The 56,804-nt window shown below is 55.1% G+C and carries 54 protein-coding genes and 3 pseudogenes (1 of these 57 running past the window's edge); 21 read left to right on the forward strand and 36 right to left on the reverse strand.

Features of this window, described 5'->3' with window-relative positions; translation table 11 throughout:
* The first annotated feature begins 72 nt into the window (after window positions 1–72).
* Together GS636_RS10290 and GS636_RS10295 are read left to right on the forward strand one after the other, a co-directional pair.
* Window positions 73–687, forward strand: a complete 615-nt coding sequence (locus GS636_RS10290; RefSeq protein WP_171669396.1) for a substrate binding domain-containing protein — start codon at window positions 73–75, stop codon at window positions 685–687.
* A 206-nt stretch (window positions 688–893) separates the two neighbouring features.
* Window positions 894–2,168: an ABC transporter substrate-binding protein gene (locus GS636_RS10295; RefSeq protein WP_171669397.1), complete on the forward strand. Its 1,275-nt coding sequence runs from the start codon at window positions 894–896 to the stop codon at window positions 2,166–2,168.
* Window positions 2,169–2,206: 38 nt separating this feature from the next.
* Here GS636_RS10295 and GS636_RS10300 read toward each other — a convergent pair whose 3' ends face one another.
* The 6 genes from GS636_RS10300 to GS636_RS10325 form a co-directional block, all read right to left on the reverse strand.
* Window positions 2,207–2,947: an alpha/beta fold hydrolase gene (locus tag GS636_RS10300; RefSeq protein ID WP_171669398.1), complete on the reverse strand. Its 741-nt coding sequence runs from the start codon at window positions 2,945–2,947 to the stop codon at window positions 2,207–2,209.
* A gap of 105 nt (window positions 2,948–3,052) precedes the next feature.
* Window positions 3,053–3,949, reverse strand: coding sequence for a LysR substrate-binding domain-containing protein (locus GS636_RS10305; protein ID WP_171669399.1), 897 nt, complete (start codon window positions 3,947–3,949; stop codon window positions 3,053–3,055).
* A 12-nt stretch (window positions 3,950–3,961) separates the two neighbouring features.
* Window positions 3,962–4,804, reverse strand: a complete 843-nt coding sequence (locus GS636_RS10310; protein WP_171669400.1) for an alpha/beta fold hydrolase — start codon at window positions 4,802–4,804, stop codon at window positions 3,962–3,964.
* Complete coding sequence (locus tag GS636_RS10315; protein ID WP_371808720.1) at window positions 4,801–5,193, reverse strand: hypothetical protein; 393 nt, start codon at window positions 5,191–5,193, stop codon at window positions 4,801–4,803. Before GS636_RS10315 ends, GS636_RS10310 begins: the two co-directional genes overlap by 4 nt.
* 3 nt (window positions 5,194–5,196) lie before the next feature.
* A complete protein-coding gene (locus GS636_RS10320; protein ID WP_171669401.1) occupies window positions 5,197–6,366 on the reverse strand; it encodes a muconate/chloromuconate family cycloisomerase in 1,170 nt (389 codons plus the stop codon).
* Window positions 6,367–6,422: 56 nt separating this feature from the next.
* The gene (locus GS636_RS10325) at window positions 6,423–7,283 is read right to left on the reverse strand and encodes a dioxygenase (RefSeq protein WP_171669402.1); all 861 of its coding nucleotides are present in this window, start codon (window positions 7,281–7,283) and stop codon (window positions 6,423–6,425) included.
* Between the two features lie 205 nt (window positions 7,284–7,488).
* Between GS636_RS10325 and GS636_RS10330 the strand changes: the two genes are divergently transcribed.
* The 6 genes and pseudogenes from GS636_RS10330 to GS636_RS22665 all read left to right on the forward strand — a co-directional run.
* Complete coding sequence (locus tag GS636_RS10330) at window positions 7,489–8,220, forward strand: ABC transporter ATP-binding protein (RefSeq protein ID WP_171669403.1); 732 nt, start codon at window positions 7,489–7,491, stop codon at window positions 8,218–8,220.
* Window positions 8,204–8,914, forward strand: a complete 711-nt coding sequence (locus tag GS636_RS10335; RefSeq protein ID WP_171669404.1) for an ABC transporter ATP-binding protein — start codon at window positions 8,204–8,206, stop codon at window positions 8,912–8,914. The genes GS636_RS10330 and GS636_RS10335 overlap by 17 nt, the downstream gene beginning before the upstream one ends.
* Complete coding sequence (locus tag GS636_RS10340) at window positions 8,914–9,780, forward strand: branched-chain amino acid ABC transporter permease (protein ID WP_171669405.1); 867 nt, start codon at window positions 8,914–8,916, stop codon at window positions 9,778–9,780. Before GS636_RS10335 ends, GS636_RS10340 begins: the two co-directional genes overlap by 1 nt.
* A 4-nt stretch (window positions 9,781–9,784) precedes the next feature.
* The gene (locus tag GS636_RS10345; protein ID WP_171669406.1) at window positions 9,785–10,795 is read left to right on the forward strand and encodes a branched-chain amino acid ABC transporter permease; all 1,011 of its coding nucleotides are present in this window, start codon (window positions 9,785–9,787) and stop codon (window positions 10,793–10,795) included.
* Complete coding sequence (locus tag GS636_RS10350) at window positions 10,792–11,664, forward strand: 3-keto-5-aminohexanoate cleavage protein (RefSeq protein ID WP_171669407.1); 873 nt, start codon at window positions 10,792–10,794, stop codon at window positions 11,662–11,664. The genes GS636_RS10345 and GS636_RS10350 overlap by 4 nt, the downstream gene beginning before the upstream one ends.
* A 179-nt stretch (window positions 11,665–11,843) precedes the next feature.
* Window positions 11,844–12,059 (forward strand): annotated as a pseudogene (locus GS636_RS22665) (hypothetical protein); the annotation flags it as partial.
* A gap of 66 nt (window positions 12,060–12,125) precedes the next feature.
* Here GS636_RS22665 and GS636_RS10355 read toward each other — a convergent pair.
* The 5 genes from GS636_RS10355 to GS636_RS10375 are packed head-to-tail and all read right to left on the reverse strand — an operon-like array spanning window position 12,126 to window position 16,925.
* Window positions 12,126–13,604, reverse strand: a complete 1,479-nt coding sequence (locus GS636_RS10355) for an aldehyde dehydrogenase (RefSeq protein WP_171669408.1) — start codon at window positions 13,602–13,604, stop codon at window positions 12,126–12,128.
* 9 nt (window positions 13,605–13,613) lie between these two features.
* The gene (locus GS636_RS10360) at window positions 13,614–14,648 is read right to left on the reverse strand and encodes an LLM class flavin-dependent oxidoreductase (protein WP_171669562.1); all 1,035 of its coding nucleotides are present in this window, start codon (window positions 14,646–14,648) and stop codon (window positions 13,614–13,616) included.
* 3 nt (window positions 14,649–14,651) lie between these two features.
* Window positions 14,652–15,569: a flavin reductase family protein gene (locus GS636_RS10365; RefSeq protein ID WP_171669409.1), complete on the reverse strand. Its 918-nt coding sequence runs from the start codon at window positions 15,567–15,569 to the stop codon at window positions 14,652–14,654.
* Window positions 15,566–16,354 carry an alpha/beta fold hydrolase gene (locus tag GS636_RS10370; RefSeq protein ID WP_171669410.1) on the reverse strand — a complete coding sequence of 263 codons (789 nt, stop codon included), beginning with the start codon at window positions 16,352–16,354 and terminating at the stop codon, window positions 15,566–15,568. Before GS636_RS10370 ends, GS636_RS10365 begins: the two co-directional genes overlap by 4 nt.
* The gene (locus GS636_RS10375; protein ID WP_171186603.1) at window positions 16,326–16,925 is read right to left on the reverse strand and encodes an amino acid synthesis family protein; all 600 of its coding nucleotides are present in this window, start codon (window positions 16,923–16,925) and stop codon (window positions 16,326–16,328) included. Before GS636_RS10375 ends, GS636_RS10370 begins: the two co-directional genes overlap by 29 nt.
* A gap of 106 nt (window positions 16,926–17,031) precedes the next feature.
* On the opposite strand from GS636_RS10375, the pseudogene GS636_RS22670 reads away from it, so the two are divergent.
* Window positions 17,032–17,220, forward strand: a pseudogene (locus tag GS636_RS22670) (LysR family transcriptional regulator); the annotation flags it as partial.
* An 18-nt stretch (window positions 17,221–17,238) separates the two neighbouring features.
* Entirely contained in the window at window positions 17,239–17,874 is a 636-nt protein-coding gene (locus GS636_RS10380) for a LysR substrate-binding domain-containing protein (RefSeq protein ID WP_253746799.1), read from the forward strand.
* 33 nt (window positions 17,875–17,907) lie between these two features.
* Here GS636_RS10380 and GS636_RS10385 read toward each other — a convergent pair whose 3' ends face one another.
* Entirely contained in the window at window positions 17,908–19,092 is a 1,185-nt protein-coding gene (locus GS636_RS10385; RefSeq protein ID WP_171669411.1) for a M24 family metallopeptidase, read from the reverse strand.
* Between the two features lie 193 nt (window positions 19,093–19,285).
* On the opposite strand from GS636_RS10385, the gene GS636_RS10390 reads away from it, so the two are divergent.
* The 7 genes from GS636_RS10390 to GS636_RS10420 all read left to right on the forward strand — a co-directional run bounded on the left by GS636_RS10390 (window position 19,286) and on the right by GS636_RS10420 (window position 27,519).
* Window positions 19,286–20,431 (forward strand): Xaa-Pro peptidase family protein, encoded by a 1,146-nt coding sequence (locus GS636_RS10390; protein ID WP_171669412.1) that lies wholly within the window; start codon window positions 19,286–19,288, stop codon window positions 20,429–20,431.
* Window positions 20,428–21,138, forward strand: coding sequence for an aspartate/glutamate racemase family protein (locus tag GS636_RS10395; RefSeq protein ID WP_171669413.1), 711 nt, complete (start codon window positions 20,428–20,430; stop codon window positions 21,136–21,138). The genes GS636_RS10390 and GS636_RS10395 overlap by 4 nt, the downstream gene beginning before the upstream one ends.
* A gap of 137 nt (window positions 21,139–21,275) precedes the next feature.
* The gene (locus GS636_RS10400; protein ID WP_171669414.1) at window positions 21,276–22,376 is read left to right on the forward strand and encodes a polyamine ABC transporter ATP-binding protein; all 1,101 of its coding nucleotides are present in this window, start codon (window positions 21,276–21,278) and stop codon (window positions 22,374–22,376) included.
* Between the two features lie 108 nt (window positions 22,377–22,484).
* The gene (locus tag GS636_RS10405) at window positions 22,485–23,576 is read left to right on the forward strand and encodes an extracellular solute-binding protein (RefSeq protein ID WP_171669415.1); all 1,092 of its coding nucleotides are present in this window, start codon (window positions 22,485–22,487) and stop codon (window positions 23,574–23,576) included.
* A 68-nt stretch (window positions 23,577–23,644) separates the two neighbouring features.
* Window positions 23,645–24,919 carry an ABC transporter permease gene (locus GS636_RS10410; RefSeq protein WP_171186589.1) on the forward strand — a complete coding sequence of 425 codons (1,275 nt, stop codon included), beginning with the start codon at window positions 23,645–23,647 and terminating at the stop codon, window positions 24,917–24,919.
* Between the two features lie 5 nt (window positions 24,920–24,924).
* Window positions 24,925–26,136, forward strand: coding sequence for an ABC transporter permease (locus GS636_RS10415; protein ID WP_171186587.1), 1,212 nt, complete (start codon window positions 24,925–24,927; stop codon window positions 26,134–26,136).
* Window positions 26,137–26,298: 162 nt separating this feature from the next.
* Entirely contained in the window at window positions 26,299–27,519 is a 1,221-nt protein-coding gene (locus tag GS636_RS10420) for an aminopeptidase P family protein (protein ID WP_171186584.1), read from the forward strand.
* 33 nt (window positions 27,520–27,552) lie between these two features.
* Here the strand turns inward: GS636_RS10420 and speB are convergent, their stop codons facing one another.
* Window positions 27,553–28,527 (reverse strand): agmatinase, encoded by a 975-nt coding sequence (gene speB / locus GS636_RS10425; RefSeq protein WP_171186683.1) that lies wholly within the window; start codon window positions 28,525–28,527, stop codon window positions 27,553–27,555.
* Between the two features lie 123 nt (window positions 28,528–28,650).
* On the opposite strand from speB, the pseudogene GS636_RS22675 reads away from it, so the two are divergent.
* Window positions 28,651–28,773: pseudogene (locus tag GS636_RS22675) on the forward strand (IS6 family transposase); the annotation flags it as partial.
* A 427-nt stretch (window positions 28,774–29,200) separates the two neighbouring features.
* On the opposite strand, the gene GS636_RS10430 reads toward GS636_RS22675, so the two are convergent.
* From GS636_RS10430 to GS636_RS10435, 3 genes are all read right to left on the reverse strand, one after another.
* Window positions 29,201–29,782, reverse strand: a complete 582-nt coding sequence (locus tag GS636_RS10430) for a disulfide bond formation protein B (RefSeq protein ID WP_171669416.1) — start codon at window positions 29,780–29,782, stop codon at window positions 29,201–29,203.
* A gap of 9 nt (window positions 29,783–29,791) precedes the next feature.
* Window positions 29,792–29,947 carry a DUF5993 family protein gene (locus tag GS636_RS22680; RefSeq protein WP_253284635.1) on the reverse strand — a complete coding sequence of 52 codons (156 nt, stop codon included), beginning with the start codon at window positions 29,945–29,947 and terminating at the stop codon, window positions 29,792–29,794.
* 147 nt (window positions 29,948–30,094) lie between these two features.
* Window positions 30,095–31,039, reverse strand: coding sequence for an aldo/keto reductase (locus GS636_RS10435; protein WP_171669417.1), 945 nt, complete (start codon window positions 31,037–31,039; stop codon window positions 30,095–30,097).
* A 467-nt stretch (window positions 31,040–31,506) separates the two neighbouring features.
* Between GS636_RS10435 and GS636_RS10440 the strand changes: the two genes are divergently transcribed.
* Entirely contained in the window at window positions 31,507–32,601 is a 1,095-nt protein-coding gene (locus GS636_RS10440; RefSeq protein WP_171669418.1) for an AI-2E family transporter, read from the forward strand.
* 126 nt (window positions 32,602–32,727) lie between these two features.
* Here the strand turns inward: GS636_RS10440 and GS636_RS10445 are convergent, their stop codons facing one another.
* The 8 genes from GS636_RS10445 to GS636_RS10480 all read right to left on the reverse strand — a co-directional run bounded on the left by GS636_RS10445 (window position 32,728) and on the right by GS636_RS10480 (window position 40,615).
* The gene (locus GS636_RS10445) at window positions 32,728–33,621 is read right to left on the reverse strand and encodes a YegS/Rv2252/BmrU family lipid kinase (protein ID WP_171186577.1); all 894 of its coding nucleotides are present in this window, start codon (window positions 33,619–33,621) and stop codon (window positions 32,728–32,730) included.
* A 380-nt stretch (window positions 33,622–34,001) separates the two neighbouring features.
* Window positions 34,002–34,499 carry a hypothetical protein gene (locus tag GS636_RS10450; protein WP_171186575.1) on the reverse strand — a complete coding sequence of 166 codons (498 nt, stop codon included), beginning with the start codon at window positions 34,497–34,499 and terminating at the stop codon, window positions 34,002–34,004.
* 610 nt (window positions 34,500–35,109) lie between these two features.
* Window positions 35,110–36,255, reverse strand: a complete 1,146-nt coding sequence (gene argE / locus GS636_RS10455) for an acetylornithine deacetylase (protein ID WP_171669419.1) — start codon at window positions 36,253–36,255, stop codon at window positions 35,110–35,112.
* Entirely contained in the window at window positions 36,252–37,187 is a 936-nt protein-coding gene (locus GS636_RS10460) for a LysR family transcriptional regulator (RefSeq protein WP_171669420.1), read from the reverse strand. Before GS636_RS10460 ends, argE begins: the two co-directional genes overlap by 4 nt.
* A gap of 54 nt (window positions 37,188–37,241) precedes the next feature.
* Window positions 37,242–38,351 (reverse strand): aromatic ring-hydroxylating dioxygenase subunit alpha, encoded by a 1,110-nt coding sequence (locus tag GS636_RS10465; protein ID WP_171669421.1) that lies wholly within the window; start codon window positions 38,349–38,351, stop codon window positions 37,242–37,244.
* Window positions 38,352–38,374: 23 nt separating this feature from the next.
* Window positions 38,375–39,049, reverse strand: coding sequence for a DUF1028 domain-containing protein (locus GS636_RS10470; RefSeq protein WP_171186567.1), 675 nt, complete (start codon window positions 39,047–39,049; stop codon window positions 38,375–38,377).
* Between the two features lie 5 nt (window positions 39,050–39,054).
* Window positions 39,055–39,471, reverse strand: coding sequence for a RidA family protein (locus tag GS636_RS10475; RefSeq protein WP_171186565.1), 417 nt, complete (start codon window positions 39,469–39,471; stop codon window positions 39,055–39,057).
* Window positions 39,461–40,615, reverse strand: coding sequence for a Rieske 2Fe-2S domain-containing protein (locus tag GS636_RS10480; protein WP_171186563.1), 1,155 nt, complete (start codon window positions 40,613–40,615; stop codon window positions 39,461–39,463). Before GS636_RS10480 ends, GS636_RS10475 begins: the two co-directional genes overlap by 11 nt.
* Before the next feature lie 204 nt (window positions 40,616–40,819).
* Here GS636_RS10480 and GS636_RS10485 point away from each other — a divergent pair, with 204 nt between their 5' ends.
* Window positions 40,820–42,067, forward strand: a complete 1,248-nt coding sequence (locus GS636_RS10485; RefSeq protein WP_171186560.1) for an NAD(P)/FAD-dependent oxidoreductase — start codon at window positions 40,820–40,822, stop codon at window positions 42,065–42,067.
* Between the two features lie 751 nt (window positions 42,068–42,818).
* Here the strand turns inward: GS636_RS10485 and GS636_RS10490 are convergent.
* From GS636_RS10490 to GS636_RS10545, 12 genes are all read right to left on the reverse strand, one after another.
* Entirely contained in the window at window positions 42,819–43,763 is a 945-nt protein-coding gene (locus GS636_RS10490) for a primase-helicase family protein (RefSeq protein WP_171669422.1), read from the reverse strand.
* Window positions 43,764–43,865: 102 nt separating this feature from the next.
* Complete coding sequence (locus GS636_RS10495; protein WP_171186555.1) at window positions 43,866–44,195, reverse strand: hypothetical protein; 330 nt, start codon at window positions 44,193–44,195, stop codon at window positions 43,866–43,868.
* 1,054 nt (window positions 44,196–45,249) lie between these two features.
* The gene (locus GS636_RS10500; protein ID WP_171669423.1) at window positions 45,250–46,404 is read right to left on the reverse strand and encodes a Gfo/Idh/MocA family protein; all 1,155 of its coding nucleotides are present in this window, start codon (window positions 46,402–46,404) and stop codon (window positions 45,250–45,252) included.
* Window positions 46,404–47,459 carry a sugar phosphate isomerase/epimerase gene (locus GS636_RS10505; RefSeq protein ID WP_171669424.1) on the reverse strand — a complete coding sequence of 352 codons (1,056 nt, stop codon included), beginning with the start codon at window positions 47,457–47,459 and terminating at the stop codon, window positions 46,404–46,406. The genes GS636_RS10500 and GS636_RS10505 overlap by 1 nt, the downstream gene beginning before the upstream one ends.
* Window positions 47,460–47,486: 27 nt before the next feature.
* Window positions 47,487–48,545, reverse strand: a complete 1,059-nt coding sequence (locus GS636_RS10510; RefSeq protein ID WP_171669425.1) for a substrate-binding domain-containing protein — start codon at window positions 48,543–48,545, stop codon at window positions 47,487–47,489.
* Window positions 48,546–48,552: 7 nt separating this feature from the next.
* Window positions 48,553–50,175 (reverse strand): dihydroxyacetone kinase subunit DhaK, encoded by a 1,623-nt coding sequence (locus GS636_RS10515; RefSeq protein WP_171669426.1) that lies wholly within the window; start codon window positions 50,173–50,175, stop codon window positions 48,553–48,555.
* A gap of 11 nt (window positions 50,176–50,186) precedes the next feature.
* Entirely contained in the window at window positions 50,187–51,179 is a 993-nt protein-coding gene (locus GS636_RS10520) for an ABC transporter ATP-binding protein (RefSeq protein WP_171669427.1), read from the reverse strand.
* Window positions 51,172–52,269, reverse strand: coding sequence for an ABC transporter ATP-binding protein (locus GS636_RS10525; RefSeq protein WP_171669428.1), 1,098 nt, complete (start codon window positions 52,267–52,269; stop codon window positions 51,172–51,174). The genes GS636_RS10520 and GS636_RS10525 overlap by 8 nt, the downstream gene beginning before the upstream one ends.
* A gap of 2 nt (window positions 52,270–52,271) precedes the next feature.
* Window positions 52,272–52,460 (reverse strand): hypothetical protein, encoded by a 189-nt coding sequence (locus tag GS636_RS10530; RefSeq protein ID WP_171669429.1) that lies wholly within the window; start codon window positions 52,458–52,460, stop codon window positions 52,272–52,274.
* Complete coding sequence (locus tag GS636_RS10535; protein ID WP_010442361.1) at window positions 52,457–53,395, reverse strand: carbohydrate ABC transporter permease; 939 nt, start codon at window positions 53,393–53,395, stop codon at window positions 52,457–52,459. The genes GS636_RS10530 and GS636_RS10535 overlap by 4 nt, the downstream gene beginning before the upstream one ends.
* Entirely contained in the window at window positions 53,392–54,339 is a 948-nt protein-coding gene (locus tag GS636_RS10540) for a carbohydrate ABC transporter permease (protein WP_171669430.1), read from the reverse strand. Before GS636_RS10540 ends, GS636_RS10535 begins: the two co-directional genes overlap by 4 nt.
* Before the next feature lie 79 nt (window positions 54,340–54,418).
* A complete protein-coding gene (locus GS636_RS10545; RefSeq protein WP_171186543.1) occupies window positions 54,419–55,738 on the reverse strand; it encodes an ABC transporter substrate-binding protein in 1,320 nt (439 codons plus the stop codon).
* A 399-nt stretch (window positions 55,739–56,137) separates the two neighbouring features.
* On the opposite strand from GS636_RS10545, the gene GS636_RS10550 reads away from it, so the two are divergent.
* A protein-coding gene (locus GS636_RS10550; protein WP_171669431.1) for an MOSC domain-containing protein crosses the window boundary here: on the forward strand, window positions 56,138–56,804 show its 5' portion. It continues 113 nt past the right edge of the window; the window shows 667 of its 780 coding nt (coding positions 1–667); it begins with the start codon at window positions 56,138–56,140; the stop codon falls past the right edge of the window.

The raw sequence follows: 56,804 nt of genomic DNA on the forward strand, positions 1-56,804 counted from the left end.
ATTTTCGAACCGTGAATCACGCACCCAAGCGGAAATCAATGGGTCCTGACCCTAGAGCGGCAATCTGGTCCAATGGGGCGCTTACGAATTTCAGCGCCGACGATTTTAGCGTCCCAAAAGTTCGCAGGATTTCTGAGGCAATATAGGGAAGAGAATCCCGGCGTCGCAATTGAAATAGATCTGTCCGATGACCTCCGCGATGCGATTGATGAGCAGTATGACTTGATCGTTCGCATTGCGGGTTTGAGTGCGCTAATCAAAGGAGCGGATCTGTTGTTTCCGACCGCCGGGATTATCTGTGCTGGACCAGACGATAGGCGGGAGATATCAACTCCGGAGGACCTTGCACAGATGTGTTGGATCAAGACGCCGACAATGGGTCAGACATTGACTCTTTCCGAGGCAAACGGCCGTGGAAACATTACAGTGACCCCAAGGTACAATATGGTGGTGAACAGCGGGCAATTGGTGCGGGCTCTGGTGGATCAGGGCGTCGGGTTTGCGATTTTCCCGGATTTTGTCATCGCCGATGCACTGGCAGAGGGACAGATTTTCAACGTCTTCCCCGAGTGGAGTGCCGGAGAACGCGGCGTTTTTGCGATACACTCAGCCCGCAATGCGAAGCTCAGCATTGCGACGGGATTTGTGGAAGGGTGGAAGGCCTATATTGCTCAGACTTGTAGTTGAGTGAAATCGATACTGGTGACGATCATCTCGCAGACTTGGCCACGTGAGATATTTCCGACGAGACATTCAAATTCTTTGGGGAAAGCCCAATTGTTCGTTTTCTAATGACTAACCTCGGCAAGCAATCGGTATCGCACCATACTTCGCGCGATATCGTCTTCATCGGTACTCAGCAGATAGTCTTCTCAAGAAAATGGGAGGACAACATGACCAATCGACTATTTCGGCCCACGCGCCGCGGGGTTCTGCAAGGGATAGGGGCCTCGGCACTGGTTAGCGGCCTTGCAACACCCGCTTTGGCCTCAGGTCGCCCAATAAAGATTGGATTTGTCACGCCGCAAACCGGACCTTTGGCGATCTTTGCCGAGCCTGATAATTTTGTGCTTGGCCAATTCCGCAAAGAGCTAGAAGGCGGGCTGATGATCAACGGGGCCAAGCACCCGGTTGAGTTCATCGTAAAAGATAGCCAATCGAGTTCGAACAGAGCCTCATCGGTGGCCCAGGAACTGATTTTTGAGGACGAGGTCGACATCATCACAGCGACCTCGACCCCGGACACCACGAACCCTGTCGCCGATCAAGCAGAGCTGAACGGCGTGCCGTGTATCACTAATGATACGCCGTGGCAGCCGCATTTCTTTGGGCGGCAAGGCGACCCATCGGTGGGCTTTGACTATACGTTCCACTTTTTCTGGGGGCTTGAGGACATCATTGGCGTCTTCACCGGCATCTGGGATGCGGTACCTACGAACAAGGTTGTCGGCGCGCTGTGGCCTAATGATCCAGACGGCAACGCGTGGGGCGATCCAAAACTGGGCTTCCCGCCTGTGATGGCTGAAAAGGGTTATGAGCTTGTCGATACAGGCCGTTTCCAGTCGATGACCGACGACTTTTCAGCGCAGATATCGGCATTCAAGGCTGCGGGTGTTGAAATTGTAACAGGCGTGGTGATCCCGCCAGATTTTACCACCTTCTGGACACAGGCTGCGCAACAAGGCTTTAATCCAAAGGTCGTGAACGTCGCCAAAGCCTCTGAATTCCCGCAAGCCATGGGCGCGCTTGGGGACCGGGCCGAAGGGCTTTCGGTCGAAGTATGGTGGTCGCCACATCACCCCTTTGCTTCAGGCTTTACCGGACAAAGTTCGGCCGAGCTTGCTGTCGACTATGAGGCCGAAACAGGGCGGCCTTGGACCATGCCGCTTGGATTCAAGCACTCGCTGTTTGAGGTCGCAATCGATGCATTGAAGCGCACCGAAGACCCAACCGATCCGGACAGCATCGCGTCTGCCGTTCGCGCGACCTCGTACAACTCGGTCGTTGGCCCTATCGATTTTGGCGCAGGTCCAGTACCCAACATCGCCAAAACTCCGCTGGTCGGCGGGCAGTGGCGCGTCGAGAACGGCAAGCCCGTGCTCGATATTGTTGAAAACAGCCTTGCACCCGAAGTGCCGCTCACGGCCGAAGTGCGAACCATCGCCTAAACCCGGATACCTCCCTGACTGCCCCGCGCGGCCTCGGCTTAGCGGGGCTTTCTTTTGGTCGTTTTTGGTCGTAGCGCCGACAAAATTGCATCCGAAAGAGCCTCAGGTCGGTCGACGCTGGGCCAATGCGAGGCACCTTCGAGGATGATCCGATCGATTGGATGGTTCTGCAGCCAATCAAGGCTTGCCCTCGGGCAATTCTCTGGATTGTAGAGATAGGTTACATGCGCAGAAGCGATCAAAATCTGCCCGGGGACGTGGAGCTTTGAAAACCTGCGGGCATCCTGACCCAGTTGCCATAAAGCCAAAGGATTAGCCCGAGTGACCACATCGCGATACCTAGATAGAATGTGCGACTCGTCGGCGCTCTCAGCGAGCCGGGATAAGAACGCGGCCCGAAAACTGGATGGGTCGTCATAGTTGGCTGCGGTGCCCGAGAAATAGGCGTCCTCGGGCGTCAGATTGCCTTCAAGAGAAAGAATTCTGTTCAATGGGCTGTCAGGCTTTGTGGCAGCCAGAGAAGCAATGATTGAGGCCACGGAATGCGCGATGACTGTTTCCGCCTTTGTTTCAGCGGACTTTTCAGCGACGACATCAGCAAGTGAAGCCAGCGTTGTCGGACCCTCTAGGGGCGGTGCGCCAAATCCGGGAAGGTCTAACGCGATAAGTCGATAGGCCGCGCCCAACGGTGTTCCGTGCAATGCAGAAAACATGCTGCCGTCATCCCCAAACCCGGCAATCATCAAAAGAGCGGGGCGCGTGTCTGCTTTAGTCACCATAGGGCCAAGTTCTTCCGACTTTCTTTTGCGTGCGCAACAACATTCGTCATGAGCGTGGTTTGCTTGCCGCTACTTCCAATGCGATGATTGCAATCCTGCGCCTGGCTAACGGTTGTGGGGTTTTCTTGTATAGGTTTCAACGATCCGAAAGAAATTCAGAACATGTGGTTTCGTATTGTCACGTCTAGCATGGGCACTGAGGCCTGTGCCGGGATTGAACCCTTGATACGCACGATAGAACACGCCGGGTCGTTGGGTGGTCGACACGCTTTCGGGCACTACTGACAGGCCGACTCCCACTGAGACAAGGCTGATTGCGGTCTGGTAATCTTGGGCGAAAATGGTCTCAGCAGGGGTAATGCCCTCTTCGGCAAGCACCCCCAAGACGTGATCGGCAAAGCTTGGACGGGGCCGGCGCGGGTAGAGGATGAAGGTCTGACCTGCAAGATCGCCGAGGGCGATTTTCGCGGCGTTGTTGAGCGCGCTGTTGTCCGGCATGGCCAACACCAGAGGTTCCCGGTGCAATTCAACGCTGCGAAATTCCTCGCCTTTCAAAGATGGTCGGGCGACGGCGATGTCGATTTCCCGTTGCACGAGCGCGCGTTCCAAATCCGCATTGTTCATCGCTGATAAAGCAAGGTCCACATCGGGGTAGTGCGAGCGATAGGATTTGATGATGGTTGGCAAAACGCCGTGGCTAGCGGACCCTACAAAGGCGATCCGTAGCCGTCCCGCGCTGCCTTGCCCAATCCGGGTCACTTCGCGAAAGGTGCTCTCGAGTTGATCCAGGATCACGCGTGTGCGGTCCAGCAACACATCCCCGGCAGGTGTCAGGCGGATTTGCGCGCGGGAGCGGTCAAAGAGTTTTACGTCGAGGTCCTTCTCTAACTGCGCGATTTGGCGTGAGAGCGGGGGTTGAGCCATATCCAAACGCTCTGCGGCGCGGCCGAAGTGCAATTCTTCGGCCACGGCCACAAAATAGCGTAGTCTTCTGAGTTCCATGGCTGTCCTCGTTTAACCCATGCGTGCCAGCGCCTCCACAAAGTGCGGACGAAACCGGGTCGGATGTTCGCTCATGGGAAAATGGCCGATCTCTGGCATAATGTCCAAAGTCGCGCCTGGAATGCCGTCTGCAGTGCGTTGGGCGTCTTCCGGCGTGCAGGTGAGATCATAGGTGCCGACCATGATGTGGACCGGTGCCTTTTGCGTGTCGATCTGGCCAAGGCACCCCACAAGCGAGTCGTCTTCGGTATAAAAGCTGAGATCGCCCCGGAAGACGCCGGGACCCGATTGCATGAACATCCATTGCGTGTTCCAGCGCTCCGCCTCCGGGGCCTGTGGGGCAATGTTGGCGGAGACCAAGGCGGCCCCCATCTCGCCACCCGGCGCGTCGGGACGGTGGAACCAGTCGATATCATACCAAGCCGGTTGGAAGTCTGAGGCTTCTATCGCGATGAATCCTGCGAAGCGCTCGGTATGGTGCAAGGCCAATTGCAGGGCAATCCGCCCGCCCATCGAACAACCTGCATAAATCGGGCGGTCGAGACCGAGCGCGTCGCAGAGGCTGAGCACGGTGGCCATATAGGTCTCTGTTGAGAGCAAGTATTCGTCTCTTTGCCAGCCCTCGGGAGGCAAGGATTTTCCGTGCCAAGGCATGTCTGGCGCGATGAAACGGTAGCGAGATGTAAGTTCATCGTCGTTGAGGACATGCCGCCATTGCCGGTTGTCCGCACCCGCGGTGTGAAAGAGCAAGACCACTGGGCCATCACCCGCTTCCTCAAAATAGATCCGTTGCGAAGTACCTTCGACATCTAGGGTCACATACCGGCCGGTGATGGCTTCCAAAGTCGCAGTCATGCCCTGATCTCCTGGCGACCGAGGGCCATAAATTCTTTGAAGAAGCGCAAGTTCTTGACTAGGCAGAGAATGTCCCCGTCGATGCGCCCACGTCCGATCTTCACCAGGCCAAAGATGTCATGAAACCCAGGCACGGGATGGACCTGCCAGAAGGCGTCCAGGGCGTCGCCATCGGAGCGGAACGCAAAGCGCCAGGGAGTCTTGCGGCTGGGGCCTGATTGGATCTCTGCCAAGTGTCCTTTTTCAAAGTGAAGGTAAAATTCCGCATCATCGATCTCCAAGAGCACCGTCTCCGAGAAAAGGGCCCCTAAACGCGCCAGATGCGGCAGCATGTTATGACTTGCGCGCATCGCATCGAGCCGGGAGGCGACGTCTAATGTGTCCAGCATGGGTCAGTTTTTCCTTTCAAAGCGGGCGGTCTTCGCTGGGTCGGGCGTGACACCAAGACCTGGGCCTTGTGGCACCAAGACGTGGAAGTCCTCGTAGATCAGACTTGCCTCGACGGTGTCTTCCGACAGGATCAACGGTCCAAAATGTTCACACCCCCAGGTCAAAGAGGGCAGTGTTGCAAAGACCGCAAGATGGGCGGCTGCTCCAAGACTGCTCTCCAAAAGGCAGCCGCCATAGAGTTCTTGCCCACCTGCAAAGGCAATGCCCGCCACACGTTGTAACGCCTGGGCGCTGCCATGTTTGCAGAGCTTGAGCGACAAGACAGATCCCGCGCCGGTTGCGGCCCCGTGGAAGGCTTCTTGCGGTGTAAACACTCCTTCATCGAGCATCAGCGGGATGCGAGATATCTTCGCCAACCGCGCCATGCCCGCCATGTTGCCCGCATCCAAAGGCTGTTCGATCAGCGAGATGTCGAGGGCTTCCAAAGAGGGCAGCCATTTGCGGCAATCGGCTTCGGACCAACCTTGGTTGATGTCGGCGATGATCTCGGTGCCTTCGGGCAGCTCTGTGCGCAGGCGATCCAACCGACGCAAATCGGTGTGGATGTCAGCAAAACCGAGTTTGATCTTGAAACGGTTGAACTGGCGCGCGGCGATCTTGGCTTTGGCTTCTTCCACTTCTTGAATTACATCACCGGAGGCCAGAGCCCAAATGACGGATATCCGGTCGCGCACCGCTCCGCCCAAAAATGCTGTGGCAGGCAAATCCAGAGTACGTCCTAGCGCATCCATGAGGGCCGCGCTAAGGGCGGATTTGGCGGAGGCGTTGCGTTTGGCGGCCGCATCCAGACGCAAGTTCGCGGCTTCCAGGTGGCATCCTGGTGTGCCGATCAAAGCTGGCGCGAGGTATGTGTCGATATTTGCCTTGATGGCCTCCACGCTTTCTTCAGACCAGCGTGGCCCGCCCAAAGTAGCCGCTTCTCCGTGCCCGATCACGCCATTGTCGAACCGCACTTGGACATGGACGTAGTTTTGGTGCGTGACGGCGGTATTCGACAATTTGTGTCGTCGCGTGGTGGGCACATTGAGGATCTTGGCTTGGATCTCGCGAATAGCCGTGTCACGGATTAAGTCTGGCGCGGTTTCAGGCGTGCTTTGGGCAGGAACGACCATATCGATGTCTCAAAACATGTGGGAAAGAGGGCTGGTTTTCAGGCCAGCCCGATGGGTCACTCGGCGGCCACGCCAAGCTTAGCGTCAGAGCGGATGGTGAAATCAAATTCCATCTCAAGGTCGGTATCGCCAGAGGAGGGTTTCATCTCGCCAATCAGTTCTTCTTTCACGGCAAAGACAGAATCGTTGTCGAGATAATCGGTCTCGCTGTCGTAGATTTGGGAGACGAGCGTTTTGAAGCCCAGCTTCTGGATCATGAAGTGGATATGGCCCGGGCGCCAAGGATGATGGCCCATATAATTGAGCAACTCACCCGCCGCCCCGTCATACGGGATTGGATAGGGGACGGGGCGCAACGCCACAAACTCATAGCGTCCGTTCTCGTCCGTCTCGAAGCGGCCGCGCAGGTTGTAGTCGGGCTGATCGGGGTCTTGTTGTTCATACATGCCGTTGGGCGCGTCCTCCCAAACGTCGACGGTAACACCTGGGACGGGAGCCCCATCGGTGTCGCGGATCACACCGCCTACACGGACACTTTGGGACCCTTCAAAGTCCTTCTGAACAATCGTCGCCCCATTGGGCAGCACCGGTGGGTTGTCGCGATAGAATGGGCCTAGCACCGTAGAAACGGTTTCACCGTCGGTGACTTTCTTATCTAGCATGTCAACGAGCACTTCGACACCGAGAATGTCGGAGATCAAGATAAACTCGCTGCGCGCATCGTCGGTTATGTCGCCCGCACGGCGCAACCAAGCCATGGCGTCGAGCCATTCATCATAGGTCAGGTTCACATCTTTGCAGAAGTCATGCATGTGCTTGAGCGCGCTGGCCATGATCTCGCGGTTGCGGGCGGGAACATCGTCTCCCAGAGACTTCACGACCGCCTCGGTGATGTTATCGATGGTGATATTGCGCATGGGTCTCCTCCTCAGGTCGCAAGCAACGTCTTTCTTTCAGACTGCGTTGGCAGGGCCCGTGAACCAATGCCGCGTCCGGTATACCGCGATACCGATTTAGTATCGAATGCCTCTTCGATTGACCAAATAGGTATGACCCCACACCGTTGCAGGCATTGAGAGCGCGGCTATCTCGCGGTCAGTTTGTGGCCAGGGAGGAGCTTTCATGCCCATATTGGAACTTAAAGGCGTCTCAAAACGCTATGGTGCGCTCACCGTGACGGACGATGTGTCCTTTTCGCTGGAAGAGGGCGCGACCCTCGGCATTATTGGACCGAACGGAGCCGGCAAAAGCACGTTGTTCAATCTCATTGGTGGCACGCACCGGGTGAACGAAGGCACCGTGTTTTTTCAAGGACAGGATGTAACGAAGACCGGCGCAGCGGAACGCTGTCATGCGGGCATCGCGCGATCTTTTCAAATCCCGCACCCTTTTGTGGGCATGACGGTTTTTGAGAACCTTCTAGTTGCTGATGCCTTTGGTACCACGGAGCGCCATGCACGCGAAGACCGCTGCCGGGATATCCTCGATCAAACCGGGCTGCTGCCAAAAGCCAACCGGCCCGCGGGCAGTCTGACGCTGCTGGAACGCAAGCGACTTGAATTGGCCCGCGCTTTGGCCACTGACCCAAAGCTTTTGCTGCTTGATGAGATTGCTGGCGGTTTGACGGAGGGCGAATGCAAAGCTCTGGTGGAGACGATCAAAGCCATCCGTGACAGCGGGGTCTCGATCATCTGGATCGAACATGTAGTGCATGCGCTGACGGCCGTCGTCGAGCGTCTGATTGTCATCGATTATGGCAAAATCATCGCGGACGGAGAGCCGACGGAGGTGATGGCGCTGCCGGTTGTCAAAGAGATTTATCTGGGGATCGATCTTGATGACCAAGCTGCTTAAAACCCTCGCCCTCGAGGCGTTCTACGGCGATTTCCAGGCGCTCTTTGGCATCGATTTGGAGGTGGCCAAAGGTGAGACCGTGGCAATCATTGGGGCGAATGGGGCGGGCAAATCGACTTTCCTGCGCGCTGTCACCGGCCTGCGACCGGCCACTGGTCAGAACATCACCTTAAATGGGACGCAAATCGCAGGTTGGCCTGCCAACCGCATTCACCATCTTGGTCTTGCCATGGTGCCAGAAGGGCGGCGGCTGTTCCCCTCGCTCAGCGTAGAGGAAAACCTCAAGATCGGAGCCGCCGGCAACCGGCCCGGCCCCTGGTCGTTAGACGAGGTCTACAGACTCTTCCCCGCGCTTCTTGAGCGGCGGCATCACGGCGGGACGGAGCTCTCTGGGGGACAACAGCAAATGGTGGCCATTGGGCGCGCGCTGATGTCAAACCCGCGGCTTTTGCTGTGTGATGAGATCAGCCTCGGCCTTGCCCCCAAAGTCATCCGTGAGATTTACGCCTCGGTGCCCCTCATCCGGGAGCGAGGCACGGCGCTGGTGGTGATCGAACAAGACATTGCCCAGGCGCTCAAAGTGGCGGACCGGGTCTATTGCTTTCAAGAAGGCCGCGTGTCGCTCTCGGGGGCCCCTGCGGATCTGAGCCGCGAGGCCATTGCACATGCCTATTTCGGAATGGAGGATGCGTGATGGAATGGATCTACGTGTTGGTACAGGGGGTCTTGCTCGGTGGCCTCTATGCGCTTTTTGCTGCTGGGCTTTCGCTCATGTTTGGGGTTATGCGGTTTATCAATATCGCCCATGGCGACTTTATCGTCGTGGCGGCCTATCTTATGCTGGTCATGGTGCTAACGTTCGGGCTGCATCCGGTCATTGGCATCGGTCTTGTGGTGATCTTAATGGGTTGTGCCGGGTACCTGGGCCAGCGGTTCCTGCTCAATCGCGTGCTTGATGAAGACATTTTACCGCCCGTACTTGTGACCTTTGGTTTGTCGATCATCATCCAAAACAGTCTTCTAGAGACCTTCAGCGCAGACAGTAAACGCGTGCCTTCTGGTGACTTTGCAACGGCCAGCTTGCGGGTCAGCGACGAATTGGCCGTAGGTGTTCTGCCTTTGGCGATGTTTCTGGCAGCCATTGGCGTGATTGGCGTGCTGCAGTTCATCTTTTACCGCACTGCGCTCGGTCGGCTCTTGCGGGCCACATCGGATGATCCCGAAATCGTCCCGCTCATGGGGGCCAACAACAGTCATATCTTTGCGTTGGCCACGGCGCTCGCCAGTGGGGTTGTCGCCATCGCAGGCACGATGCTTGCCATGAAAACCAACTTTGATCCCACGATCGGTCCCTCGCGTCTGCTCTTTGCCTTTGAAGCGGTGATCATCGGGGGCATGGGCAATATCTGGGGCACGCTTGTAGGCGGAATCGTCCTTGGCGTGGCCCAGGCAATCGGCGCGCAGATCGATGCGGGTTATCAGATTTTGGCGGGTCATCTAGCCTTCCTGGCTGTGCTGATTGTGCGCCCCCATGGGCTATTTGCAAAAGCGAAAGGATAAGTGAATGGCACAGTTGGACCTCTCCTCTGCAGCCCGTGGCCCCGATGTCACCCGCCTGGCTTTGATCGGCATTGGCTTGATTCTCTTCATTGCCTTGGCAGCAGCGCCTTTTTGGGCGGGTCGCTCGGACCTGCGCCTTCTGATGGAAGCCCTTAGCTTTCTGGCGCTGGCGCAGATGTGGAATTTGCTCGCGGGCTACACCGGGCTGATTTCCGTGGGCCAACAAGCTTATGTGGGCCTTGGCGGGTATCTCTTCTTTGCCCTCGCCATGTTCGCAGGCATCCCCGTCCTTTGGGCCATCCCGCTCGCAGCGCTTGCCGTAGGGCTGATCGCAATTCCCACAGGGTGGATCGCGTTCCGTCTGCAGGGGGCTTATTTCGCCATCGGCACCTGGGTTATTGCCGAGGTCTTCCGGTTGATCGCTGCTCAGTTTCCGGCTTTGGGCGGCGGGTCGGGCATCTCACTACCTGTCGCATTGGCGCGCTCGGTTGCGGAGACCCGAGGCGGGCGGGAAATGGTGATGTACTACATCGCGTTCCTCATTGCGCTCGGCGCTCTGCTCGCGGTGTGGTTGCTCTTGCGCTCGCGTTGGGGTCTGGCGCTGACAGCGATCCGGGACAGCGAACCTGCTGCCGCAAGTCTCGGGGTGAACATTCGCCGTGTGAAGTTCTTTGTTTACGTGGGCACCGCCATGGGCACCGCGTTCACCGGGGCGTTTATCTTCCTGCAAAAGCTGCGCATCACGCCCGAAGCGGCCTTTAGTGTAACGGAATGGTCCGCCTTTGTGATCTTCATCGTGGTCATTGGCGGGCTGGGCACCATCGAAGGACCTGTCATTGGCGTGATCCTCTTCTTCTTGCTGCGGGACCTCGCTGCCGATCTGGGCACTTGGTATCTCATCGGCCTCGGCGCTTTGGCCATCGCGGTGATGCTCATCGACCGGCGCGGCATTTGGGGAGCGCTCAAAGCCCGCGGTCTTCCCACCTTGTTTGTCACGCAAAGGACCCTGAAATGACCTCAACGCCTTGCATCATTTGTGTGGCCATCACAGGCAGCTTACCCAACAAAAACAACAACCCGGCTGTCCCCATCACCGTCGCCGAACAGATCGAGTCGACCCATGCCGCGTATGAAGCGGGGGCCAGCATCGTGCATGCCCATGTGCGCAATGACGATCAAACCACTTCCTCAGATCCCGCGAAGTTTGCCGCTTTGCAAGACGGCATCCGCAAACACTGCCCGGACATGATCATTCAGTTTTCCACGGGGGGACGCTCGGGGGCAGGGCAAACGCGTGGGGGTATGTTGCCCCTGCGTCCTGACATGGCCTCGCTCTCTGTGGGCTCGAACAACTTTCCGACCCGCGTTTATGAAAATCCACCAGACCTCGTGGACTGGCTGGCCGGCGAGATGCGTCGTTACACGGTCAAACCAGAGATCGAAGCCTTCGATCTCAGCCACATTTTCAAGGCCAAAGACATGTTTGAGCGCGGCGAGATCCTTGGCACGCCCTATGTGCAGTTTGTCATGGGGGTCAAAAATGCCATGCCCGCCGATCGCCATGTCTTTGACTACTATGTCGAAACTGTTCACAGACTTTTTGGGGCTGCCGTGCCCTGGTGTGCGGCGGGGATCGGCGCGCAGCAAGCGGTGTTGAACGATTGGGCGGCCCAGGCGGGCGGGCATCTGCGCACGGGTCTGGAAGACAACGTGCGGTTAGATCGCACGACATTGGCCCCCTCGAACGCCGCTTTGGTCACCCGCGCTGCAGAGACTGCAAGGAAGCACGGGCGCTCGATTGCATCACCCATGCAGGCCCGGTCTCTTTTAGGGCTTACGCCCACCCCTCAGCCTACGCGTGCGCCTGCCAATCTGGATGCTTGAACGCACGGGCTACGAGTGCTATGTCATCCTCGGGAATGCTGTCCTTGAAATTGGAGTAGGCCATTCGGTCGCCCAAGTTCATCAGTACGGTCATGAGTGGTTGCGTGGAATGAACGCCCGGAAACGATAGTCACCGCTCGGTGTTTCGATCACCTCGCCGTCCATACCATAGTCGCGTACACCTCCCGTTCAGGCGACGAGAACGCACGATGCAAAGATTCAGGCGCATGCGAAGTTTACGGAAATTCGCCGCCGTCCATTCATCCGTCTACAACCACTTCAACCAAGAGTGTTCTCTCATCAGCCGAGAAACCTTCAGGTTGACACGAGTCGCCGCCCTAAAAGAATGGGCGAAATTGGCGCGGCATAAAGGGCAGCTCTACTGGTCTATCTGAGACTGGTTCGAATTTGTCTGACAACACCGTGCGTTGGGTTCGAAGTTGTATGTTGGCACAACATCTTCAGCGTATCACAAACGGGTTAGACATTGGCTCTTCTGAAGTATTTAGCCAAACAGTTTTTGTTCGTGTGTAATCGTGAATAGATTCAACACCAGCCTCTCTGCCATAGCCAGATTGATTATAACCTCCAAAGGGCGCAATTGGTGACACAGCACGATAGGTGTTGATCCAACAAATTCCCGATTTCAAACGGGACGCAATGCGATGGGCGCGGGCGACATTTTCAGTGAAAACACCAGATCCAAGCCCGAACGGCGTGTCGTTGGCCAGGGCAATCGCTTCGTCTTCCGTATCAAAAGGAAGCAATGTCATCACAGGTCCGAACATTTCAACCTTGAGCGTCTCTGTTTCAGCGCTCGTGCATTCAACAAGTGTCGGGGCCATGTAATTTCCTGGCCGGTCCAGCGGCGCTCCACCAAAACGGATGCGTGCGCCTTGTTCTGTTGCCTTTGCTAGTGTTGCCTGAATTTTGGAAACCTGGGCATAAGTACAGAGCGGGCCAATATGTGTGATTTGTTCCAAAGGGTCCCCAATAACGATACCTTTCATTTTCTCTTCGATCCTTTCGGCCAGGGCTTCCAGCACTGGACGATGTATCAACCCGCGCGACCCGGCCACGCAGCTTTGGCCTGAGGCTCCAAAATTTCCTGCAATCAGGCCGTTGGCCGCGCCATCCAGATTGGCATCATCGAAAACGATGATCGGAGATTTACCGCCTAACTCCAAAGTGGTTACAGCAAAATTCTCAGCCGAATTGCGCACGACGTGACGCGCTGTTTCCGGTCCTCCGGTGAATGCGATCCGGTCCACCTCGGGATGCCGCGTGAGGGGGACCGAACAATTTTCGGCATCACCAGTAATAACGGAGATAACACCGGGCGGAAATCCTGCTTCATCGATTAGTCGCGCAAACTCCAGGATCGGAGCGGGCGCAATTTCTGATGCTTTCAGCACGACCGAACAACCTGCCGCAAGCGCAGGTCCTAGCTTTGTTGCAGTTAGAAACATCTGAGCATTCCAGGGCACGATTGCGACCACTACGCCTATGGGTTCGCGCTTTGTAAAGACATGCATATCCGGTTTGTCGATCGGAAGGACCGCACCTTCGATCTTGTCTGCGAGGCCGGCATAGTATCGATAATAATCGCCGACATAAGCTGTCTGACCCGCGGTCTCGGCCAATAGCTTTCCGCTATCCTTCGTTTCGAACTCGCCCAAGTGTTTAGCGTTCTGTTCGATCAGTTCCGCAAGCTTTAGCAACAGCCTGCCGCGTGAGGTTTGCGTCATGTCGCGCCACGCCGGGTCTTCAAGCGAACGACGCGCCGCAGAAATGGCACGGTCCACGTCTTCCGCGGACGCGCAAGCGAAACTCGACCATTCCTCACCGGTTGCGGGGTTTTGCGATTTCATCACTTGCCCACGCGATCCTTCTACCCATTCGCCATCAATATAGAGCTGAAAGTGTGGTTTCTGATGCATAATCAACCCTCACTGAAACTTTGGCATTACATCGTCGATGAAACGGGCCAGCGAATCGCGCTTGCGCTCGAAGCTCATACCGCTGTCGATCCAGTACGAGAACTCATCATATCCAAGGTCCTCATAACGTCTCAGGCGGTCCGTGACACCATTTGCTGTCCCGAAAGTTAGATCACGAGCCAGGTTTTCCGGGACCATCATCGTGTTGGCCGCCATCTCTTCTTCCGTCAATTCTTGGATCAAGCCCTGTTGGACTGGCCGTTTGTTTTGGAACCATGCTCCGAAATAATTATAAAAGCGTGACAATTCCTTTGCAGCCTGATCCAGATCAGTTTCGTCGCTGCCAACATAGGTGTGGTGCAGTAGCATGATCTTGGGGCGAGAGCCCTGATAATCTGCACAGGCATATTCAAATCGACCCATTAGCGTTTCTATTTCCTCCATGCCCTGCCACAGCGGTGTAACCTGGATATTAAAGCCGTTCCGAACACCGAACTCATGGCTGTTTGGATCCCGTGCCGCGATCCAGATGGGCGGTCCTCCGGGTTGTACGGGCTTGGGGGCCGAGGTGGTTGCAGGAAATTTGAAGAACTCTCCGTCATGCGCACAATCTCCGTCCCATAGCTTGGGCAAAAGCGGCGCGATCTCGCGCATACGCTGGCCGGCATCCCATGCATCCATTCCGGGCATCATCCGTTCGTATTCATAGGAATAGGCACCGCGCGCGATCCCTAGTTCGATACGGCCGCCGGTCATGAGATCCGCAGCCGCCGCTTCCCCAGCTAGCTTGATCGGGTGCCAGAAGGGCGCAATCACTGTACCGGTGCCAAGCCGTATTTTTTTGGTGTGATGTGCGATATCCACTAAGGACATCAGCGGGTTCGGCGCGATGGTAAAGTCCATGCCGTGGTGCTCGCCGGTCCAGACAGCACGCATTCCGGCCTCATCGGCCATCTTGCACAGCTCAATGAACTCTTCATACAGCTTCTCATGGGATTGATCGGGGCTCAGCCGCTCAATGTGTGCAAAAAGAGAAAACTCCATCATTCAGGTCCTTTCCGAGAGGCTGTGCGTGTCGCCCTGCTGCGCGCTGCCAAGATAAAGTGAGAAGTCGCGGGTCCGGCTTTCCAGTGCATAGCGAGCCATCATTGTCGCGATGGGTTGCGTAGCGTAAGAAAGGGTTGCCAAATCCTTGATTGCGACCACATCGAGATTGCCGGGCCGCGCAATATCTGGTGCTTTGGCCAGTGTATATACATGATGCGTCGTGGGATCGTCATAGACCGAGTAGATAACGCCCAGATGTGCGTCGACTCCACAAGCGTGCAGCTCTCGCCGGAGGCTGTCCCGCAGTTGCCGCCGATCTGAAAGCGTGACTTGGGGCGGTCTGAAGCCAGCCTCGGTTTTCTCCAATAATACACGTCCTTCATGTTCGATGATAGCACCGCAGACGACCTCTAGCCCCGTGGGTTCAAGAGCACCGCATTCCAGACCAAGACTGAAATACCGTCCGTTTGCAAAGCCGAGTGCCGGGATTTCGGTGTAGTTATACGCCTCGACTTGCCCGATCAAAACGCAATGGTCGCCTGCCTCAACCACCTTATGGGTCTTGCAGGAAAACGTCGCGACTGCGTCGGTAATCAGTGGAATGCCGCGCGTGTCGAGGGTGTGTTCTACTTTGGCAAATCGATCACCTTTGAAACCGGCGAATGTGTTGGACACATCCTCTTGCCCCTCGGCCAGAATATTCACAGCAAAACGATTACAGGTCGAGAATTCGTGATATGACGACAGGCTTTTGCCGGGGCAAACCAAGAGGAGTGGCGGATCTAGCGAAACCGATGTAAAAGAATTTGCCGTAAAGCCCAGAACCATGCCAGAGGTATTGCGCATGGTCACAACTGTTACGCCTGTCATGAAACCGCCAAATGCGCGTCGGAGTTCACGGGGGTCGAGTTCGGTCATGGTTGTATCTCGCTCAGTAAGCTGGAAATGGCGGTGTTGACATGAATTGCATGTGTCATCGGCAACATATGGGCCGCGCCGTCAATGATCTGCGCACAGCCGTTTGGGGCGACTTCCGCCATAGTGCGAGACATGTCAGGCGTGGAGTTCGGCTCTAGACTGCCAGTCAGAAAAAGCGCGGGAAATCTAAGCTTCCCCAACTCGTCTCGCCGAGGACTTTGGCTTTGGGCAAAAACTGAATACGCCAGCTTGTAGGCCGCTGGATCCATGGCTGTAAGCCATTCATAGCAGGCATCGCGTTCGGGCGAAGCAACATCGCCGAACCATCGGTGCAACGTGTCGGTTGGATCGACCTGTGTTTTGCCGTCCAATTTTGCAGCCCGATCCTGTACCGCTTGCGCTGCTTTTGCACTGCGCTCAAAAACAGCGTTCAAAGCCACGACACCTCGGACCTGATCCGTTGCCTTGGCGGCAAGATCCAGAGCGATCATAGCGCCCATGGAGTGACCCACCACAATGACCGGCCCATTCAAACAGTCCAGAACACTCTGGACCGCATCCCGGTAGTCCGACAGCTTACCGTTGGAGGTGTTAAGCGGGCTTTCTCCATGACCAGGCATGTCCGGAGCGGTCAAGCGACCTGCAGAGGCCAGCCCGTCCAACTGGGCCCCCCATGCTTCAGCGCGTAGGCCGACGCCGTGCAGCAACAGAACATCCGGTCCTGAGCCAGATTGAGTTGCGGCCAGCCCGCCGATCTCAGAGCGCGGCCGGGTTGTCCACGTCATGGTCCAATTCCTGAAGGTCTTGATAACGATCACCAATGCGGTGATGCGGTCTGCCTGAGGTAGCCGCCCCCAAGACGATAACGATCTCGTCATCGCGCGGCGCATCAGAGATTGAAAACTGTATGGTTAGGTAGTGTGAACGGCGCCCGACATCGTTCTTGTCCATCAATGGCACCATGATCGGCGCATTCGCCGGACCACGTGTATTCGTGAACGCCAGATAGGATTTAGCGCCAACCGCCTGTCTGTAGTGATTGCCGAAGCGCAGAGTATGAATTAGCCCCGAAGCGTGCTCGACCTCGCCATTCAGCCCGACGACTGCCGCCTTACCATAGGCTTCGATCGCGTTACTACTTCCGGCTAACGCAATCATGCGGTCTGAAATCATCTTTCCAAGAATGGGTCCGTAGACCTGGATTTCCGGTTTAAGGTCTTCGACGTATCGACCAGCCCATGGGTTGGTGACTATTGCGGCCACTGCAAACATGCGCCAGGGGGGATCCGCTGGCCGGAATCCTTCAACAAGAACCTCTTCGTCGTAGGTAACAAACTTGCGTATCTCTGGCTGCATCATACCCCTCCTGTCGCGCTGGTTGAGGTTAGAAACGAGCGTGATTTTTGACAAATGATTGAATTATGTGCTTTCACATTAAAAAGACTAATGGCCAACTTGACCAATGAGCAAATCACTTCCGCCTCTAACCTGGTTCCGCTCCTTTGAGGCCGCTGCGCGCACACTGAGTTTTACGATAGCGGCGGAAGAAATCGGTCTGACACAATCGGCCGTTAGTCAGCAGGTAAAATCTCTTGAGATGCGATTGGGGACAGCGCTTTTTACGCGGCATCCGCGCAGTCTGGCCCTGACAGATGCCGGGCGAAAACTGTTGCCCGAGGTTGGCAGGGCACTTGAGGTACTTGCCGCGGCTGCTGGAAGGGCCGATGCTAGCGCACCAGGTGATGTTCTGACGGTCGCAACATCAGTCAGCATCGCACAATGGGTCATCGCTCCAAATCTTGCAGACTTTGCCAGGCGCCATCCCGATATTCGCGTGCGCCTGTTAAGTGCAATCTGGCCTGACGATTTCCATGCGACTCAGGCTGACGTTCAAATCCGGTTCGGTTCAGAAAAGCAGGTAGGGCAAGATTCCGAGCGCTTGATACCGGACAGCCTGGTTGCTTTTAAGGCGCCGACGCTTGCCGGAGACCCGTTTGATCTTCCGCTTATTGAGGCAGTCGGAACGTCAAGCGGTTGGAACACTTGGTTCGAGAAGCAGGGCGAGCGGCGCCAGCCAACCGTTTTCGTCGATACATTCGGTATGGCGCTTCAGCTTGCCGCTCATGGTAGCGGTGTCGCTCTGGTTAGCGAATTGCTGGCAAAACATGCGATTGCATCCGGTTCGGTCGAACGCGCGCATAGCTTATCTGTCAAATGCAACGAGGGGTATTTTCTTTCCTCCGATGACACCAATCCTGCGGCCACATTGTTTCATAACTGGTTGCTTGAACAGTTCAACGATTGATCAAATTTCCACAACCAATCGACGGTGCAACTATCACGGTTTCACAGACATTTTTCGAGGCCGATGGCACAAACACTCTGCAGGTCCGCTTTCCTTGATCAGGATCGACTCGGTTATCGCAAGGCCCCAATCGTCCATCCAAAGTCCGGGCATAAAGTGGAACGTCATGCCTGCTTCCAGGATCGTATTGTCTTCGTCGCGCAGCGAAATTGTGCGTTCACCCCAGTCCGGAGGATAACTGAGGCCGATAGGATAGCCACAGCGCGCACCGCGTTCGATCCCTTCACGTTCAAGCGGTGCCGCAAGCGCCTTGGCAATATCGCTTGCGCGATTACCGGGCCTAGCGGCCTCTAGGCCTTTCTCCAACCCTTCAACCAAAGCTGCCTCGGCCTTTTTGACGTGATCGGGCGGTTGGCCCAGAAATACCGATCGGCAGAAAGGTGCATGATAGCGGCGATAGCACCCTGACAGCTCAAAGAAGGTACATTCGCCCGACCTGAACACATCTCCATTCCATGTCAAATGCGGCGCAGCAGCGTCGGATCCTGACGGTAAAAGTGGCACGATGGCTGCGTAGTCTCCCCAGTCATCACCGACGCCCGTTATCGCATCGTGATATATCTGCGCGACCAGTTCATTCTTACGCAGCCCGGGTACAACGCGTTCAAGCACACCGTCAGTCACGAATTCTGAAATTCGGGCCGCCTTGCGCATCAGGGCGATTTCTTCGTTGGATTTCACGACCCGTTCCCAGTTAACCAAGGCCGTTGCATCGATCAGGGTTGCCCCGGGCAGTTCCGTTTTCAGAGTAATATGGGCTTTGGCCGAGTAGTAATAATTATCCAGTTCCACCCCAATTCGGCTTTGGCCATGTCCGCATTCTTGAATAAGCTTGGCTAGGTCCTGCATTGGATGCTGCGTGGTCGACTGCACGAAGTGATCTGCGTATCCGAAAACCCGATCGTCCCCCATCCATACGGTGCGCAGCGCACCGTTTGCATCCTGCCGGCGCCCCCACCAGATCGGGTCCGCGTCAAGAAAAATCAACGCACCCTGGTGAACGTAGAAAGACCAGCCCTCATATCCGGTGAGCCATCCGATGTTCGAAGGGTCTTCGATAAAAAGGCAGTCAATTCCTTTTGCGTCCATCGCCTTTCGGGTCTTGGCAAGACGACGGTCATATTCCGCCCGGCTGAAGGCTGGATCAGAGTGGGTCATTGGCGCCTCCGGTCAACAAAAGACTTTGGTTGACAGAACCCTACCGATCCGCTCACGTCAACGAGCGAGAATTCGGGGGCTGCATGAAAACCGATATCAATCCGCACCGAAAGGTGCGAAGCACCGGGCCATTCAGGCTGCGTCATTTCAACTTTTCAGCCTGCATGCGGCGCATTATCGCTGAGGTCGCCGGATGAGGGGGTTCGAGCCAGCAGAATTCGCGGCGCGTACCGAACGCGTACAGGTGATGATGAATGCCGTGGGCCTGTCGGCGCTGCTGCTGACCACGGAAACCGATGTGCGTTACTTTACCGGATACCTGACCAGATTCTGGCAAAGCCCGACCCGTCCTTGGTTCCTGATCCTGCCTGCGGTCGGTAAACCGGTTGCAGTTATCCCCTCGATCGGCGCCTCGTTGATGGGGCAAACCTGGATCGACGACATCCGAACGTGGAGTTCGCCCGACCTTCAGGATGACGGCGTCTCGCTTTTGACGGATGCCCTGACGGAATTGACGCCCCCCAAAGGCCGTATCGGAATGCCCGATGGTCACGAGACGCACGCGCGTATGCCAATGTCGGATATTGAACGCCTGCGAAACAGGCTCGGTTCGCGCCACATCACCGGAGACCACGGTATTTTGCGCGAACTGCGCATGGTGAAGTCCGAGGCGGAAATTGCCAAAATTGAAACCGCGTGCGGCATTGCCGGTCGAGCCTTCGCCCGAGTTCCTGAGATTGCTCGGGATGGCGTGCCCTTGGATCAAGTATTTCGCCGTTTCCAGATACTCTGTCTGGAAGAAGGTGCCGACTGGGTGCCGTATCTCGCAGGTGGGGCAGAGCAGGGCGGTTATTCTGACGTGATTTCGCCGGCGTCGTCGTCCCCCTTGAAGGCTGGCGACGTACTGATGCTTGATACCGGCTTGGTCTGGGATGGGTATTTCAGCGACTTCGACCGCAACTGGTCGGTTGGCCCACCATATCCCGACGTGCGATCTGCTTACGCCAAGCTGATCGAAGCGTCAGACGCCGCGTTCGAAATTGCGCGACCTGGCGCAACTGCTGCAGACTTGTTTCATTCTATGAACGCGGTACTGACCAAAGACTCTGAAGGTACGGATGCCGGCCGGTTGGGTCACGGGTTGGGGATGTCACTGACCGAATGGCCGTCCCTGATCTCGACGGATCAGACCGTTCTTAAACCTGGTATGGTGCTGACCTTGGAGCCGGGCATCGCGGTCAGGGAAAAGATCCTGGTTCATGAGGAAAACATCGTCGTTACTACCGGTGCTCCTCGCTTTATTAGCCCGCGCATTGGTCCGGAGATGATCGCGCTATGACCCAAATTCCCTACACGCTTGACGAAGATGACCCGCAAATTTCTCCACTAGGTTTGATTGTTCTGCAGGTCGACGAAACGATTGAGCCAGAACTCAGCGCGTATTTCTCAGATCAGAAAAACCCGCTTTATGTTACACGCATACCCAGTGGGATTGAGGTAACAACTGAAAGCCTTTCCGAAATGGAGAAAGCCCTGCCAGCGGCGGCAGAGTTGTTGCCAAGCGTGCGACCCTTTCGAGTGGTCGGATATGGCTGTACATCGGCCAGTTCGGTCATCGGATCAGAACGTGTGGCTGACCTTGTCAAGCAAGCGTGCAAAACAGACGAAGTTACAAACCCCTTGCGCGCTGCGACTGCTTGCGCTGCTGACTTAGGTGTTTCGAAATTCGCTTTGCTTTCTCCTTACATCGAGGAGGTTAACGCACCGCTGCGCACCGCGTTCTCGGAAAACGGTATAACTATGGATGTTTTTGGGACATTTGGACAAGCCGAAGAGGCAAAGGTTGCGCGTATTTCAGTACAGTCTGTGATCGACGCTGCTACAGACTTGGGATCTGATCCATCAGTTGACGCGGTATTCCTTAGCTGCACCAATCTCCGGACCTTTGACGCAATCCCTGAGATTCGTGAGCGAATTGGCAAGCCTGTTCTTTCAAGTAATCAAAGCCTTGCATGGCATATGCGTCGCCTCAATGTTGCTGATTGAAGCAGCAAACATGAAATGAAAAAGCGAAAAAACGTCATCTAATGTTGCCAAGCGCCCACTGCATCGTCTTAACTGATGACTACAGATCAATGAAATCCGAACTCATCGGATAATCAATTGACGCAACAGGGGGTCTTGTGACCGACACGAATGACGATGCCGCGTTTGTTGAATTTCAACGCGTTCAAAAATCTTATGATGGCGAGAATCTCGTCGTTAAAGACCTTAATCTGGCAATGCCAAAGGGTGAGTTCCTAACGATGCTCGGGCCGTCCGGCTCGGGCAAAACAACCTGTCTGATGATGCTTGCCGGCTTTGAAACAGCCACTCATGGCGAAATCCTGTTGGATGGGAAGCCTATCAACAATATCCCGCCGCACAAACGTGGCATTGGTATGGTGTTTCAGAACTACGCCCTGTTTCCGCATATGACGGTTGCCGAAAACCTCTCGTTCCCCCTCGAGGTGCGAAATCTGGGCAAATCCGAACGTGAGGAAAAGGTCAAACGCGCTCTGGACATGGTTCAGATGGGCGCTTTTGGGGGGCGCCGTCCCGCTCAGCTTTCCGGGGGTCAGCAACAGCGGATTGCGCTGGCCCGTGCGCTGGTGTTCGAACCCGAACTGGTTCTGATGGACGAACCGCTGGGCGCGCTGGACAAGCAGTTGCGCGAGCACATGCAGTTCGAGATCACGCGCTTGGCGCACGAATTGGGTATCACCACCGTGTACGTGACCCACGACCAGACCGAAGCGCTGACCATGTCTGACCGGGTCGCCGTTTTTGACGACGGTCGTATTCAACAGCTTGCTCCGCCTGATCAGCTCTATGAAGAACCGGAAAACAGCTTTGTTGCTCAGTTCATCGGGGAAAACAACACCTTGGAAGGTGCCGTAAAGTCGATTGATGGTGCCACGTGCCTTGTACAGCTGGATGATGGATCTGAGATTGACGCGGTGCCTATCAATGTTCACGTGCCGGGTGAAAGGACCAAAGTGTCAATCCGGCCTGAGCGTGTGGAATTCAACAAAGATCGCCTGCATGCCGATGCTCACACGCTGAAGGCTACGGTCAAAGAGTTCATATACATGGGCGATGTGTTCCGTTTCCGCATGTCCGTTGCGGGGAATGATGAGTTCATCGTTAAAACCCGGAACGCACCAGACGCAATTCGCCTGACCCCTGGTCAGGAGATCGAGATCGGCTGGCTGGCTCAGGATTGTCGTGCGCTCGACGCATAGACCAAGCTGCGCGAAACAAGCACAGCTCAATCAGAGGGACCGGCTGATGAAGACCCGTGCATCAGCTGACCACACACATAAACGGGACCAACTGGGAGTAATTTACACATGAAAGCAACCAAAACCCTTGTGACAACGGCCGCCGTCGCCATTGCGGCGGGTGGTGTTTCTGCCGAGGAAATGACCATCGTTTCCTGGGGCGGCGCCTATTCCAAATCGCAGCTCAAGGCCTATCACGAGCCCTATTCGGAAAAGACGGGCGTCACCATTCTGAATGATGACAGCTCGGCCGAAGCTGTGGCCAAGCTGCGCGCGATGAACGAAGCGGGCAACATCACCTGGGATGTGGTCGACGTTGTGGCAGCGGATGCGATCCGTCTGTGCGATGAAGGTCTGGCAATGGAAATCGACCCCGACACCATGCTAGCACCTGCACCCGATGGCACCTCGGCCGCGGATGATTTCGGCGATCTTCTGGTGAGCGACTGCTTTATCCCGCAGATTGTGTATTCGACCACGTTCGGCTATCGCACCGATCTGGTTGGTGACACCCCGCCGACCGAGATCTGCGCGGTGTTCGACCTCGAGAACTATCCGGGCAAGCGCTCGCTTGAAAAGCGTCCGATCAACAACATGGAATGGGCTCTGCTTTGCGACGGCGTCGCCAAGGATGACGTCTATGACGTGCTGGCCACACCTGAAGGTCAGGATCAGGCCTTGGCCAAGCTCGACACGATCAAGGACAGCGTCGTCTGGTGGTCCGCAGGTGCCGATACACCGCAGTTGCTGGCCGATGGCGAAGTCATCATGGGCTCGACCTATAACGGTCGTCTGTTCAGTGTGATCGAAGAGCAGAAGCAGCCTGTCGCCATGCTGTGGGACGCGCAAGTGTTCGATCTGGACGGTTGGATCATTCCGGCTGGTCTGAGCGAAGAGCGTCAGCAGCGTGCTCTGGACTACATCATGTTCGCGACAGACACGCAGCGTCTGGCAGATCAGGCCAAGTACATCTCTTATGGCCCGGCTCGTGCTTCGTCCGCTCCGCTGGTTGGACAACACGCGGAACTGGGTATCGACATGGCGCCACATATGCCGACCGATCCGGAAAACGCTAAGAACACTTTCCTGTATAACTATGAGTTCTGGGCGGACTACCGCGACGACATCGACGCCAAATTCCAGGCGTGGTTGGCGCAATAAAAGCCTAATTTCATAAAACAGCCGGGGGCGGTGCGCCGCCCTTGGTCAACAAAACCCAAGGGGCTTAGATGACCGACGCAACCCAAAATGCGGGGCCGATGCTGGCGGCTGACGGAACGCCGCTCAAGCAATCGCTGGCGCGCTCGCTTCGGCGGCAAAAACTGCGGGCGCTGATGTTGGTTGCCCCGTTGCTGCTGTTTGTTCTGTTCTCGTTCATCGTTCCGATTGCGTCGATGCTGTTCCGCTCGGTGGAAAACGGCATTGTGCAGGAAACGCTGCCCCTGACCGTCGAGGCCTTGCAAAGCTGGGATGAAAACAGCGGCGAATTGCCAGATGAGGCCGTTTATGACGCCTTTGTCCAGGATATGGTCGTGGCTGTCGACAACAAGACACATACCCGACTGGGCTCGCGTCTGAACTACGAAGAGACAGGCATGTCCTCGATGTTCCGCCGCTCGGGTCGAAAAATGGGAAAGCTGGACCCCGAAACAGATGGGCCGTTCAAGGATCAAGTGATCGAAATCCACGAGGGTTGGGGGGACCCGCAGACTTGGGCGGTGATCAAGACACACTCGCCCGCTGTGACGAATGGATATTTCCTGAACGCGGTCGATATGCGCCGCACACCCGAAGGCGCGCAGGCGCAGCCCGAGGACAAGCAGATCCTGATCAAGCTGTTCGGACGCACCTTGTTCATGTCGCTGGTGATCACCGCGTCCTGTATCTTGTTAGCCTATCCGGTCAGTTACCTGCTAGCGACCCTGCCAATGCGGGTGTCAAACCTGCTGATGATCCTTGTTTTGTTACCTTTCTGGACCTCGCTGCTGGTGCGAACCTCGGCGTGGAAGGTCATGTTGCAACAACAGGGTGTAATCAACGAAACGCTAGTCTGGCTTGGCTTGGTGGCCGATGACGCCCGACTTGTCATCATCAACAACCAGATCGGTACGATCATCGCGATGACGCATATCCTTCTGCCCTTCATGATCCTGCCGATGTATTCGGTGATGCAGACGATCCCCGAATCTTACACCCGCGCCGCGAAATCTATGGGCGCGACGAACTGGACGACCTTCTGGCGCATCTATTTCCCGCAATCCATTCCAGGCATCGGCGCGGGGTCGATCCTCGTGTTCATTCTGGCCATCGGCTATTACATCACACCCGAGATTGTGGGCGGCACAAAAGGTGTCTTCATCTCGAACCGGATTGCGTATCACATCTCGTCCTCGCTGAACTGGGGGCTTGCGGCTGCGCTGGGCACGATCCTGTTGGCCGTCGTGCTGTTGCTATACTGGTGTTACGACAAAATCGTTGGCATTGATAACGTGAAGCTGGGATAATCGACATGGCCGCACTTACTCCGATTTCCCGCAAACCGATGTCCATGGTCCTGCCAAGCGTCGCGTTGGCAGGGGCTTTTGCCGGTGTTTTCGTTGGCGCAGGAAACGGTTCGATCTTTCTGGGCATTATTGGCGGAGCCGCCATTATCGCGGCGCTGGCCTGGATCTACATCGCTGTTCTGAAGAATGAGAACCTGGCCCGCTGGATCACCATCCTCGGCTTCGGCGTAGCCGGAATTCTGTTTTCGGGCCCGATGGGTGGCGTTCTGGGCCTGCTGGGCGGCTGGTTCTTCGCGTGGTTCATATTCTGGCTTTATGAGGGCCGCTATCGCCGCAAACTGCTGCCATATCTGACAGCGAAACAGGTTTTCTATCACTACCTGTTTCGCGTGATCTGTGGTGCGATCTTCGTCTTCCTGATCACGCCGATTCTGGTGGTGTTGCCATTGTCTTTCAATGCGCAAGATTTCTTTACCTTCACGCCCGAGATGCTGAGGCTTGATCCGGAAGGCTATTCGTTGAAGCATTACCGAGATTTCTTCACCAATAACGAATGGCAACGCAGCTTCAAGAACTCGCTGATCATCGCGCCGATTGCGACGGTTATTTCGGTAACGTTGGGAACGCTGGCCGCGATCGGGCTCAGCCAGTCTCACGTTCCCGGACGCCGCGCAATCATGGGAATTCTGATTTCGCCGATGATTGTGCCGCTGATCATCTCGGCGACGGGTATGTTCTTTTTCTACAGTGATATCGGGCGTTTCCTCGAAGGTACACTGGGCATGAACAAGAACTTCGTAGGCTATCTGAAAGTTATCCTGGCCCACGCAGTGCTGGGTATCCCCTTTGTGATCATTACCGTGACGGCGACACTGGTCGGCTTTGATCGATCTCTGACACGGGCGGCGGCCAATATGGGCGCAGGGCCTGTGCGGACCTTCTTCAAGATACAGATGCCATTGATATTGCCGGGCGTTATCTCGGGTGGCCTGTTCGCCTTCATCACATCATTCGACGAAGTAGTTGTGGTGCTGTTTGTCGGCTCCGCCTCGCAAAAGACGTTGCCGTGGCAGATGTTCACCGGCCTGCGGGAGCAGATCAGTCCAACCATTCTGGCGGTCGCGACAATCCTTGTGGTCCTGTCCATCGCCCTGCTGACGACGGTCGAACTGTTGCGACGTAGATCGGAGCGTCTGCGGGGTCTTTCGCCCGCTTGACGCAGCAAACCGTCTGATCTAACGATTCACCTGTTCATCTCTGCTGCGATGGCGTCGCGGCGACGAATGAGGTGATCGGCTCTCGGACCCCGAGGCCGCCTGTCCTGAACGCCGGGACATGTGGCCGGGAAATGCACGCCCGGCATAGATGAGAGACCAAGGATGACTGACATTTCTAACCGACCTCAGTTCTTCACCTGTCACAATGGCGACAAGGCCCCGTTGCCGTTCAGCAAAGCCGAGTATGACCGCCGTCTTGGCAAGCTGCGCGCCATCATGGCCAAGCGGGATATTCCGGTGGTGTTGCTGACATCGATGCAGAATATCGCGTATTATTCGGGCTTTCTATACTGTGCGTTCGGGCGCCCTTATGGCTGTGTTGTAACCCAAGACAACTGCACCACCGTTTCCGCCAATATTGATGCCGGGCAACCCTGGCGCCGGTCGGTTGAAGACAACGTGATTTATACTGACTGGAAACGCGACAACTACTGGCGGGCAGTTGCGAGCCTGATCGGGAATGCGAAACGGATCGGCGTCGAAGGCGACCACATAACGCTGGCGGCGCGCGACACGGCGCTGAACATGCTGGGCGAGCCAGAGTTGGTTGACATCGCCGCCGACACCATGGGCACGCGTATGATCAAGTCCGCGGAAGAAATCGAATTGATCAAGGGTGGAGCGCGCACTGCCGATGTGGGTGGCGCTGCGATCCATGCCGCAATCCGCGAGGGCGCAACCGAAATCGAAATTGCGATGGCCGGCCGAGACGCGATGGAAGTGGAAATCGCGCTGGCCTACCCGGATGCGGAATACCGTGACACATGGGTTTGGTTCCAATCGGGTTTGAACACCGACGGCGCGCATAACCCGGTCACCAAACGCGCGTTGCAAAAAGGCGATATCCTGTCACTGAACACCTTTCCGATGATCTCGAGCTATTATACGGCCCTGGAGCGGACCCTGTTCCTGGGCGAGCCGGATGCCGACAGTCTGCGCCTGTGGAAGGCCAATGTGGCCGCGCATGAACTTGGCCTGAGCCTGATCAAACCCGGCGCCACTTGTTCCGGTATCACCGCCGAGATCAACCGGTTCTTTGCCGACGAAGGCCTGCTTCAATATCGTTCCTTCGGCTACGGGCACTCGTTTGGTGTTCTGAGCCACTACTATGGTCGCGAGGCCGGTCTCGAACTTCGCGAAGACATCGATACAGTGCTGGAACCCGGCATGGTGGTCTCGATCGAGCCGATGCTGTGGATACCCGAAGGCCAGCCAGGTGCAGGCGGTTACAGGGAACACGATATTCTGGTTGTGGGCGAAGACGGAGCCGAAAACATCACCGGCTTTCCCTACGGGCCGGGGCACAACGTTATCGACGCCTGAGGTTTGGGGTGGCGCTTCGGCTCCACCCGCTTTTCATGTGCGTCGGGCACGTTCGTGAAAAATGAAACCCAGAAAATTCAGCAGAAGCTGCGCCGCCAGAATCTGAGTGCTTTCAGTGGGATCGTAGGCGGGGGCCACCTCGACCAGATCGATGCCGACCACGTCACCCCTTTTTGCCAGTCCCTGAAGGATTTCCAGAACGTCATAGTACAAAAAGCCTCCGTGGCTCGGAGTTCCGGTTCCTGGCGCGATCGAGGGGCAAAACGCATCGATATCGATTGTAACATAGTACCGTTTGCCTTTGGGAATGCGGTCAAGAACAGCCTCTGTTCCCAATCTGCGAACCTGCCGCACCGACAGGATGTCCGATCCGCGCGCACGCGCGTCGTCATACCCTTCCTTAGCGGTGGACGATACATTTCGAATGCCCAATTGGGTCATCCCTGAAACATAGTCTTTCTCGATCGCGCGGCGCATGGGATTTCCGTGCCCGTTGGTGACGCCATGACGTTCATCTACAAAGTCCAAATGCGCATCGATTTGAACAACGTGTATCGGGCCGTTTTCAGAGCAGTCGCTTTTAAATGCGGAAATGCAGGGGATGTTGACCGAGTGATCACCGCCAATCACCAGCGGAAGTGCCCCGGCCTTGAGAATTTTTTGCACGCCAAAGGCTATGTTCTTGTGGCTCGTCTCGGTCTTGGTGTGGACTATGTCCGCATCGCCCAGGTCGACGATCCGAACCGAGCTGTCCAGATAGGTCGCGTCATCCTCATGATCATAGGCGCCAGCATGGCCAAAGCTGAAAAGGGTCGATGCCTCTCGCACGGCCCGAGGGCCAAAACGGGCGCCGGGGCGCCATTGGGTTCCAAAGTCGAACGGTGCGCCGAGCACGCAAACGTCGGCGTCAATTTTGTTCCAGTTTTCGACATATGGAGATTTGCCAAAAGTCGAGATTCCTACGAAGGGTAAATTTAGCCGCCCAGACGCATATCCATGACCTTGCACTTGCATTCCTTTCACTGGAAGTGTCCCTTCCACTGCATGTGAACATAAGTAAGTACTGAATTGGAAGGTCTTGTAAGATGAACTTTGCTTGATAGAGGGAGGACGGTTGCGTAGCTTTTGCCCATGACCAGACCCGCCTCCTTCAAGTACTTCAAAGCCAGCCCCGAGATCATCCACCTAGCAGTAATGCTGTACTTCCGTTTCCCACTCTCGCTTCGGATTGTGAAAGCTTTCAAAGATGAACAGGTGGATGCCCTTACCCAGTTCGCTGAAAGTATGCGCCTTAGTCAAGGGACATATTTCGATACGGGTCCTTACTCCGGCCGCCGCCAACGCAACTATCGACCTGAACAACCAAGAAGGGAAGATCGCACGCGGTTCTGACGCTGCGCGAGGGCGCTTTCGACCGAGCTGTGCGTGGGTATGAAATCTTAGACCTCAAACGTCTGCGATGAAGCGCAAAGCTGCCATTTGGGCTAATTGCAGCGAAGGTCTGGGCCGAGCCCAAAGCGGTCACCTGTTTTAACGTTGACCTTATATTTTGTTTCTGGTGTTTAAATTGCTGGTTGGTAGTTTTTTTTTATCAAAATGAAGCAAAGTTCGCCTTCGTATTTCCTCTTTGATTGTGGAGGGCAGAACACCGGTAAAACTGCGCACAAGATTTCTTCTCGTCCTAAGTTTCACCTGCTTCTTCAAGCTTATCCAAAAATTTGTAGTCTGTTGGCGGATCGTCGCAAATACCTGGTCCACACTCCAACAGAGCTGAGCCTGCGTTGGCAACTCCCAAAGATAAGATCAATATGAACGCCGTTTTGGCCAACTTGCTTCCACCGAACCGCTCCGATGCCCTGACGTCCGCAGCCAGATCATATTGCTTTTCAAAGACAAGCATCACCGCGGTCCCGAGTATTATCAATCCGAAGGCTATGCCGGCCCAAGTGTAAAAATGCAGACCAAGAACCGGAGCCCCATAGTGCCCAGTGCCGGGCACAATATGTAGTAGGATTTGGCGGATCGAAACGCTGATGCCAAATATTGCTGCCACAAGGACTATTCCGTAATTCCGTGCACGCGTACCCCACAAGAGATTTAGCCCGAGCCCAAATCCCACTGCCACGAAACCGACACGCTGCAGTAAACACAACGGACAAGGTAGTTCGTAGAGAACAAGTTGAAAATAGAATGCGAGAACCAACACTAGGCAAACAGCCAGAACACCAAGCGCGTTCATATTTCGGGCAAATTCAGGTGACATGGAACAATCTCACAATTGGATTGAAAGCGGCGTTGTTGCATGAAATTTTAGCCAATAAACGCTCGCCAAAAGCGTTACTGCGAAGAGTGCGTATGAAAGGCGAACGAGTTTGTAGTAAGCGAGCCCCAAGGCGCATGTGAACAACGCAAATAGTAATGCAATCATATTGATCCCTTTGACTTTTTGGCCTTGTCGAGACTAGCAGGCACTGAGGACACCGTTTTCTTTTTCGAAAATAGGTTCTGAGCTCCAGAACAAATCTCGCATGATCTTCCGCCTTGTTTGAGATACTGCCCCCTTTGGGGTTTTACTCTAAGCCTCAGGATTCTCCGAAGAACTCCCGAGCTTGGCGAGTTCCTCCCAAACGCCTTCAGGGATGGGCCACTCTGCCCATTCCATTGCCTGTTGAACATGCTGAGGCCATGTCACTCCGCAAACCGTCGAAGTAATGTCGTCGTTTTTTAAAGAGTATTGCAACGCGACCGCTCCGACGGGGACATCGTAATGCCCGCATACCTCTTCAACAGCACGTATTGGCGCAAGTACTTCATCATCTGCAGGACGATAGACATAAAAGCGATGGGTCGCGCTTCCTCGGGCAAGTGCACCTCCGGAATAAGGTGCTGCGTTCAATATCGAAACGCCTCGAGATTTCGCGAGTTCTATCAAAGGTGTCGCGTTGTCGTTTACCAGCGTATGCCTGTTGTGAGTCATGACCACGTCAAAATCCCAACCCTCTAAAATTGGCATCATCAAGTCGATACGTCCCGCCGCGATTCCGACCGCCTTGGTCAGACCTTCCTCCTTGATACGGAACAACTCTTCAATCGCGCCACCCCGCCCTTTGACCTCAGATAGGTCACTTGCATATTCGAAATCATGGACGTGGAGTATATCAACGCTGTCGACGCTTAAGGCCGTAAGGCTTTCCTCGAATGATCTACGTGCCTGAGAACCATCAAAAGCACCGGTTTCCATGTCCCGGTCGATTTTGGTGGAAAGCACTCGCCCTTCCGGCCAACCACCAAGCTCACGAATGACTTTGCCTATGCGCTCTTCACTTCGTCCCATGGCATAGCAACGGGAAGTGTCCAGGAACGCATTTGGCTGCGAAAGAATTGCCCGAATTGTATCAATCGCGCGGTCTTCCTCAACTTCATACCCATAGATTTCCGGGATACTTCCCAACCCCGTCGATCCAAACCCGATGCGAGGAACCCGTATCCCAGTCTTGCCAATTTCGCGTAACTCTGCCATGCCACCCCCCCCAATTGGTTCAGGACATTCACAGATGTTGCGCCAGTAGTTTGTTGAAAACAAGTCAGGCTTTTTGCTGGAGTTACTCTCAGGCCTCAACGCAATCGTTCAAGCCGAAAATTCACAAAGCTTTTCGCGAATGGCAGAAATGTCCGCGTTGCCGACTTTGGAAGACCTGATGGGCCACGAAACAATGCGAATGACCGCTTTGAGCCCAAAGCGGACTACTAGATATCCGATCTCAGTAGGTGGCAAAAGAACCAGACTGTCGTTAGCAACCTTCGAGATGCAGCATTCGGATCGACAGCAAGTTCACGGCAAAAATATGAAAGTTTTCACCTGAAAATTTCCACTATTTGTTCTAGAGAGAAGTAACTGGACCACTTGCCAAGTTACGTTCAAGGCGACCTAATAGATTTCCAAAAAAATCCGCAGGACGACTCTCAACCTTTTTATGGAGCTTGTGAATGAATCAGGGTTCAAATGATAAAGGTCCCGCTCCAGGTTTCTGGGGGCTCACTTTCTGGTATCAGTTGGTCGTCCTTGTGTTCTTGACAATAGCGTCGTTAGTCCTCGCTTCGTCTGTACTGGTTCCCCTGTTTTTTGCGGCTCTCCTGTTCGTTCTCCTCACAGCGACTGCAGATCGCATTGGTAGATTCAAGATATTTGGAAAGACTGTCCCGAAGTGGTTTGCGCATTTGGCCGCAATTTCAATTGTGTTAATCGGCCTCTCGCTTGTTCTGTCGATACTATCCAGTCAAGCCGGTGAGGTTTCGGAAGCTTTTCCGCGCTACGAGGAACGGTTTTCCAGCATAGTAGCAAAGCTGGTTTCACTTGTTGGGCAAGACAACTATGCAGCCGCGGTAAAGGCTTTGGAACAAATCAACCTGGCTGGGTTCGCGACAGGAGTGATCGGGTCTGCTGGGGCGTTCCTAAGCGCTTTTTTCCTAGTGCTGCTCTATGTGCCATTCATGTTGGTTGAACGCGTTCCAATGCGCGCCAAAATCAAGCTCGCAATCAAAGACAGGGAAGCCGCTGAAAAAGTTCGTCGTGTTCTTGAGAGCACGTCGGACAGCATTCAAAAATATGTTGGCATCAAAACGCTGGTGAGTGCACTCACTGGCTTGGGCAGTTATACCGTGATGGCATCCGTCGGCCTGGACTTCTCTGAAACCTGGGCGGTTCTTGCGTTTTTGTTGAATTTTATCCCGACAGTCGGCTCTATCGTCGGCGTCGCGCTTCCTTCCATTGTCGCACTGGTACAGTTTGAAGAAATCGTGCCCTTTCTTGTGGTTCTGATTGGTTGTGGCGCGGTTCAATTCTCTATCGGCAATATCCTGGAGCCAATGCTACTTGGGAAAAGCCTGAATTTGTCGCCATTCATGGTCATTTTGGCGCTCACTTTTTGGACTGCGATCTGGGGCATTGCCGGAGCGTTGATGAGCGTCCCGATCACCGTGTGCATCATGATTGTGCTTTCGAATATCCCGTCTACGCAGCCAATCGCGATACTGATGTCCGGTGATGGGAAGATAAACGACACTGACGCAGTGAACAGCTAAGCGCGAGAGACGTTCGCCAAAATGGATGGCGGCTTTTTACCTGACTCTATCGGCGAGTGTATGTGCCAGCCCCGAATAAAACGTTGGAAACACCGTGCGAAGTCTGAGTTTAAGGAGAGACCCGCACTACTTACCGCTTGGGAAAACGAAGTTCAGCGCTTTTGGTTTAATTGAAACCTCAAAGCGTTGATCAATCATCGGTTCGCCGTCCAAATTCATATGAAACGGCTGGGAGGTTTCCAAAACCATAGATCTCAGACGAGAGCGTTGCACAACACCCTCTTCGGGGTCCGAAAAATCCGGTAGCCTGCCAAAGGGCAGGTTTTCTGGCATCAATCGCTCCGTGGAGAGCACGCTTAAATCGAGCAACCCATCGGAGATGTTCGCTTCTGGTGCCACGTCAAAACCGCCACCTGCATAGCGGCTGTTCGCAATCGCTATTGCGGAAATGGAAACGTCGTACGGGTCTTTTTCATCAATTGAGATCTTTGCTGGAACAGATTTTGCATCAGATAGGCGAGCAAGCCCAAACAGTGTGTACGCGAGGCCGCCGAGCCTTTTCTTCATTTCCTTGGGTGTCGTTGCAGTGATCATCGCTCCAAAACCGCCGCTTGCAACATTCACAAATGGACTGCCGTTTATGTATCCGACATCAATTGGTTGCGCGTCTTCCGATGCTGCAACTCGAACAGATGTTGCCAAGTCCAAACCCTTATCACCATACGACCGGGCGAAATCATTTGCTGTCCCCAACGGAACAAGACCTAGCGAGACAGGCGACCTTGACTTCAACTTCAAAACAGCATCCGCGACCGAGTTCAAAGTGCCGTCACCGCCGCCCGCGATCACCCTGGTTACGCCATCGCTTACGGCTTCTCGAAGGGTCTTCCTCAAGTCTTTTCCTGACCAAGGAATACAAACCCTAATGCCAAGCTCTTTTTCCAATGGGCGGACAGCTGAACGCAGATCGGGTCTTGCTGCGGACTTCCTATTGAGAACTAGCAGGGTACGTTTGGCCATAGTTCCAGCATAAAGCTCTAACAAGTTGGAGCAACCGCCTTAACATTTCTTAATGCAGGGGCGCTCCGGCAATTGAAACTTTATTTGCGCTAGCCAACCCCTAAATGACAGTAGTCAGCTTTGTCCGCAACTCGGACGTAGGTTCTTTTCAAATCAAAGTCCAGTTCCTGCATAAGCGGTCAGTGGGGCGTCAAAGTATACGTTGCCGCGTGCAGACCGGTACTGAGCGTCCGGTTTGAGCCGCTTTGTGGACATCCGACAAAAGTGTTCAGATGACCGCGTTGAGCCCAAAGCGGTCGCAGCTTCTGCGCACGAAACTTGAACAGATGGCGCTAGAGTAGGTTTGGCTCTTTTGAAGCATCAAGGCGACTTACCCGTTTTTATATCTGTAGCATTGCTTCGAGCTCGGGGATACCCATGCCATTATCGATGAAGGGCCGTTGTCGCCGCAGCCAACCTGAATGTCCAGCCAACAGTGGCGCATCTTGAACGGGGTACAATAAGTGCTTGGAGTAATTATAGAAGTTGTGAAGATCGTCTTCGCGATGTGCTACTTTGGCGGTCCCGCTCCTCAGATCCTTGGCGAACGAAACTGGATTAGTATAGGTGTTTAACCATGCACCGGTAGCCACGCTGCTGATCTGAAAAACTGGTTTAGAGAAAAAGCATCTCAAAAAGACAGTTTTTGAGTCCGTTACGGACAAGCCATCGACATGCTGCGCAAGCCTCCACGATGGGAAGCGCGCGTGCTGATCGGGAGTTACGAAGTGCACATTGGGGAGATGGGAGAAGCGTTTCAGAATTGTGTTCTCTTCTCCTGCACCGAATTTAGTCGGATGATCGGAAACCAATAGGTTAAAATCACTAAGGTGTTTCACCAACAAATCTACGAAATCCTCGTTTTTTGTCCTTAGGTCAACGGTTTGTAGCAACCGTGAACCAAGTTTTCTGGTGCTGTAACGAGCAATTGAGGTTGATGCGCCAAAGTGGATGCACTACCGGCTGGCTTAGCGGTCACACATGTTTCAGTTCCAGACATGCGGAAACTTAACAATCATTGACAATCTCTTCATTGACCAAACAATAAATGACGGAGCATGCGAACCAAAAAAATTACTCATTAGTGTGCGGTACAACAATTCAGTGTTGGGCAGTCACGAAGTGGCTCTATAAGTTTTAGGCTGTTTTGTCCGCAGAGCTGCCTTTGTAGAAGCCTGCAGCCAATTACTACTTCGAGCCCATACCTACCAAATGCTGCAAACACCATGAACGGCAGCAACTCGCACAAAGCGTTCATCGACATCAAAGCGTTATCGAAGACGTTTCAGTGAACCGCTACAATCGCTAAGAATGTATTGTGAGCTGTGTTGCTGGGATTATTGGCAACCAAAGTACTGACGCTTTGTGAATAGAAGTCGGCAAAAAAATTTTGCTGAATCCTACTAGGGCGTAAATAATGGTTTTGTTGAGGTTAAACATGGCGCTGTTCTAACTTCTGTATAAAACTTGTTTAGCGCCATTTTGGAGCATGACGGAACAGGCATTCAGCTGAAGCATGGAAATGAACTCATCCGGCTTGTGCCCCTGTTCAGCCATCGAGCCAGGACCGCACACGACGGTTGGAATGCCCAGGCTGGAAAGAACGCCTGCCTCCGTGCCAAAGGCCACATGGGTCGTGTCGCCGCCGCACCAGGACCGCGCGAGCGAGACCACCGGGTCGGATGCAGCCATAGACAGGCCGGGATATCCCGCCAAAGCCTGAAGCGAGATTTGCGCGGCAGGCGGAAACTCAGCCGTGACCGCCTCTGCCGCCTGCCGAAGCTGCACTTCGATCTCCTCCGGGTCATCTTCGGCCAGATGTCTGAACTCACAGAGAAGCGTAGCTTTGTCGGGGACGAAGTTCAGCGCTGTTCCGCCGGACAGCTGACCGACATGGAATGTCGTGTAAGGCACGTCATAGGCCGCGTTGCGGGCTCCGGTATCGCGCGCGACCTTCTGCATGCCTCGCACCTTGCCAACAAAATCGACTGCCACATGCAGCGCGTTGACAAAAGTCGGTGCCAGCGCGGAATGACCGACCTCTCCCCGAATGTCCGCACGATAAGCGCGCTTGCCTTTGTGACCAATGGCCACCTGCATCTCGGTCGGCTCACCAACGATGGCCAGTCGCGGACGTCCCAGCAGCGGTGGCAGACGGTCTTTCATCCGCGAAATCCCGACGCAGCCAATCTCTTCGTCGTAGGACACTAAAAGCTTCAACGGCGCTTTCAGGTCTCGGGCGTGCACCGCATCTGCGACGGCCAGCATCTCTGCCAGAAACCCTTTCATATCGGTCGTGCCGCGCCCGAAAAGCCGCTCGCCTTGTCGGGTCAGCTTGAAGGGCGGGACGCTCCAGTCTTGGCCTATAACTGGCACCACATCGGAATGCGCCGACAGCAGCAGGCCGCCGTCAACCGATGGCCCGATCTCGGCAAAAAGGCCCGCTTTCTCCTCCTCCGCATCAACAATGCGCTGCACCCGGAACCCGCGAGAGCGCAGAAAATCCTCGACATAAACGATCATGGCAAGGTTCGAGCGATCGCTGACCGTGTTAAAAGCGACCAATCGCTCCAGCACCTCCAGTGACAGCGTCACGTCAGCGCCTCCCCACTAATGGCGTCGAACGCGCCGGAGCGTACCTGATCCCGCGCATAGTCGATAAACGCCTGCACCGTGCGGGATTTCTCCGCGCCATGCGTGGTCAAAAGGCCCATGCGCAGCGACCGGACGGGCCCCGAGATCGGCACGCAGACCAGCGGGCTGCCATCCGGTGATATATCGCTTTGCGGCCGCACATTCGCGATGGAGTAACCGAAAGCATTGCCCACCATCGACCGCATCACCGCCATGTCACGCGTCCGCTCCACGATGCGGGGCTGTTGTACGGTCGCCGAGAACAGCGACAAGAAGTAATCCGCGCTGATCGGCAGATCGAGCAGGACCATCGGCAACTCCGCCAGATCGGCAATCGACACGGACGCGCGTTCGGCCAGCTCATGCCCAGCATGCAACAAGGCAAATGGAGTGAGACGTACAAGCCCGATGAAGTTCAGATCCGTCGGGATATCCATGTCATAGGTCAGCGCGATATCGATTTCGGAGCGCTGCAAGGCGTGCAAGATTTCTGCTTGGTTCAATTCCTTCTGGACGACCCTGACATCGGGGTAACCGCTTTCAAACCCGCGTCTGAGCCGTGGCAACACGAGTTGCGCGAAGGTCAGCAAACACCCCACCGCCAATGGGCCGCGCGCAACGCCGGAGATGTCAGCGGCTATGTTCGCGATCTCGCGCGCGCCATTCAGGACTTGGCGCGCTTGGTCAGACACCCTCTGCCCGCCTTGGGTGAGCGAAAGGCCCTGAGCGTGCTGACGTACAAAAAGCGAAATGCCCAGTTCGTCCTCAAGCTGGGTGATAGCTGAAGAGATTGATGGCGGCGACACATTCAACCGGTCCGCCGCTCGCGCAATGCTGCCGGTTTCGCCAACGGCGACAAGATACTCTAACTGCCTGAGGGTCAGCCGCGACATGTCAGAGCTCCGGAAAGGTCGCCGGATGAGCGGGTGTCGAGACAGCGCACCCCGTCAAGCCACGCCAAGGGCAGCATCTTGCTGGGCAAGCCATATCTGAAAGTCCCGGATAGTGCCTTCATAGTCATCCCCGGCCAGCGGACCTTCGACTGCATGGGCAGAATGCAGCGAGACCTGCATGCGCTCAAGCTTTTCCCGGTCCTCCCGATTGACCTCTTCCCAAAGCGCGATGCGCTGCTGGATCGTGTCATGATCCAGATTGTCGCGATATACGGACATGGTCCATTTGACGCGGATCAGGTTGGCGTGGATCGGGAAGATCGACAACGACACCAGCAGACTTGCGGCCTGACTGGCGACTTGGGTCGGGAACTTGGCAAAAAGGGAAGACCTTTTGCGTTCCGCCTCACTCAGCCCCGGAGCCCCGTCCCCGCGCGGTGTAATGTTGTCGGGGTAATTTGCCGCATAAGACGTATAGCCATCCCCGCTTATCAGCTTGCGGGACAGCCCTGACGGCGTATAGCCATGAAGCGTTTGCGGATGGACCACGCTCAGGTGATAGCCCTCCATGAAGTTCTCAACGAGGCATTTCCAGTTGGTTTGCCAGTCTTCCTCTGCCACATGAACGAGGCGGAAGTCCGCCGTCTTGTAAGGCGCCAGCATGTCGTCGAGTTCGGCGTGCTCAAAAGGTTTCGCGCTTGCGTCAAGGTTCACGTAGATGAAGCCGTTCCAAAGCTGCACCGTGTGTTCCGGCAGCTTGCAGGACTTGGCATCGAATCCGGCATTTTCCATTCGCGGCGCGCGCAGCAGGCCGCCATCACGCCCATACGCCCATGCGTGATACGAGCAGACAAAACGCTTCGTGTTGCCACGCCCCTCCGCCAGCGGCATACCGCGGTGGCGGCAGACATTGGCCAGCACCCGAACGGCGCTGTCATCGCCGCGCACCACGAGCAACGGTTCATTCAAAATCTGCGCGGTAAAGAAGTCACCTGGCTCCGGGACTTCATCAACCCGGCCCAGACAATGCCAGCCGCTGCGCAAAACAGTGCGCGCCTCATGCTCGAACTGGTCCTGCGACGTGTAAAAGCCTCCGGGCATTCCCATAGGCCGGTCCGGAGGCAAAGCAGCCAGAGTTTGAAGTTTATCTCGCAGATAGGTCATGCCATCCTCCTGTGTGCTGCTGTTCATGCGTCGCCCGGAACCCCGTAGGAAGGCGCCGCGCCGGGGTCCAGCGCGCGCCGCACGTAATCGTCCAGTTGCGGCTTGTACATATCCCAGGAGGTGGCCATCGCATCGATCGGGCACTGCTCCGTCCAATCGCAGCGCAGATCGGCCACGGGCCACGCGACCTGATCAACCAGCAGCATGCCAGCAGAGTGCACCGGCCCAGCCTCACCGCCTGCGTCGAGGCCTGCGCGCATCGCAGCAATCAGGCGGTCGCCCAGATGTCCGATCGAAGCCTCAAAAGCAGCAACGATTGCAGCCGGAACACCGTCATGGGCCAGCAGGTTACCGCCAGAGGCGACATTGATCCCCTGCGCCTCGTTCCAGTTGCCCAGAACGTTTTTTCCAGAATGAATGGCCGTGCTCCCGGCTGCATCAATTGCCAAGAGCTGTCGGTACTCGATATGCGCAGCTTCGCTTGTGACTGTATGTACCGCATCGGCTGCCGACGCGCCCTGTTCCATCAGATCCAGCGTCACCGGCCCAAGGCGCGGGTCGGTCACGTTCTGGCTGGCAACGGCCCCAACGCCCGCGCGCGCATAGGCACAGCGCGCCGCCACGGCGGGCGAGGAGGAGGAAATTGCCATGCCAAACATCCCGGTTTTGGCGCAACGGGCCACGAGTGAAAAAGTCATTGCGCCTAATCCGGGATCACAGCGGTAGCATCGATCTCCACCAACCATTCGGGGCGCGCAAGCGCCTGCACGACAAGCCCCGTGGACACCGGATGCACGCCTTTAATGTATTCGCCCATCGTGCGATAGACCGCCTCGCGGTTCCGCACATCGGTGATGTAGACGACAACCTTGACCAGATGCGCCATCTCGCCACCGGCCTCTTCGATCAACTGCTGGATGTTTTGCATCACCTTGTGGGTCTGCTCCCTTGGGTCATGGCTGTCGATGTTCTTGGCGTCGTCCAGATTCTGCGGGCATTGCCCCCGCATCCAGACGGTGCGCCCGCCGCGTGTGACAACCGCCTGACAGAGATCGTTGTCGAGCGACTGTTCGGGATAGGTATCGGCGGCATTGAAACACCGGATTCGCTCATGAGCCATGTTGCGCCGCGCTCCCTGCATCAATCTTTGCCATCAGATATTGAGCGAAATCGTAATTGGGACGCTCCAGATGGCTGAGGTGTCCGGGCGTGGCGGCATCCGAGCACAGCCCGTTATAGACCTTCTCTGTGCATCCCCGATCCTCGACATTTACATCATCCAGCAGCGCTTTAAGCGCTGTGAAGTTCTCTTGTGCGTTCGGATCATCAGCAAAATCGTTCGACATGCCGCCGCCAAAACGAATATGTACCTGACCAGGGCCTTTGGGGTGCAGAGACAGATACCAGAAATAGCCCGGTGTCAGCGTGATCATCAAGCTGGGATAGAGCGCCAGAAGGTAGGTCGTGCGCCGCTCATCGCCGTGGAGCCGGTCATTCTCCGGATGCGCCATCGCAATGCGCAACGATTCATCTTTCAGGATCGTATGATAATTGAACGCTGCATGGCCCGGCGGACAGATCATATCCTCTAACCGCGACAGGCCGCCAATCGTCCCGGCATGGCACACCGGCAGATGGTAGCTCTCCATGAAGTTTTCGGCTAGCACCTTCCAGTTCGTGTCCCAGACATGCTCTTCGTAAAACGCTTCCGAGTAGTTGGCCATGTCATAGCCTTCAATCATGCGGGCCACTTCGGACAGTTGCTCCGCCACTGGGGCGGCCTCGGGATCAAGGCAGACAAACACCCAACCCAGCCACTCTTCGCAGCGCACCTGCGGCAGCGCGTAGTGGTCTTTGCAAAACCCCTCGTTCTGGGCCATCGCAGGCGCGCCACGCAACTTGCCGTCAAGGTTGTACGTCCAGGCATGATAGGGGCACACGATCGTCTTGGCATTGCCACGCCCGTGCAAAAGCGTGGACATGCGGTGTAGGCAGACATTGCTCATGGCGCGCAATTCACCGTCGCGATCCCGAAGCACGACGATCGGCTGATCCGCCAATTCGCACGCGACGTAATCCCCCGGTGCCGCCAACGCGTCGGCGCGCCCTACGCAATACCAATCCTTGTGAAAGATATATTCGAGCTCTGCATCGACAAAGCTCTCCTCGGTATAAACCTCTGTTGGCATAGCGCGCGCGCGCTCAAACGGGACCGAGGTATTTTTCCTCAGGGCATCTATTGGATCCACATGGTCTTTCGGCATGAACACACTCCTGATCTGAGCCGTTGGCCAACGCTCCGCGCATAATTTAACGGCTGTGGCGGCAAACAAAGAACAAGTCCAGCTTATCGATGATTAGACAAAAACTAATCGACATAAGGCAAGAGAAAATCAATGTCTGTCCAGGGCGCATGGCGGGACAAGGTCAGCGCCCTAAGAGTGTTCAATGTGCGAAGGGTCTGTAGCATGGAAAAGTTCGACGCTGTTGTTATTGGCGCTGGCCAGGCGGGCATAGCAACCAGCGAACACCTGCGCGCTCAAGGCATTGAGCATGTCGTCTTGGAGCGCGGCCGTATCGCCGAACGCTGGCGATCCGAAAGATGGGACTCGCTGGTTGCGAACGGTCCTGCCTGGCACGACCGTTTCCCCGGCATGGCTTTCAGCTGCGAAAGCGACAGCTTTCCTGACAAGGAAAGCGTCGCCCGTTACTTTGAAGATTATGCTCAGCTGATCGACGCGCCCGTGCGCACCGGTGTCACGGTGGAAAAAGCCCGCCCCCATGCTGATCGGCCGGGATTTCTGATCGAGACGTCGAGGGGTACACTCGAAGCACGCCACCTCGTCAGCGCCACGGGCCCATTCCAGAAACCCGCCATCCCGCAAATCATTCCGCAGACCACGGACGTCACGCAAATGCACTCGACCGCCTACCGAAACCCCGGCGCCTTGCCGGACGGCGCGGTTCTAGTAATCGGCGGCGGATCGTCTGGCTCGCAGATTGCAGCAGAGCTGCACGAGGCCGGGCGCAAGGTCTTCTTCTCCATCGGCCCGCACGACCGGCCGCCGCGCAGGTACCGTGGCCGCGACAATGTTTGGTGGCTGGGTGTGCTGGGCATTTGGAACCTCGACACTCCGGCACCCGGCACCGAACACGTAACAATCGCCGTCAGCGGTGCGCAAGGCGGAAAAACGGTAGATTTCAGGCACCTTGCAGACCGTGGGATCACGCTTTTGGGCATGTCTTCAGGGTATGAGAACGGTATCTTGCAGATTGCTGACGATCTCAAAACCAACCTCGACGCGGGTGACGAGAACATGCTGTCCTTGCTGAAGGCGGCAGACGCCTACGTGGCACGAACAGGGATGGATTTGCCGGAAGAGCCGGAGGCGTGGACTATTCCAAACGATCCGGATTGTGTCATCAACCCAATCCGTGAACTCAACCTCGCGGATCACGGCATTGGAACAATTATTTGGGCCACCGGTTTTCAGTTCGACTATGGGTGGCTCGAAGCCGACACGTTGGATGAACGGGGCCGCCCGATCCATCAACGCGGTGTCTCGCCGGTTCCCGGGCTATATTTTGTGGGATTGCCCTGGCAATCGCGCCGCGGGTCCTCGTTCATTTGGGGTGTTTGGCACGATGCAAAGTTCATCGTCGATCAAATCGCTATTCAAGAAAACTACTTGGCTTACCGGCCGGCACCTTTGTAATTTTTCGTCGATCCGGTAGAGAAGTTCTATCCTCTCGCAAACATCGACAAAAAACTAGCTGAGCCGCAACCAAGATTTCAGCCAGCTTCGTTACCATTTGAATTGGCAATGCGCCTGAACCGGAGATCTGCACGTGTTATCGGAACGGCAGGTTTGTCCGCATAGTAGTCGTTCAGGACTTTTCAGCAAACGTATGCATAAAGCTCAAAACGGACATGGATGAGCGATTAGCTTGCCGCTGTCTGAGGTTTTGTATTCGGAAAAATCAAAAAAATTTCGGTGGTGGGCTTCGGTTGGCAGCTGTGGTGTTTCTCAGGAAATTTAAAAAAAATTTTTCGGAGGGGTGACAGGCTGTGGGTAGGCCCAGCTCCACTGGACCCGGTGTATTTGTCGGGGTGGGGGGGCATTTTCGGGATTTTCTCTGGCCTGATAAAACCCAGAACCGTGGCCTGCCTCTCGATCGAATAAAAACCTCGCTGCATTCTGGTACCAGGTCGATCTCTTTGTGCACCCCGATCGCTATTGGTTTGGGGTTTCGAGGGCCTGCGCGGTTTGCTTGCATCGCTCATGACGGTTCTTGACACCGCCCCAATCGGCGCGCGGCGCATCCACGGGCGCGCGCGCTACAGAAAGGCAGCAGAACAAAGAAAACTTGAGGTTTCTCATAAGGGGACATGCGTGTGTGTTTTAGTAGGTCCATTTCCCCGTAAGAGAGTTGAATATTTTCTGAATTTTCTGCCTTTGTTGCTTTCTAATCGCGCACAGCGCCCCTGAGAAAATCGGTTAACGCTCTTTCTTGGCTCGGCAAATCACCGATAATCACCTGTCGGTCACTGTTGGATTCAGAAACCTCCAAATCGAATGCACCACAGGTACGAAGTTGGTTCCAGAGGGCCTTTCCGTATGGAACGTTGTATCGCTCGTTGCCGTGACAGCGCGCCCATTCTTCATAAACCTCGCGAACTCTCCGCCTAGAAACCGTGAATGAGTGCCCCTCCCAGCCCGTTCCGATTGGGTTATCTTCGCCGTTTGCTTTCGAGAACGATGCCCGCCCAAAATCGTTGGGTAGTTCGCCATCTTCGACGATGCTGGCCCACCACCGCTGCGGCCCCGTGAGTGACCTAGCGCGCTGTTCCAAGGTCGCTTCCGTGATCACGCGGTCAGCCATTGGGTTGAAGCCGGACACGTCGCGGTCGAGCATTTTTTGCAGAAAGTGCGCCGCACCGTCGCCGCGAATGTGGTCGTGCAGAGGCTTGAAGTATTCAGTGTCGTCTTTCCGATGGTCTGCGACCTCGCAGACCACCACGCGGCGGTCGTCCACGTCGATTTGGATTGCATGGTCCCGGTTGGTTGCGGCCACGATGCCCATCGATGAGGCCACAGAAAAGCTGTCTATGCCTTTCGGCTCAATTGCGATGGTTCCTCCCGTCACGCGGCGTTTAAGCTTCTGCGCCGCCCGTTTATCGCCCGCGAACAACGCCTCATCAGCGAACACATAGCAGGCGTTTGCGAGGTGCTTGTTGAACTTGCCGGTCAGTTGCTCCGCGTCATCGACCAGCAGCCCGTGCTGCCCGAAAATCCGCATCATCAGGTCTTCGAGAATGATGCCTTTCCCGGTTCCCTGCCCAGACCGGAACACCAGCATCGTACCCATCACACGGGTCGGGTTTTGGACTTTGAGCGCGAACCAGTCCATAACGTACTCATATAATTCCACGTCGCCTGCGCACAGCACGTCAAAAATGTGGTCGAGGATGATCTGGCAGTCACCATGCTTCGGTACGACGCCGAACCCCTGTCAGAGGTTCAGTACGTCCTCGGATACCGTGCCGGTAGGGTCGAGGGCGACCGACAGGTACGTAGGCCGGTCCAAGCTTTCGAGCCACAGGCGGCTCGCAGGTTCGTTTTCGTTGCCGACCCTTATGAACTCGTTTTCCATCAGCAACGCGAAATCGGCGCGGGTCATCAGGTTCAACACTTTCCGGGTATCGCCGTCCGCGTTGAACGCTTCCTCGGCCCAATACCCCACACGGACTTTCCCGCCCTGGCGGAGAACGAAGTATTCGCCGTCAGCGAACAGTTCGGCCAGCTGCTCGCCTACGCTGGTTCCGTCTCGCGCCGTTATCATGTGTTTGAGAGACTTTTCCAGCGTACCCTTCCGAACGCCTTTCTTTTTTTAACTTGAGCCACAGTTTGTGGAGTGCCGCGTCGCGGTCCACGGCAGAATCCAATTCAGCGATGTCAGCGAGTTTCGCCTGTAGTCGCTCCTTTTTCATATCTTCACATCCATCATTTTTGCGCGGCGTTCGGCACGGGTTCCGGACCTCGAAAGATGTCCGACCGCGCCCTGCCGAGCTTGTCCTCCATCACTGCAACCACCGGACCAAGCGTGGTAGGTTTTTTTCAAATTCGGTTGGATCGACCTCTTCGGGGAGCGATTCTTGAATAAAGAAGGTTCGTATTCCCGCGTTTTCGTTGAGGTGTTCGGAAGGGCCTCCTTCGAGATGTGTCAATACGAGGTCGTTTATAAGGGATGAAACATCTACTTCTTTGAGGATTCTATTTAGGGCCAGGAGTTGTTCTTTGGCTATGTCCAGTCTGCTTTGAGGAAGCAACGCGGTTAAAGTGAGTAGTGCAATGCTGGTTGCTACAATATAGAAATGTATTTTTCTCAAGTGATTTAGCATAGAATTGTAAATCTATTGACCCTGCGGCGCATAGTTATGTTTGGCGATTCTAGGGTAGGTGAACTTATTTTCAAAGCGATGTTTGCAAAATGCGTCGTGGCATTCGCACGCGCTACCAAAAGTACGTACGACCTGACAGGTGGGGAAAGAGTTTGCGACGGAACTTTCTGTGACTCTCGAAGTGGAAACTCTGCTGTTGTAGCGAACGACCGCTTCCTCGCCCTAACTTCGGATTGGAGTTGTCCGATTTGAGCTGCTTGCAGTCATTGTAGAGCAAAGCTCAGATGCCCGCTTTGTCCCGCGAGGCTGCCTTTTGTATTCGTTCCACTGAAGGGTCATCACTCAACCAGAGATCGCTTCAAATAAAACCACTTCAGTGACGTTCGTGGGTCGTTGTTCCGGAGTGTTCATCTGTTGGCTGCTTGCGCCTCGACTTTTTTTGGCAGATACCCACGCTGCCTTCTGAGGTGTTTGCCCTATGCCCAAAGCCAGATTTTAAGTTAAGCTGACCCAAGCCGCATTCCTTGAAGAGCTTTGCACGCATGCGGCGACAAACTTAACCCCATTGAGCCCGTCATGAATCGTTGGATAAACAACGGACGCGGCAGGTGAACTCCCATTTCGGAAAGCTTGGATGGCTTCAGCAGCCTCCCCATAGATATTCGCGAACGCCTCCAGGTACCCCTCAGGATGTCCTGGCGGAACTCTACTTAACCGATTGGCAGCGTCACCAGCCCCTGCTCCATTTCGGGTGATCAGACGCTTTGGTTCGTTATATGGCGTGAACCAAAGGTAATTAGGATCTTCCTGAGACCACTCTAGCCCACCTTTTTCGCCGTAGACCCGCAAACGAAGTGCGTTTTCATTGCCGGGAGCCACCTGAGAAGACCACAACATACCCCGGGCTCCGCCCTCGAAGCGAAGCAAGACGTGGGCGTTGTCATCGACTTTGCGCCCCGTCACAAAGGCCTGCAAGTCCGCCGCCAGGCTTTCCGCTGTCAGCCCGGTTACAAAGCAAGCGAGGTTGTAGGCATGGGTTCCGATGTCACCGGTTGATCCACCCGCGCCCGAGCGTTCGGGATCGGTTCGCCACTCAGCCTGTTTGAAATCCTGCTGCTCGGTCAGCCAGTCCTGCGGGTATTCAACTTGAACCACGCGGATCTTGCCGATGTCACCGTTGGCAACCATTTCACGCGCCTGCCGAACCATCGGATAACCCGTGTAATTGTGGGTCAAAATGAATAGGGCGTTCGCGTTTTCCGCTGCTTTGACCAGCTTCTTTGCATCGGTAAGGGTCGAGGTGAGTGGCTTGTCACAAATGACATGTATACCGCGTTTCAGGAACTCACGCGCGGCGGCATAGTGGACGTGATTTGGTGTGACAATCGAGACCGCCTCGATCCCAGATTTCAGCCGGGCTTCCCTTATCGCCATTTGTTTATAGTCTTCATAGACCCGTTCGAGCCCCAATGCCTGACCACTTTCAAGAGATTTCTCTGGCGTCGAAGACAAGGCACCGGCAACCAGTTCGAACTTGTCGTCCAGTCGCGCGGCTATGCGATGAACACCGCCTATGAAGGCGTCGTTTCCACCGCCAACCATGCCAAGGCGAATGCGACCCGAGGTTTCTTCACTGCGTCCTGTGACCATCACTCAATCCCCAGCATTTTACGATTGGCGGCTTCGTCTGCACCACCGTCGGCGAAGTCATCAAAGGCTTTCTCGGTTACACGGATGATGTGATCTGACACAAATTGAGCGCCTTCACGCGCGCCATCCTCTGGGTGTTTGAGACAGCATTCCCATTCGACGACAGCCCAGCCGTCAAAGTCATTCGCGGCCATTTTTGAGAAAACCGCACCGAAATCCACTTGGCCATCACCAAGCGACCGGAACCGCCCAGCCCGATCAACCCAGCTTTGATATCCCGAGTAAACACCCTGCCTCCCGGTCGGGTTGAACTCGGCATCTTTGACATGGAACATCCGGATCCGATCTTTGTAGATGTCAATATTGTCCAAATAGTCGAGGCATTGCAGCACGTAGTGCGACGGGTCGTATAGCATGCAGGCCCGTGGGTGATTGCCCGTCCGTTCCAGAAACATCTCGTATGTCACACCATCGTGGAGGTCTTCTCCGGGGTGGATTTCGTAGCAGACATCGACACCGCATTCATCTGCGTGATCAAGGATGGGTACCCAACGGCGCGCGAGCTCATCAAACGCTGTTTCGATCAAGCCTGCAGGGCGCTGCGGCCAAGGATAGACATAGGGCCATGCTAGCGCGCCTGAGAATGTCGCATGTGCCGAAATGCCCAAATTTTTCGAAGCGGACAGCGCCTTTTTGACTTGGTCCACTGCCCATTCTTGACGGGCCTTTGGGTTTCCTCTGACGCTTTCGGCCGCGAAACCATCAAACGCACTGTCATAGGCGGGGTGAACGGCCACAAGCTGGCCCTGAAGGTGCGTGGACAGTTCAGTGACTTCGACACCATTTTCTCTGGCTTTGCCTTTGAAATCATCGCAATAATCAGTGCTGGTCGCGGCCTGCTCGAGGTCGAATAACCGGCCATCCCAACTGGGGACTTGAACACCCTTGTATCCGCAATCAGCCGCCCATTTGGTGATCGTGTCCCACGAATTGAACGGCGCTTCGTCCCCCGCAAATTGCGCAAGAAACAAAGCTGGACCTTTGATCGTTTTCATAAAACTTCCTCCCCAAAACCTAAGCCTCTATGGCGGTAAATTTTCCTTCAGATAGATGTCGATACGGATACGTTCCTGGGCTTTGTTGAATGGCACTTTATCCGAAGTTGCCCGCAAAAGACGGACGGCAGAACGAACAATGTGCCCAGTGTCTTGCGAGATTAAAGCATCAAATGTGCCAAGCCTAAGCGCCTCACGACTGAGCGGCGTAAGCTCATGAGCTATGATCACCAGATCCTTGCTGAGTTTGTTCTCTGAAAGAAATTGAATCAGGCCTGCGTTGCCCGCTGCTGACGAGTATATTCCGACCAGATCCGGATAGGTTTCGAAGATTTCGGGCATCATCTTGTAAATCAGATCCGGGTCATCCCGTCCCTCGACAGACGCCACGACTTCGAGGTGCGGAAATTCCTCAGCCACAACAAGATCAAAGCCCTGGCGACGCTCCAGGTGGTCACGTGCCAAACGGGATCCTGTAAGAACCAAGACCCTGCCGTCGCGATGAACAAATCTTCCCATCAGCTGAGCGGCGGTTCGTCCTGCCGAAACGTTATCGATTCCCACAAAGTGGTCTCGCTCAGAGCTGGGCAAGTCAGACACCAACGCAACCACCGGAACGCCTTTGTCCCTGAGCCTTTTTACAGCGTCGCGGACTGAAGGCGTTTCGGGTCCGAAAACGGCGACTCCGTCAACATCCAAACTGTCGACGGCATCCAGAATGTTGACGATATCTTGCGGCTCAAAGGGAGCCACTTTCTTTATCGCAATACGAGTCCGCTCGATAAATTGGTCACGGGATTGTTCTGCGATCTGACTGCTGATTGCCTCCACAAACTCGTTGTCCGTGTCCGGCAGAACAAAGAGGAAGTTGTAAACTCGGTTTCGTGCAAGGTTTGCCGCAGCGGTGTCACGCACATACCCCAGCTCATCAATTGCCTTTTGCACCTTCTGTACGGTTACGGCCCGCACGCCGGGACGTCTGTTCAAGACCCGGTCAACAGTCGCCAGACTGACACCGGCGACGCGCGCGAGGTCGTTGACGGTTGGCTTTTTCACCAATTCTAGTTTTTGTTTTTGATCTTCCACGTGTTCTTCAGCCCTCAATCTCCCGCGCTAAGCCTTCAAAAAGCAAGGCAACGGCCTCAGCGCCGGGGTCGTTATGTCCAACTAGATTTTCTTCGGGAACATAAGCTGCACGGCCTGCCTTCGCACGGCGAATTTTTGCTGTGTTGTTCGCACCTTCGCGAGCGGCACTTGCTGCATCAGTCAATCCAGACGGTAGGGCGGCAAGTGCAGGTGCCAAGGCGTCAATCATCGTTCTGTCTCCGACCTTGGCGCCCCCCACCTGGCTGACCCTATTCAGACCTTCGATTAAGGATTTCGGAACAGACGCGCCGCTTGCACAGGCATCTCCGGCTGCGTTGAAGAAGATTGCGAGTATCACCCCGGAAGAACCACCCATGGTTTGGCTTAGCTCATTGCCCAGCGCCGGAAACAGTTGCGTCAGATCAGCGAGCGGCATGCGGTCAAGGCTACCTTGCAATGCTCTTGCGGCAGTGGCCAGTGTGCTTCCTGTATCGCCATCCCCGGATTTTGCGTCCAGCTCGTTCAGGCTCTTCTCTGCGTTAATAAGCAGCTCAGACAGCCGGGTGATCGTTTCCCTTGTGGTGGGATTGTGCGAAGGGATTGGATCGATCGGGGTCAGGCCATCAGGCAATGGTGCAACTTTGATCGGGTCGATGGAATTCACCCCGGGCCAAGCGGCCAGATCAACGGGTGCTTCAAGGGCTGACAAATCGTCCTGATCTACAGGCAGAATGGAAACCGAAAACCCGTGCATATCCAGCGATGTCATCATTGGGGCCGGGCCAATGATATGTTGGGCAATACCAGTCTCGGACAAGGCGTGCGTGAGGACAGCCATTTCTAGCGGAGTTGTAGAGCCGAGGTTGTTGACCAACGCCACACAATCCCCGGAACCCATCCTTTGCTTCAGCTTCTCCACCACTGTGGACATGGCTGATACAGCATTTGAGAACTCGACTTGCTGTACACCGGGCTCGCCGTGGATGCCCAAGCCGAGTTCCGCTTTGCCGGGTGCGATCCGGTCTTCTTTTGGAGATCCGGGAACGGTACAGGTGTCCAGGCTCATACCGATGCTGACGACCTTTGCTATGGTGTTTCTTGCTGCTTTGGTGACGGTGTCCAGATCAGCACCACTTTCTGCAAGCGCTCCGGCTATTTTGTGCACGAACAACGTACCTGCCACGCCACGTGGTTGCGGAAGGTCGGGCAGGGCGATGTCATCATCAACGACGACCATCTCTACCTTGCGACCCAATGCACGGGCGCGTTCCGCCGCCAGTCCAAAATTCAACCGATCACCGGTATAATTCTTGACGATCAGCAGGCACCCAGCCTCACCAGTAACCGCAAGAATGCCTGCCAGAACCGCCTCGACTGAGGGAGACGCAAACACTTCCCCACATACCGCAGCTGTCAACATACCAGCGCCAACGAAACCTGCATGGGCGGGTTCGTGACCAGACCCTCCGCCGGACACCAAAGCGACTTTCGACTTGTCCCAATCTGACCTCAAGACAACCTTGATATGCGGGTAGCCGTCCAACCGGATAAGTTGTCCTCCGGAGGAGGTCAGAAGGCCGTCTATCGCCTCGGTTACCAGGGTTTCTTTTGTGTTGAGGAACTGGGCCATGCTTTTGCTCCTTAATTCACACGCGCGCCGGACGCGTCAAAATACAACGGGTTGTGGGGGCGGATTTTTATAATCTTTCCAGATGGGTAGTCCTGATGGACATCGATCAGGGTCACCACCGGGTGACCGTTCAGATCCAGATGCAGCCGTGTTTGGTCTCCCAGATGCTCGGCGCGTATCACCCGCGCCTCGCTGCCTTCACCTTCAATGATGTTTTCCGGGCGCAGGCCTATCTGCGGACCTTTGTGATCGCCTCCAAACAAATCGGAAGGTAGGATGTTGATCCGTGGCAGACCCAACCTGCTGGCTACGTAAACACTGCCGGGATTTTCATAGATGTCGCGAGGGGTGCCATACTGAACCAGCTTGCCGTTTTCCAAAACGCCGATATGTGTCGCCATTGTCATGGCTTCGACCTGATCATGGGTCACATAAAGTAAGGTTGACCCCAGATCGGCTTGAATTCTCTTCAACTCGACTCGCAAATCAGCGCGAAGCTTGGCGTCCAAAGAGCTAAGCGGTTCATCCATCAGGAAAATCTGTGGGTCACGCACAAGCGCACGTCCGATTGAAACGCGTTGCATTTCACCGCCGGACAGTTCAGTGGCTTTGTTGTCCAGCTTGTGCGGAATTTGCAGGATCTCAGCAACTTCGTTAACCTTCCTCGTGATTTCATCCTCTGGTGTCTTCAGGATCGGCGACCGCAAAGGGAAAGACAGGTTCTCGCGCACTGTCATATGTGGGTATAGCGAGTATTGCTGGAAGACCATCGCCACATCGCGCTGGGCAGGTGTATCTATTCCGACGTCACGCCCGGCAATGCGTACTGTTCCAGAGTCCAGTTTCTCAAGCCCGGATATCAATCTCAGCGTCGTCGTTTTTCCCGCACCTGTCGGACCCAACAACACCACAAAGGCGCCGTTGGGGATCGTCATTGAGATATCATCCACCGCTTTAAGATTGCCGAATGATTTCGAGATATTCTCCAAAACGACTTCAGCCATCGCTTAGCACCTCGTCGTTCAGAGCGGACCTCAACGCGCGCCCGGTTGATTTTTCAAATAGGGTTACCGCGTGAGAGCGGAACTCCAATCCCACCGTCTCGCCGGGATTTACGACGTCGCGTGCATCAATCCGGGCTTTCAGCTCTCCGTTCGGGCTTTGCAGCGTCACGATCTGGGTGGTTCCCAAATATTCTGCGGCCAGGACCTTGGCCCGGTATGCGCTCGCATCCGATAGAAAAACATGCTCAGGGCGAACGCCAAAAACCAAGTCGCCTTCCGCCCCTTCCATCAGTTTGGGCACGACTTCGTCGTGACCATTCAGTCGCACCATTTCCGAATCGGGCGCGACCTTTCCCTGAAAAGGCAGGAAGTTCATCGAAGGAGACCCGATAAAATCTGCAACGAACATTGTGGCTGGTTTGTCGTAGATTTCCTGAGGTGTGCCGAATTGCTCGATCACAGCGTTGTTCATCACTACGATCTTGTCACCCATTTGCATGGCTTCCAACTGATCGTGCGTGACGTAGACAGTGGTTGCGCCCATGCGATCATGAAGCGCGCGCAATTCTTCGGCCATATGCTCACGAAACTCGGCATCCAAGGCACCAAGGGGTTCGTCCATCATGAACGCTTTGGGCTCCCGAACAATCGCGCGCCCCAGCGCCACGCGCTGCCTGTCGCCGCCTGACAACCCTCCTACGGGGCTGTCGAGGATGTCCTTGATCCCCAGAATTCCCGCGACTTCCTCTACTTTGGCTTTGACGGCGGCACGCGGCATGCCCTGCGATATCAGGGGATAGCTGATATTTTTGCGCACGTTCATGTGGGGATACAGCGCAAACATCTGGAACACGAAGGCAATGTCACGCTCTGATGGCGGTCGCTGGCTGATCTCTTCGCCGTCCAGGTAGATTTCACCTGACGTTGGAAGTTCCAAGCCGGCGATCATCCGCAGTGTCGTCGTTTTTCCGCAGCCGGAGGGCCCTAGCAACATGAAAAACTCACCGTCCTCAATCGTGAACGAGCTTTCGCGGACAGCCGTGAAATCGCCAAACATCTTCTTTACGTTTTTGACTACGATCTGGGCCATTTCTACTCCGGGAAATGGCTGACGACGATGAACATGACGGTTCCGATCAGCGTGACGATGAAAGAATATGTGAAGGCCCAAAGGACAAAGGGTTGCATCAGCATAAAGACACCCAGTGCAATAAGGATGGTTGCGACCATCTCCCATGGGCCGCGCCGGAGCCGTAGTAATCCGGTAATAAAATCACTCATTTGCGTACGGCTCCGAATGTGATCCCGCGCAGCAAATGTTTGCGCATCAGGATGGTGAAAATCATGACCGGGATTAGGAAGATCGTCGCGCCAGCCGCTACAGCAGGCCAGTCCAAGCCGCCAATACCGATGATGGTCGGGATGAAGGGCGGTGCAGTCTGCGCGTTTGCGGATGTTAGCAGTACGGCAAACGCGTATTCATTCCAGGCGAAGATCAAGCAGAAGATTGCAGTTGAGGCTATGCCTGTGGCGGCTTGCGGCAGCACCACTTTGTAAAACGCCTGAAACCTCGTGTAGCCATCTATGAGGGCCGCTTCTTCATACTCTCTTGGAATTTCGTCGATGAAACCCTTCAGCAGCCAAACCGCCAGGGAGATATTGACCCCTGTATAGAGAAGGATCATTCCAAGATGCGTATCGCTCAATCCAAGGTTTCTGAACATCAGGAAGATTGGGATGGCGACAGCGACCGGAGGCATCATCCTTGTACTAAGGATAAAAAATAGAAGGTCGTCCTTTAGTGGGACCTTGAACCTGCTGAACGCATAGGCGGCCAGCGTGCCTAGGAAGATACTCAAGAAAGTCGAGCCAAATCCGATGATAACTGAATTCATAAAGCGCTCACCGAACTTCGATGGTCCTACAATCACCATGTCATATTGGCGCACGATCTCATCGGCCCAGTTCTGCGGGGGATTAGCTTCCAGAAACTCCTGCGTTTGTCGTGTGCGCGTGGTGAAGAGGTTGACGTAGCCTTCAAGCGTTGGGTCAAAAACTACTTTGGGCGGATAGCTAATCGCGTCGGCGGGCGATTTGAAACCGGTCAGCAAGATCCACACCAGCGGGATCATCGTGATTAGCGCATAAGTTATGACCAGAAAGCCTGCGATCCATTTGGACCGGTTTGAAGGCTCGGTGACGGAAAAACTGCTCATCTCTGTTTCACCTTGTTCAGGGCTTTGACGTAGATCGACGCAAGGCCGAACACGGTGACGAAAAGGATGATCGCATAGGCCGAGGCATAGCCCGTACGCCACTTCTCAAATGCCTCCCGCTTGAGATTGATTGAGGTGAGTTCCGTTACAGAACCGGGCCCTCCGCCGGTTAGCTGAACCACCAGATCGAACATTTTGAAATTCTCGATCCCTCGAAACAGCACCGCGAGCATCAGGAACGGCAGCACCATCGGGATGGTAATCGTAAAGAACTGCCGCACTTTGCTGGCCCTGTCGATCTCCGCCGCCTCATAGATGTAATCGGGAATGCTACGCAGCCCGGCCAGACAGATTAGCATCACGAAGGGGGTCCACATCCAGGTGTCGACAATCACGATCGCCCAAGGGGCCAGCGAGACGGATCCCAGCATTTCAAAGCTCGATGGGTCTTTGCCTGTGAACCATGACACAATGTAGTTAAACAGCCCGATTTGAGGTTGATACAGAAACTTCCAGAAGTTCCCGACGACTGCAGGAGACAGCATCATCGGCAGCACAATGATCGTGGTCCAAAGATCGTTGCCCTTGAATTTCTTGTTGATCAACCAGGCCAGAGTAAACCCGATCAAGACCTGGAAAAAGATCGTCCAGAACAGGAAATGCGCCGTTGCCTGCATATTTAGCCAGGTGTCCGAGTCTGTCAGAATACGCTCGTAATTCCTGAGCCCCACATCTTTGACTTCGCGCCCGATCCGGTTGGCCTTGTAGTTGGTAAAGCTCAGTTGGATGGTCCAGATCAACGGAAAGATGTTGATCGCCAGCAATAGGAATATCGTTGGGGAGATGAATATCCAGGCGATCGCGCGGTCGGATAAACCTCGTATTTTTCGCGCAACTCGCTCGGGCGTTGCCTGCGCAACGCGATCTACGGTCCTGTCAGACATCTCTTTGCCAGTTCTTGTTGGTTTAGGACTCACGGGTGAAGGTGGAGCGGGATTGCACCCGCTCCTGCCTTTGTCCGGACTACAGCTTGCCTTCGTCTTCGAAGACTTCCGTCCAATCTTCGATCAGAAGATCAAGCGCTTCTTGGGCGGTACCTTGGTCTGCGACCACGTAGTCGTGGATGCGTTTCTGCATGGCCAGCAGGAGTTCCGCATAGGCAGGCTCTTGCCAGAAATCCTGAACTCCAGCCATTGCTTCAAGGAAGTCACCGGCAAACGGTTGGCTGTCCACGAAACCAGGATCTTCCAGCACAGAGTTATGCGCCGAGTAGCCGCCGAGCTCCCACCATTTGGCCTGCACTTCTGGCTGTGCGAACCACTTGATGTATTCAAGGGCGGCGTCCTGTTTGTCAGAGTAGCTGACAACAGAAATGCCTTGTCCGCCAAGCGTTGAACCTGCCTGGTTTTGTGGCGGGTTTACAAAGAAGTCGATCTTGTCACCGCCGGTATTGGGGTCGGCATAGAGACCTGGGAAGAACGCAAACCAGTTCATCGCCATGGCGACCTGACCGGATTTAAAGGCATCCAGGCTCTCACCCATGTAAGAGTTGGTATATCCCGGAGGTGTCGCCGTTTTGTAAAATTCCTTGTAGAACTCCAGAGCTTCAACAGCTTCCGGTGAGTTTACAGCACCTTCCATGTCATATGACCCTGGAGTGTTTTCGTATTTGAAACCCCATGGATACAGCGCTCCGGTCACACCCATGGTGATCCCTTCCGAGCCGCGCTCGGTAAAGATTGCCGCACCGTAGACAGTCTTGCCGTCGATTTCACGACCCTGAAAGAACTGGGCGATCTGCAACAACTCTTTCTGAGACTGAGGTTCACGTAGGTCTTGACCAGTCGCCTCTTTGTATGCAGCTTGGATTTCTGGGTTTTCGAACCAGTCCTTGCGATAGAACCAGCCGTTTGCATCGCCCATCGCAGGCAGCGCGTAGTAGTTTGGTGTACCTTTGGGCCAAGTCGAGTACGCGTAGACAGTGGCCGGTGCGAAATCGTCCATGCTGATGCCTTCAGCATCGAAGAAGTCGTTCAGCTGGACATAATGACCATTCTCAGCGCCGCCGCCGATCCATTGGCTGTCACCGATCAGTAGGTCGCAGAGCTTACCCCCAGAGTTCAGCTCGTTCAGCATACGGTCCGCAAAATTTGGCCACGGAACAAATTCGAAGTTCATCGTGTGGCCGGATTCTGCTTCGAATTCTTTTGATAGTTCGACAAGCGCGTTGGCCGGGTCCCATGCAGCCCAACATAGCGTCAGATCTTCAGCATTTGCCTTGGTAGAAAGAGTAGTAGCGGCAAGGACTATTGCGCTGGCCGAAGCCAGTTTTGTGTAAGTCATCCATTCCTCCCTTTTTGCGCCGTCAATCGAGGATGTGCGAATCGCGGCATACCTCCAAGGCTATTTGAGGTACGCACCTCAAGTCCAGAAATATTTGAGGTTCGTACCTCAAATGAGCAGGGAAGTTCGTTGATCTTGTCGTCTTAACCTATGATTTTAATAGAATTTGTTTGTTTTCTTTGATGCGCATCTATTTTCAGCAGCAAGGTTTTAAATTGCCATATCGACAAAAACTGGCGCGGCCCACTTTGGCGGCCATCATGGTACCAACACGTGTAGCGAACCCGCTGCTGAAGCACTCACAGATTATTTGGTCGATACCTAGGAGAATTGGATATAGCTTCAAACAGCACGCACCACCCGGGATCGTGCATAACTCGTTTGGTCAGGTGCAAACGTATGAAAACTCTCTCTATCGTCAGATTGAACCGCTACCCAATAAAAGGCTTGAGCGCCGAGTCCATGCAAACTGTAACGCTGCGTGCAGGAGATGGCATTCCAGGTGACCGTCTGTTCGGATTTGCCCGATACAACTCCGGTTTCGACGTTCAGAACCCGCAGCCGCTCCCGAAAGATCGATTTGTCGTCTTGCTGAATGAGGCTGCATTGGCAGGTATTCAGACGAATTTTGATATTGAGACCCAAGATCTTGCGATCAAAGCAAACGGCAAAACACGTAGCTTTAATATGCTAACAGCAGAAGATCGGAGAAATGCGTCAAATTTCCTTTTTTCCGAGATCGGCTTAAGAGATCCCGAACCGCCAAATTTCGTTTCGTCTGCTCCGCATCGGTTTACAGATGTGTCCGTCGTATCACCTAAAATGATGAATGCGATATCCGTTTTAAATCTGGCGTCTGTTGAGAAATTGGGTGAACAACTTAGTGCGGAAATCCACCCAGCACGCTTCCGGGCGAATATTGAGATAGACGGCTTACCCCCGTTTTCTGAGCTGGACGCAGTTGGTTCAGTTCTTAGATTTGGCGATGTCGAGTTAAAGATACTTTCACGTACGAAAAGGTGTGCGGCCACTGAGGTGAACCCGGATACGGCCGAGCGGGACTTGA

This window comes from Ruegeria sp. HKCCD4884 (genome assembly GCF_013110855.1).
Taxonomy (GTDB): domain Bacteria; phylum Pseudomonadota; class Alphaproteobacteria; order Rhodobacterales; family Rhodobacteraceae; genus Ruegeria.

What these genes read in the sequence shown, in the direction of transcription:
- GS636_RS10290 (WP_171669396.1), top strand. Translation starts at nt 73, where the DNA reads ATGGGGCGCTTACGAATTTCAGCGCCGACGATTTTAGCGTCCCAAAAG.
- GS636_RS10295 (WP_171669397.1), top strand. Translation starts at nt 894, where the DNA reads ATGACCAATCGACTATTTCGGCCCACGCGCCGCGGGGTTCTGCAAGGG.
- GS636_RS10300 (WP_171669398.1), bottom strand. Translation starts at nt 2,947, where the DNA reads ATGGTGACTAAAGCAGACACGCGCCCCGCTCTTTTGATGATTGCCGGG.
- GS636_RS10305 (WP_171669399.1), bottom strand. Translation starts at nt 3,949, where the DNA reads ATGGAACTCAGAAGACTACGCTATTTTGTGGCCGTGGCCGAAGAATTG.
- GS636_RS10310 (WP_171669400.1), bottom strand. Translation starts at nt 4,804, where the DNA reads ATGACTGCGACTTTGGAAGCCATCACCGGCCGGTATGTGACCCTAGAT.
- GS636_RS10315 (WP_371808720.1), bottom strand. Translation starts at nt 5,193, where the DNA reads ATGCTGGACACATTAGACGTCGCCTCCCGGCTCGATGCGATGCGCGCA.
- GS636_RS10320 (WP_171669401.1), bottom strand. Translation starts at nt 6,366, where the DNA reads ATGGTCGTTCCTGCCCAAAGCACGCCTGAAACCGCGCCAGACTTAATC.
- GS636_RS10325 (WP_171669402.1), bottom strand. Translation starts at nt 7,283, where the DNA reads ATGCGCAATATCACCATCGATAACATCACCGAGGCGGTCGTGAAGTCT.
- GS636_RS10330 (WP_171669403.1), top strand. Translation starts at nt 7,489, where the DNA reads ATGCCCATATTGGAACTTAAAGGCGTCTCAAAACGCTATGGTGCGCTC.
- GS636_RS10335 (WP_171669404.1), top strand. Translation starts at nt 8,204, where the DNA reads ATGACCAAGCTGCTTAAAACCCTCGCCCTCGAGGCGTTCTACGGCGAT.
- GS636_RS10340 (WP_171669405.1), top strand. Translation starts at nt 8,914, where the DNA reads ATGGAATGGATCTACGTGTTGGTACAGGGGGTCTTGCTCGGTGGCCTC.
- GS636_RS10345 (WP_171669406.1), top strand. Translation starts at nt 9,785, where the DNA reads ATGGCACAGTTGGACCTCTCCTCTGCAGCCCGTGGCCCCGATGTCACC.
- GS636_RS10350 (WP_171669407.1), top strand. Translation starts at nt 10,792, where the DNA reads ATGACCTCAACGCCTTGCATCATTTGTGTGGCCATCACAGGCAGCTTA.
- GS636_RS10355 (WP_171669408.1), bottom strand. Translation starts at nt 13,604, where the DNA reads ATGCATCAGAAACCACACTTTCAGCTCTATATTGATGGCGAATGGGTA.
- GS636_RS10360 (WP_171669562.1), bottom strand. Translation starts at nt 14,648, where the DNA reads ATGGAGTTTTCTCTTTTTGCACACATTGAGCGGCTGAGCCCCGATCAA.
- GS636_RS10365 (WP_171669409.1), bottom strand. Translation starts at nt 15,569, where the DNA reads ATGACCGAACTCGACCCCCGTGAACTCCGACGCGCATTTGGCGGTTTC.
- GS636_RS10370 (WP_171669410.1), bottom strand. Translation starts at nt 16,354, where the DNA reads ATGACGTGGACAACCCGGCCGCGCTCTGAGATCGGCGGGCTGGCCGCA.
- GS636_RS10375 (WP_171186603.1), bottom strand. Translation starts at nt 16,925, where the DNA reads ATGCAGCCAGAGATACGCAAGTTTGTTACCTACGACGAAGAGGTTCTT.
- GS636_RS10385 (WP_171669411.1), bottom strand. Translation starts at nt 19,092, where the DNA reads ATGACCCACTCTGATCCAGCCTTCAGCCGGGCGGAATATGACCGTCGT.
- GS636_RS10390 (WP_171669412.1), top strand. Translation starts at nt 19,286, where the DNA reads ATGAGGGGGTTCGAGCCAGCAGAATTCGCGGCGCGTACCGAACGCGTA.
- GS636_RS10395 (WP_171669413.1), top strand. Translation starts at nt 20,428, where the DNA reads ATGACCCAAATTCCCTACACGCTTGACGAAGATGACCCGCAAATTTCT.
- GS636_RS10405 (WP_171669415.1), top strand. Translation starts at nt 22,485, where the DNA reads ATGAAAGCAACCAAAACCCTTGTGACAACGGCCGCCGTCGCCATTGCG.
- GS636_RS10410 (WP_171186589.1), top strand. Translation starts at nt 23,645, where the DNA reads ATGACCGACGCAACCCAAAATGCGGGGCCGATGCTGGCGGCTGACGGA.
- GS636_RS10415 (WP_171186587.1), top strand. Translation starts at nt 24,925, where the DNA reads ATGGCCGCACTTACTCCGATTTCCCGCAAACCGATGTCCATGGTCCTG.
- GS636_RS10420 (WP_171186584.1), top strand. Translation starts at nt 26,299, where the DNA reads ATGACTGACATTTCTAACCGACCTCAGTTCTTCACCTGTCACAATGGC.
- GS636_RS10430 (WP_171669416.1), bottom strand. Translation starts at nt 29,782, where the DNA reads ATGTCACCTGAATTTGCCCGAAATATGAACGCGCTTGGTGTTCTGGCT.
- GS636_RS22680 (WP_253284635.1), bottom strand. Translation starts at nt 29,947, where the DNA reads ATGATTGCATTACTATTTGCGTTGTTCACATGCGCCTTGGGGCTCGCT.
- GS636_RS10435 (WP_171669417.1), bottom strand. Translation starts at nt 31,039, where the DNA reads ATGGCAGAGTTACGCGAAATTGGCAAGACTGGGATACGGGTTCCTCGC.
- GS636_RS10440 (WP_171669418.1), top strand. Translation starts at nt 31,507, where the DNA reads ATGAATCAGGGTTCAAATGATAAAGGTCCCGCTCCAGGTTTCTGGGGG.
- GS636_RS10445 (WP_171186577.1), bottom strand. Translation starts at nt 33,621, where the DNA reads ATGGCCAAACGTACCCTGCTAGTTCTCAATAGGAAGTCCGCAGCAAGA.
- GS636_RS10460 (WP_171669420.1), bottom strand. Translation starts at nt 37,187, where the DNA reads ATGTCGCGGCTGACCCTCAGGCAGTTAGAGTATCTTGTCGCCGTTGGC.
- GS636_RS10465 (WP_171669421.1), bottom strand. Translation starts at nt 38,351, where the DNA reads ATGACCTATCTGCGAGATAAACTTCAAACTCTGGCTGCTTTGCCTCCG.
- GS636_RS10470 (WP_171186567.1), bottom strand. Translation starts at nt 39,049, where the DNA reads ATGACTTTTTCACTCGTGGCCCGTTGCGCCAAAACCGGGATGTTTGGC.
- GS636_RS10475 (WP_171186565.1), bottom strand. Translation starts at nt 39,471, where the DNA reads ATGGCTCATGAGCGAATCCGGTGTTTCAATGCCGCCGATACCTATCCC.
- GS636_RS10480 (WP_171186563.1), bottom strand. Translation starts at nt 40,615, where the DNA reads ATGCCGAAAGACCATGTGGATCCAATAGATGCCCTGAGGAAAAATACC.
- GS636_RS10485 (WP_171186560.1), top strand. Translation starts at nt 40,820, where the DNA reads ATGGAAAAGTTCGACGCTGTTGTTATTGGCGCTGGCCAGGCGGGCATA.
- GS636_RS10490 (WP_171669422.1), bottom strand. Translation starts at nt 43,763, where the DNA reads ATGGACTGGTTCGCGCTCAAAGTCCAAAACCCGACCCGTGTGATGGGT.
- GS636_RS10495 (WP_171186555.1), bottom strand. Translation starts at nt 44,195, where the DNA reads ATGATAACGGCGCGAGACGGAACCAGCGTAGGCGAGCAGCTGGCCGAA.
- GS636_RS10500 (WP_171669423.1), bottom strand. Translation starts at nt 46,404, where the DNA reads ATGGTCACAGGACGCAGTGAAGAAACCTCGGGTCGCATTCGCCTTGGC.
- GS636_RS10505 (WP_171669424.1), bottom strand. Translation starts at nt 47,459, where the DNA reads ATGAAAACGATCAAAGGTCCAGCTTTGTTTCTTGCGCAATTTGCGGGG.
- GS636_RS10515 (WP_171669426.1), bottom strand. Translation starts at nt 50,175, where the DNA reads ATGGCCCAGTTCCTCAACACAAAAGAAACCCTGGTAACCGAGGCGATA.
- GS636_RS10520 (WP_171669427.1), bottom strand. Translation starts at nt 51,179, where the DNA reads ATGGCTGAAGTCGTTTTGGAGAATATCTCGAAATCATTCGGCAATCTT.
- GS636_RS10525 (WP_171669428.1), bottom strand. Translation starts at nt 52,269, where the DNA reads ATGGCCCAGATCGTAGTCAAAAACGTAAAGAAGATGTTTGGCGATTTC.
- GS636_RS10530 (WP_171669429.1), bottom strand. Translation starts at nt 52,460, where the DNA reads ATGAGTGATTTTATTACCGGATTACTACGGCTCCGGCGCGGCCCATGG.
- GS636_RS10535 (WP_010442361.1), bottom strand. Translation starts at nt 53,395, where the DNA reads ATGAGCAGTTTTTCCGTCACCGAGCCTTCAAACCGGTCCAAATGGATC.
- GS636_RS10540 (WP_171669430.1), bottom strand. Translation starts at nt 54,339, where the DNA reads ATGTCTGACAGGACCGTAGATCGCGTTGCGCAGGCAACGCCCGAGCGA.
- GS636_RS10545 (WP_171186543.1), bottom strand. Translation starts at nt 55,738, where the DNA reads ATGACTTACACAAAACTGGCTTCGGCCAGCGCAATAGTCCTTGCCGCT.